Source organism: Cytobacillus sp. SAFR-174, assembly GCF_051964675.1.
Taxonomy (GTDB): Bacteria; Bacillota; Bacilli; order Bacillales; family Cytobacillaceae; genus Cytobacillus.
Genome location: NZ_JBQCMZ010000024.1, coordinates 1 through 56,373, shown reverse-complemented (window position 1 = coordinate 56,373; position 56,373 = coordinate 1). Strand labels below are relative to the sequence as shown.

Annotated in this window: 69 protein-coding genes and 2 other annotated features (1 of these 71 only partly in view); all 69 genes read right to left on the bottom strand. The window is 43.7% G+C overall.

Going from position 1 to position 56,373, the window contains the following annotated elements; all coding sequences use genetic code 11:
- Positions 1-1,449, bottom strand: the 5' portion of a protein-coding gene (locus tag ACTHRG_RS20130; RefSeq protein ID WP_083675413.1) for a DUF1254 domain-containing protein. It extends 99 nt beyond the left edge of the window; the window shows 1,449 of its 1,548 coding nt (coding positions 1-1,449); it begins with the start codon at positions 1,447-1,449; its stop codon lies beyond the left edge, outside the window.
- Between the two features lie 147 nt (positions 1,450-1,596).
- Positions 1,597-1,989 (bottom strand): 30S ribosomal protein S9, encoded by a 393-nt coding sequence (gene rpsI / locus ACTHRG_RS20125; protein WP_076262076.1) that lies wholly within the window; start codon positions 1,987-1,989, stop codon positions 1,597-1,599.
- A gap of 20 nt (positions 1,990-2,009) precedes the next feature.
- Positions 2,010-2,447, bottom strand: coding sequence for a 50S ribosomal protein L13 (gene rplM, locus ACTHRG_RS20120; RefSeq protein WP_048011503.1), 438 nt, complete (start codon positions 2,445-2,447; stop codon positions 2,010-2,012).
- 234 nt (positions 2,448-2,681) lie between these two features.
- The gene (truA, locus tag ACTHRG_RS20115) at positions 2,682-3,419 is read right to left on the bottom strand and encodes a tRNA pseudouridine(38-40) synthase TruA (protein ID WP_440231860.1); all 738 of its coding nucleotides are present in this window, start codon (positions 3,417-3,419) and stop codon (positions 2,682-2,684) included.
- A gap of 12 nt (positions 3,420-3,431) precedes the next feature.
- On the bottom strand, positions 3,432-4,229 hold the full coding sequence (locus tag ACTHRG_RS20110; protein ID WP_076262070.1) for an energy-coupling factor transporter transmembrane component T family protein: 798 nt from the start codon (positions 4,227-4,229) through the stop codon (positions 3,432-3,434).
- A complete protein-coding gene (locus ACTHRG_RS20105; RefSeq protein ID WP_076262067.1) occupies positions 4,226-5,095 on the bottom strand; it encodes an energy-coupling factor ABC transporter ATP-binding protein in 870 nt (289 codons plus the stop codon). Before ACTHRG_RS20105 ends, ACTHRG_RS20110 begins: the two co-directional genes overlap by 4 nt.
- A complete protein-coding gene (locus ACTHRG_RS20100) occupies positions 5,071-5,910 on the bottom strand; it encodes an energy-coupling factor ABC transporter ATP-binding protein (protein ID WP_076262064.1) in 840 nt (279 codons plus the stop codon). The genes ACTHRG_RS20105 and ACTHRG_RS20100 overlap by 25 nt, the downstream gene beginning before the upstream one ends.
- 756 nt (positions 5,911-6,666) lie before the next feature.
- A complete protein-coding gene (rplQ, locus tag ACTHRG_RS20095) occupies positions 6,667-7,029 on the bottom strand; it encodes a 50S ribosomal protein L17 (protein WP_009336608.1) in 363 nt (120 codons plus the stop codon).
- A 76-nt stretch (positions 7,030-7,105) separates the two neighbouring features.
- Entirely contained in the window at positions 7,106-8,050 is a 945-nt protein-coding gene (locus ACTHRG_RS20090; RefSeq protein ID WP_035332273.1) for a DNA-directed RNA polymerase subunit alpha, read from the bottom strand.
- A 173-nt stretch (positions 8,051-8,223) separates the two neighbouring features.
- The gene (gene rpsK / locus ACTHRG_RS20085) at positions 8,224-8,613 is read right to left on the bottom strand and encodes a 30S ribosomal protein S11 (RefSeq protein WP_048011510.1); all 390 of its coding nucleotides are present in this window, start codon (positions 8,611-8,613) and stop codon (positions 8,224-8,226) included.
- Positions 8,614-8,635: 22 nt separating this feature from the next.
- Complete coding sequence (gene rpsM / locus ACTHRG_RS20080) at positions 8,636-9,001, bottom strand: 30S ribosomal protein S13 (RefSeq protein WP_009336605.1); 366 nt, start codon at positions 8,999-9,001, stop codon at positions 8,636-8,638.
- A gap of 23 nt (positions 9,002-9,024) precedes the next feature.
- Positions 9,025-9,138, bottom strand: coding sequence for a 50S ribosomal protein L36 (gene rpmJ, locus ACTHRG_RS20075; protein WP_000868344.1), 114 nt, complete (start codon positions 9,136-9,138; stop codon positions 9,025-9,027).
- A 35-nt stretch (positions 9,139-9,173) separates the two neighbouring features.
- Positions 9,174-9,392 (bottom strand): translation initiation factor IF-1, encoded by a 219-nt coding sequence (gene infA / locus ACTHRG_RS20070; RefSeq protein ID WP_009336604.1) that lies wholly within the window; start codon positions 9,390-9,392, stop codon positions 9,174-9,176.
- A 6-nt stretch (positions 9,393-9,398) separates the two neighbouring features.
- On the bottom strand, positions 9,399-9,707 hold the full coding sequence (locus ACTHRG_RS20065; protein ID WP_076262061.1) for a KOW domain-containing RNA-binding protein: 309 nt from the start codon (positions 9,705-9,707) through the stop codon (positions 9,399-9,401).
- A 16-nt stretch (positions 9,708-9,723) separates the two neighbouring features.
- Positions 9,724-10,470, bottom strand: a complete 747-nt coding sequence (gene map, locus ACTHRG_RS20060) for a type I methionyl aminopeptidase (RefSeq protein WP_076262059.1) — start codon at positions 10,468-10,470, stop codon at positions 9,724-9,726.
- Entirely contained in the window at positions 10,467-11,117 is a 651-nt protein-coding gene (locus tag ACTHRG_RS20055; RefSeq protein ID WP_076262056.1) for an adenylate kinase, read from the bottom strand. The genes map and ACTHRG_RS20055 overlap by 4 nt, the downstream gene beginning before the upstream one ends.
- A gap of 58 nt (positions 11,118-11,175) precedes the next feature.
- Entirely contained in the window at positions 11,176-12,471 is a 1,296-nt protein-coding gene (secY, locus tag ACTHRG_RS20050; RefSeq protein ID WP_076262054.1) for a preprotein translocase subunit SecY, read from the bottom strand.
- The gene (gene rplO, locus ACTHRG_RS20045; RefSeq protein WP_035332284.1) at positions 12,471-12,911 is read right to left on the bottom strand and encodes a 50S ribosomal protein L15; all 441 of its coding nucleotides are present in this window, start codon (positions 12,909-12,911) and stop codon (positions 12,471-12,473) included. Before rplO ends, secY begins: the two co-directional genes overlap by 1 nt.
- 32 nt (positions 12,912-12,943) lie before the next feature.
- Positions 12,944-13,126, bottom strand: a complete 183-nt coding sequence (gene rpmD / locus ACTHRG_RS20040) for a 50S ribosomal protein L30 (RefSeq protein ID WP_009336598.1) — start codon at positions 13,124-13,126, stop codon at positions 12,944-12,946.
- 13 nt (positions 13,127-13,139) lie between these two features.
- Positions 13,140-13,640 carry a 30S ribosomal protein S5 gene (rpsE, locus tag ACTHRG_RS20035; RefSeq protein WP_076262052.1) on the bottom strand — a complete coding sequence of 167 codons (501 nt, stop codon included), beginning with the start codon at positions 13,638-13,640 and terminating at the stop codon, positions 13,140-13,142.
- Positions 13,641-13,664: 24 nt separating this feature from the next.
- On the bottom strand, positions 13,665-14,027 hold the full coding sequence (gene rplR, locus ACTHRG_RS20030) for a 50S ribosomal protein L18 (protein WP_035332285.1): 363 nt from the start codon (positions 14,025-14,027) through the stop codon (positions 13,665-13,667).
- A 32-nt stretch (positions 14,028-14,059) separates the two neighbouring features.
- On the bottom strand, positions 14,060-14,596 hold the full coding sequence (rplF, locus tag ACTHRG_RS20025) for a 50S ribosomal protein L6 (RefSeq protein ID WP_035332287.1): 537 nt from the start codon (positions 14,594-14,596) through the stop codon (positions 14,060-14,062).
- Between the two features lie 31 nt (positions 14,597-14,627).
- Positions 14,628-15,026: a 30S ribosomal protein S8 gene (gene rpsH, locus ACTHRG_RS20020; RefSeq protein WP_076262050.1), complete on the bottom strand. Its 399-nt coding sequence runs from the start codon at positions 15,024-15,026 to the stop codon at positions 14,628-14,630.
- Between the two features lie 29 nt (positions 15,027-15,055).
- The gene (gene rpsN, locus ACTHRG_RS20015; protein ID WP_009336593.1) at positions 15,056-15,241 is read right to left on the bottom strand and encodes a 30S ribosomal protein S14; all 186 of its coding nucleotides are present in this window, start codon (positions 15,239-15,241) and stop codon (positions 15,056-15,058) included.
- 25 nt (positions 15,242-15,266) lie between these two features.
- On the bottom strand, positions 15,267-15,806 hold the full coding sequence (gene rplE / locus ACTHRG_RS20010; protein WP_076262048.1) for a 50S ribosomal protein L5: 540 nt from the start codon (positions 15,804-15,806) through the stop codon (positions 15,267-15,269).
- 26 nt (positions 15,807-15,832) lie between these two features.
- Entirely contained in the window at positions 15,833-16,144 is a 312-nt protein-coding gene (gene rplX, locus ACTHRG_RS20005) for a 50S ribosomal protein L24 (protein ID WP_076262046.1), read from the bottom strand.
- Between the two features lie 37 nt (positions 16,145-16,181).
- On the bottom strand, positions 16,182-16,550 hold the full coding sequence (gene rplN / locus ACTHRG_RS20000) for a 50S ribosomal protein L14 (protein WP_009336590.1): 369 nt from the start codon (positions 16,548-16,550) through the stop codon (positions 16,182-16,184).
- Positions 16,551-16,591: 41 nt separating this feature from the next.
- Positions 16,592-16,855, bottom strand: a complete 264-nt coding sequence (rpsQ, locus tag ACTHRG_RS19995; RefSeq protein WP_009336589.1) for a 30S ribosomal protein S17 — start codon at positions 16,853-16,855, stop codon at positions 16,592-16,594.
- A gap of 21 nt (positions 16,856-16,876) precedes the next feature.
- Complete coding sequence (gene rpmC, locus ACTHRG_RS19990; protein WP_009336588.1) at positions 16,877-17,077, bottom strand: 50S ribosomal protein L29; 201 nt, start codon at positions 17,075-17,077, stop codon at positions 16,877-16,879.
- Complete coding sequence (gene rplP, locus ACTHRG_RS19985) at positions 17,067-17,501, bottom strand: 50S ribosomal protein L16 (protein ID WP_048011516.1); 435 nt, start codon at positions 17,499-17,501, stop codon at positions 17,067-17,069. The genes rpmC and rplP overlap by 11 nt, the downstream gene beginning before the upstream one ends.
- A gap of 1 nt (position 17,502) precedes the next feature.
- Positions 17,503-18,159, bottom strand: a complete 657-nt coding sequence (gene rpsC / locus ACTHRG_RS19980) for a 30S ribosomal protein S3 (RefSeq protein WP_076262044.1) — start codon at positions 18,157-18,159, stop codon at positions 17,503-17,505.
- 3 nt (positions 18,160-18,162) lie between these two features.
- A complete protein-coding gene (gene rplV, locus ACTHRG_RS19975; RefSeq protein ID WP_009336582.1) occupies positions 18,163-18,504 on the bottom strand; it encodes a 50S ribosomal protein L22 in 342 nt (113 codons plus the stop codon).
- Positions 18,505-18,522: 18 nt separating this feature from the next.
- A complete protein-coding gene (gene rpsS, locus ACTHRG_RS19970; RefSeq protein ID WP_009336580.1) occupies positions 18,523-18,801 on the bottom strand; it encodes a 30S ribosomal protein S19 in 279 nt (92 codons plus the stop codon).
- Positions 18,802-18,861: 60 nt separating this feature from the next.
- Complete coding sequence (gene rplB, locus ACTHRG_RS19965) at positions 18,862-19,692, bottom strand: 50S ribosomal protein L2 (protein ID WP_035332294.1); 831 nt, start codon at positions 19,690-19,692, stop codon at positions 18,862-18,864.
- Positions 19,693-19,723: 31 nt separating this feature from the next.
- The gene (gene rplW / locus ACTHRG_RS19960; RefSeq protein ID WP_035332296.1) at positions 19,724-20,008 is read right to left on the bottom strand and encodes a 50S ribosomal protein L23; all 285 of its coding nucleotides are present in this window, start codon (positions 20,006-20,008) and stop codon (positions 19,724-19,726) included.
- On the bottom strand, positions 20,008-20,631 hold the full coding sequence (gene rplD / locus ACTHRG_RS19955) for a 50S ribosomal protein L4 (protein ID WP_076262042.1): 624 nt from the start codon (positions 20,629-20,631) through the stop codon (positions 20,008-20,010). The genes rplW and rplD overlap by 1 nt, the downstream gene beginning before the upstream one ends.
- A gap of 28 nt (positions 20,632-20,659) precedes the next feature.
- A complete protein-coding gene (gene rplC, locus ACTHRG_RS19950) occupies positions 20,660-21,286 on the bottom strand; it encodes a 50S ribosomal protein L3 (protein ID WP_035332300.1) in 627 nt (208 codons plus the stop codon).
- Between the two features lie 40 nt (positions 21,287-21,326).
- Entirely contained in the window at positions 21,327-21,635 is a 309-nt protein-coding gene (rpsJ, locus tag ACTHRG_RS19945) for a 30S ribosomal protein S10 (RefSeq protein ID WP_009336571.1), read from the bottom strand.
- A gap of 493 nt (positions 21,636-22,128) precedes the next feature.
- Complete coding sequence (tuf, locus tag ACTHRG_RS19940) at positions 22,129-23,316, bottom strand: elongation factor Tu (RefSeq protein WP_076262039.1); 1,188 nt, start codon at positions 23,314-23,316, stop codon at positions 22,129-22,131.
- Positions 23,317-23,435: 119 nt separating this feature from the next.
- Positions 23,436-25,514: an elongation factor G gene (fusA, locus tag ACTHRG_RS19935; protein WP_440231855.1), complete on the bottom strand. Its 2,079-nt coding sequence runs from the start codon at positions 25,512-25,514 to the stop codon at positions 23,436-23,438.
- A 51-nt stretch (positions 25,515-25,565) separates the two neighbouring features.
- Entirely contained in the window at positions 25,566-26,036 is a 471-nt protein-coding gene (rpsG, locus tag ACTHRG_RS19930) for a 30S ribosomal protein S7 (RefSeq protein ID WP_009336565.1), read from the bottom strand.
- 42 nt (positions 26,037-26,078) lie between these two features.
- Entirely contained in the window at positions 26,079-26,501 is a 423-nt protein-coding gene (rpsL, locus tag ACTHRG_RS19925; RefSeq protein ID WP_009336562.1) for a 30S ribosomal protein S12, read from the bottom strand.
- Positions 26,502-26,604: 103 nt separating this feature from the next.
- Complete coding sequence (locus ACTHRG_RS19920) at positions 26,605-26,853, bottom strand: 50S ribosomal protein L7ae-like protein (RefSeq protein WP_440231854.1); 249 nt, start codon at positions 26,851-26,853, stop codon at positions 26,605-26,607.
- 156 nt (positions 26,854-27,009) lie between these two features.
- Positions 27,010-30,609: a DNA-directed RNA polymerase subunit beta' gene (gene rpoC / locus ACTHRG_RS19915; RefSeq protein ID WP_076262032.1), complete on the bottom strand. Its 3,600-nt coding sequence runs from the start codon at positions 30,607-30,609 to the stop codon at positions 27,010-27,012.
- Positions 30,610-30,739: 130 nt separating this feature from the next.
- Positions 30,740-34,294, bottom strand: a complete 3,555-nt coding sequence (gene rpoB, locus ACTHRG_RS19910) for a DNA-directed RNA polymerase subunit beta (RefSeq protein WP_076262030.1) — start codon at positions 34,292-34,294, stop codon at positions 30,740-30,742.
- A gap of 374 nt (positions 34,295-34,668) precedes the next feature.
- Complete coding sequence (locus tag ACTHRG_RS19905) at positions 34,669-35,271, bottom strand: class I SAM-dependent methyltransferase (RefSeq protein WP_076262027.1); 603 nt, start codon at positions 35,269-35,271, stop codon at positions 34,669-34,671.
- Positions 35,272-35,498: 227 nt separating this feature from the next.
- Positions 35,499-35,864: a 50S ribosomal protein L7/L12 gene (gene rplL, locus ACTHRG_RS19900; protein WP_076262025.1), complete on the bottom strand. Its 366-nt coding sequence runs from the start codon at positions 35,862-35,864 to the stop codon at positions 35,499-35,501.
- A gap of 57 nt (positions 35,865-35,921) precedes the next feature.
- Positions 35,922-36,422, bottom strand: a complete 501-nt coding sequence (rplJ, locus tag ACTHRG_RS19895; protein WP_076262022.1) for a 50S ribosomal protein L10 — start codon at positions 36,420-36,422, stop codon at positions 35,922-35,924.
- Positions 36,423-36,457: 35 nt separating this feature from the next.
- Positions 36,458-36,597, bottom strand: a sequence feature (ribosomal protein L10 leader region).
- 51 nt (positions 36,598-36,648) lie between these two features.
- The gene (gene rplA / locus ACTHRG_RS19890; protein WP_341036569.1) at positions 36,649-37,392 is read right to left on the bottom strand and encodes a 50S ribosomal protein L1; all 744 of its coding nucleotides are present in this window, start codon (positions 37,390-37,392) and stop codon (positions 36,649-36,651) included.
- A 154-nt stretch (positions 37,393-37,546) separates the two neighbouring features.
- Positions 37,547-37,972 (bottom strand): 50S ribosomal protein L11, encoded by a 426-nt coding sequence (gene rplK, locus ACTHRG_RS19885; protein WP_009336545.1) that lies wholly within the window; start codon positions 37,970-37,972, stop codon positions 37,547-37,549.
- Between the two features lie 211 nt (positions 37,973-38,183).
- A complete protein-coding gene (gene nusG, locus ACTHRG_RS19880) occupies positions 38,184-38,717 on the bottom strand; it encodes a transcription termination/antitermination protein NusG (RefSeq protein WP_076262016.1) in 534 nt (177 codons plus the stop codon).
- 132 nt (positions 38,718-38,849) lie between these two features.
- Positions 38,850-39,032, bottom strand: coding sequence for a preprotein translocase subunit SecE (gene secE / locus ACTHRG_RS19875; RefSeq protein WP_035332319.1), 183 nt, complete (start codon positions 39,030-39,032; stop codon positions 38,850-38,852).
- A 134-nt stretch (positions 39,033-39,166) separates the two neighbouring features.
- Positions 39,167-39,310 carry a 50S ribosomal protein L33 gene (gene rpmG, locus ACTHRG_RS19870; protein ID WP_076262013.1) on the bottom strand — a complete coding sequence of 48 codons (144 nt, stop codon included), beginning with the start codon at positions 39,308-39,310 and terminating at the stop codon, positions 39,167-39,169.
- Positions 39,311-39,409: 99 nt separating this feature from the next.
- Entirely contained in the window at positions 39,410-40,066 is a 657-nt protein-coding gene (gene sigH, locus ACTHRG_RS19865; RefSeq protein ID WP_076262104.1) for an RNA polymerase sporulation sigma factor SigH, read from the bottom strand.
- A gap of 70 nt (positions 40,067-40,136) precedes the next feature.
- On the bottom strand, positions 40,137-40,646 hold the full coding sequence (locus ACTHRG_RS19860) for an NYN domain-containing protein (protein ID WP_035332323.1): 510 nt from the start codon (positions 40,644-40,646) through the stop codon (positions 40,137-40,139).
- Between the two features lie 2 nt (positions 40,647-40,648).
- Positions 40,649-41,392 carry a 23S rRNA (guanosine(2251)-2'-O)-methyltransferase RlmB gene (gene rlmB / locus ACTHRG_RS19855; protein ID WP_061793008.1) on the bottom strand — a complete coding sequence of 248 codons (744 nt, stop codon included), beginning with the start codon at positions 41,390-41,392 and terminating at the stop codon, positions 40,649-40,651.
- On the bottom strand, positions 41,389-41,814 hold the full coding sequence (locus ACTHRG_RS19850) for a Mini-ribonuclease 3 (RefSeq protein WP_076262010.1): 426 nt from the start codon (positions 41,812-41,814) through the stop codon (positions 41,389-41,391). The genes rlmB and ACTHRG_RS19850 overlap by 4 nt, the downstream gene beginning before the upstream one ends.
- A gap of 3 nt (positions 41,815-41,817) precedes the next feature.
- Complete coding sequence (gene cysS, locus ACTHRG_RS19845) at positions 41,818-43,221, bottom strand: cysteine--tRNA ligase (protein WP_440231851.1); 1,404 nt, start codon at positions 43,219-43,221, stop codon at positions 41,818-41,820.
- On the bottom strand, positions 43,202-43,870 hold the full coding sequence (gene cysE / locus ACTHRG_RS19840) for a serine O-acetyltransferase (protein WP_076262005.1): 669 nt from the start codon (positions 43,868-43,870) through the stop codon (positions 43,202-43,204). The genes cysS and cysE overlap by 20 nt, the downstream gene beginning before the upstream one ends.
- Before the next feature lie 106 nt (positions 43,871-43,976).
- Positions 43,977-44,205: a binding site (T-box leader), on the bottom strand.
- A gap of 46 nt (positions 44,206-44,251) precedes the next feature.
- The gene (gene gltX / locus ACTHRG_RS19835) at positions 44,252-45,709 is read right to left on the bottom strand and encodes a glutamate--tRNA ligase (protein ID WP_076262002.1); all 1,458 of its coding nucleotides are present in this window, start codon (positions 45,707-45,709) and stop codon (positions 44,252-44,254) included.
- A gap of 77 nt (positions 45,710-45,786) precedes the next feature.
- Complete coding sequence (gene ispF, locus ACTHRG_RS19830) at positions 45,787-46,272, bottom strand: 2-C-methyl-D-erythritol 2,4-cyclodiphosphate synthase (protein ID WP_048011536.1); 486 nt, start codon at positions 46,270-46,272, stop codon at positions 45,787-45,789.
- Between the two features lie 14 nt (positions 46,273-46,286).
- Positions 46,287-46,973: a 2-C-methyl-D-erythritol 4-phosphate cytidylyltransferase gene (gene ispD, locus ACTHRG_RS19825; RefSeq protein WP_076261999.1), complete on the bottom strand. Its 687-nt coding sequence runs from the start codon at positions 46,971-46,973 to the stop codon at positions 46,287-46,289.
- 86 nt (positions 46,974-47,059) lie between these two features.
- Positions 47,060-48,145 (bottom strand): PIN/TRAM domain-containing protein, encoded by a 1,086-nt coding sequence (locus ACTHRG_RS19820; RefSeq protein WP_076261997.1) that lies wholly within the window; start codon positions 48,143-48,145, stop codon positions 47,060-47,062.
- Positions 48,146-48,363: 218 nt separating this feature from the next.
- Complete coding sequence (gene disA / locus ACTHRG_RS19815; RefSeq protein ID WP_076261994.1) at positions 48,364-49,437, bottom strand: DNA integrity scanning diadenylate cyclase DisA; 1,074 nt, start codon at positions 49,435-49,437, stop codon at positions 48,364-48,366.
- Positions 49,438-49,439: 2 nt separating this feature from the next.
- Positions 49,440-50,819, bottom strand: a complete 1,380-nt coding sequence (radA, locus tag ACTHRG_RS19810) for a DNA repair protein RadA (protein WP_076261992.1) — start codon at positions 50,817-50,819, stop codon at positions 49,440-49,442.
- 313 nt (positions 50,820-51,132) lie between these two features.
- A complete protein-coding gene (gene clpC / locus ACTHRG_RS19805; RefSeq protein ID WP_048011540.1) occupies positions 51,133-53,583 on the bottom strand; it encodes an ATP-dependent protease ATP-binding subunit ClpC in 2,451 nt (816 codons plus the stop codon).
- Between the two features lie 4 nt (positions 53,584-53,587).
- Positions 53,588-54,667 (bottom strand): protein arginine kinase, encoded by a 1,080-nt coding sequence (locus ACTHRG_RS19800; protein ID WP_076261990.1) that lies wholly within the window; start codon positions 54,665-54,667, stop codon positions 53,588-53,590.
- A gap of 1 nt (position 54,668) precedes the next feature.
- Complete coding sequence (locus ACTHRG_RS19795; protein WP_076261988.1) at positions 54,669-55,217, bottom strand: UvrB/UvrC motif-containing protein; 549 nt, start codon at positions 55,215-55,217, stop codon at positions 54,669-54,671.
- A gap of 23 nt (positions 55,218-55,240) precedes the next feature.
- A complete protein-coding gene (locus ACTHRG_RS19790) occupies positions 55,241-55,702 on the bottom strand; it encodes a CtsR family transcriptional regulator (RefSeq protein ID WP_009336509.1) in 462 nt (153 codons plus the stop codon).
- Between the last annotated feature and the right edge of the window lie 671 nt (positions 55,703-56,373).

Sequence of the window (56,373 nt, the reverse complement as noted above, 5' to 3'; positions counted from 1 at the left end):
TAAATTAAATTCTCCTTCAGGTGCCGGGAGCCAATTCGATTCATGATTTATCGGCCGGTCTTTTTGGATATAGATATCAAGGGAGCCATCATCGTTGTACTCAAGCCCAGGGGTGTAGTCTGCAATGGCATAACGGTTCATTTCATTAGGCACCAGATAGAAATCCGGACCATACATGGTTACAGACCAGAAAGCTTCTACCGGAGGCAGCTGGTCCTTATTAAAATGCATAATGTATTCATATTGCCCGTTTAATTGTTTCCCTTGATCATCAGTAAAAGCTCTGGCATAAGCTGCTTCTTCATCCACATTTGCTCCAAGTTCGATATATGCAACGTATGCCCTCTTAAGGAACTCGTCACCATAAGTGCCCAAACCGTATATTATCTCCCACCCATTAAAAATCCGGGTGTTTAATTCATCTTTACTATTTGCAATTATCTCAAATGCATCTTCGGCTGCACGATTTAGCCCAGCAATTGTTTCCGAATCTAATTTATAACCATCAAAGCCATACGTTAAATCAATACCGATATGCTCAAATTGTTTTTCAAGGGCCTCATTACTAATATCAGGATTTAGAATCATTAAGTCTGTCATCGTTTTAAAGAAATCCAGGGCACTAAGATCTTCCACCTTATTCTCAAAAAGCAATGGATTTGCAGGTTTTTTTACGAATTGGAGTTTATTCCCGTCCAGTGATGACAATGTAAATTGCCTTAGTAAAACCAAAGCATTATCATAATCATCTTCCCCTTTCACCAGGATACGGCCTATAATCCACACTGTGTTTGTGAGGGATTTAACCTCTTGAACGTTTGCAGGCAAAGTGCCTTTCCAATCGGGACCCACAATAGCAAATTTTCCGGCACCCGTTCCTGTAGTACGACGCCCTATACTGGAAAAGGTATTTGTCCAGGCATCCATTAATTGCATGACATAGTACCTGTCATTCGTATCCGGAACATTGAGCACTACAGGGCCCCGGGTGAGATCCAGCCAGGCAGTGCAATAGAGGGTATCAACATTGGGAGATACGACATCTTTGTCATCCGGTGTAAGAAGCTGATCATAATAAATTAACTCATTGGACACAGTAGATACTGGGCCGTGGGGTACTTTAACAAATGATTGCAGCTGCCTTGTTCTTTCCATGGTGACAAGGGGATACCCATATATAAAGGCCTGAATGCCTAAACTGTAAGCATAGTTCTCCTTGTACGAGCTTAAGGAACGTTTTCCACGCATGGAAGCCACTTCATTATTAATTGCATATGATTGTTTTCCATGACCAGAAAAGCCCGCAGCTCCCTGCGTAAATTGTGATGAAAAATAAGGATTTAAATCCCCTGTCCCTTGTGGATAATGCTGATAAAACAACTGGTTTCGAAACACAGGCATTGGCGCTGCATAATAAGGATATTGATACATATATGGCGCAAAATACATATTTTCACTTCCTTTATAACGTTCGCAATATCCTATGCAAATCGCCTAGTTAATGTTTTCAACAATTAAGTAATGCACGAAAATCGTTTTCAGCAATAAAAAAAGACCCCCAACCAAATCGGTTGAGAGTCTTTGAAAGCTTGATAATTAACGCTTTGAGAACTGAGGAGCACGACGAGCACCTTTAAGACCGTATTTCTTACGCTCTTTCATACGTGCGTCACGAGTTAATAGTCCTGCGCGCTTTAATGTTGGACGGAATTCAGGATCAGCTTGAAGCAATGCACGAGCGATGCCGTGGCGGATTGCGCCAGCTTGACCAGTGTATCCACCGCCGTTTACATTTACAAGAATGTCGTAGCTGTTTACTGTTTCAGTAGCTACAAGCGGCTGTTTTACAACTTCACGTAAAGCTGCAAAAGGAATGTATTCTGAGATTTCACGACCATTGATGATGATTTTACCGTCGCCTGGAACTAAACGAACACGTGCAACGGAGCTCTTACGACGACCAGTACCAATATATTGAACCTGTGCCAAGTTAATAACCTCCCTAAAAATTATCCACGAAGTTCGTAAACTTCAGGTTGTTGTGCTTGGTGCTTATGTTCGCTACCAGCATATACGTGTAATTTCTTGAACATTTGACGGCCAAGAGAGTTCTTTGGAAGCATGCCTTTGATAGCAAGCTCAAGCATTCTCTCAGGGTAGTTTGTACGCATTTCAAGAGCAGTTCTTGTTTTTAGACCGCCTGGGTGCATGCTGTGACGGTAGTAGATCTTGTCAGTAAGCTTTTTCCCAGTAAGTTCGATTTTTGAAGCGTTGATAAGAATTACATGATCACCAGTATCAACATGTGGTGTATAAGTTGGTTTATGTTTACCACGTAGGATTGACGCTACTTCACTAGCAAGACGACCAAGAGTTTTGCCTTCAGCATCAATCACGTACCATTTACGTTCGATATTGTTTGCATTCGCCATAAACGTTGTACGCATCAGTTTCCCTCCTAATAGTTCCATTCATAATCAATTTTTTGGTTTATCTATTCGACACAATAAGTTCCGGGGCTTATCGTGGTTTTAATAATAATACCATATGCTATAATATAACTTTGACAGTCTAATGTCAAGCGAATGTTACACCTGGTTTAGTTGTTTTAAAATCTTTTTTTATTTGCGTTTGGCTTTACAACGCACCCTCGCGGTTCCTCGAATATTTTTTCCAAAATTTTAATAAAAAACTTCCCACAAATATAAACCCTGGGGAGGAGCTGTTTTTCCTGCAGCTGATCTGTTTTTTTCCTGAAGGACAGATGGCATGGAATCGGGGTCTCTTTCCCCTGAGCCGACTTCCAGAAGGGTGCCGGTCAGAATACGGACCATATTATATAAGAATCCAGTGCCTCTAAATCGGAAGATGAGCATGTTCTCTTCTTCAAGCACATCTATCTCCTGGAGTTCCCTGACTTTATCCTCCACTTCCGTCTTGGCAGAGCAGAAGCTTGTAAAATCATGTGTCCCTATTAAATCCGCTGCCGCTTGTCTGATCGCATCCGTATTTATTGGGTACGGGTACTGATAGGCATAGTGGCGTTTAAAAGGGTCTCTCCTGGAGGATCGGTGCACGAAGTACCGATATTCCTTTCCTTTGGCATCAAAACGGACATGAACGTCATCTGACACTGTCTCCGTCCCGATGATGGCAACATCATCCGGCAGCAGGGAATTAAGGGCGATTTCCCATTTATCAATCGGAATATTCAAAGGAGAATCGAAATGAATCACCTGGCCCCTTGCATGGACCCCTGCATCGGTTCTGCCTGAGGCAGTCACCCTGATGTCTTCTCCTTTATGAAGCTTCTTTAAGGCCCGTTCCAGCTCTCCCTGCACAGTCCGCTTGCCAGGCTGCACCTGGTAGCCTGCAAAAAGGGTCCCGTCATACGTCACCATACATTTATATCTTTGCATAAGGTCACCCCTTTACGTTCTCAGCAGGAATAACACCAGGGCCAGGGCTGCAAGTATGGCCAGCATTGCCGTATCCTTCAGGCCCCAGCTAAGCTGCCTGTATTTCGTTCTGCCTTCCCCGCCTCTATATCCGCGTGACTCCATCGCCACAGCAAGCTCTTCAGCACGCTTGAACGAGCTGACAAACAAAGGAATTAAGAGAGGAATAATGGCTTTAACACGTTCTTTAATCGGCCCGCTTGTAAAATCGGCTCCCCTGGCTGTCTGGGCCTTCATGATTTTATCGGTTTCCTGCATAAGTGTCGGAATGAAGCGGAGAGAAATGGACATCATCAAAGCCAGTTCGTGCACTGGAAACTTCACTTTATTTAATGGATTGAGCAGACTTTCCAGACCATCCGTAATTTCAATCGGAGTTGTGGTTAAAGTCAGAATAGAAGTCATCAGAATGAGCAGGAAGAAGCGCAATGAGATGAAAATCCCCTGTCTCAAACCTTCTTCATAGATTGTAATCCATCCAAACCGGAAGAGAACTTCACCCTCTTTTGTCAAAAACAAATGAAGGAATAAAGTAAAAATAACAAGCAGAAGGACCGGCTTCAATCCTGTATAGATAAACCGGATCGGCACCTTCGATAAAGCAATCATAAAAAAGGTATAAACCGTCAGAAGACCGTATGTCAGCAAATTATTTGCCAGAAAGACGATGCACACGAATAAGAAAATTAGAACAAGCTTTGAACGGGGATCCATCCTATGGATGACAGACTCGGCCGGAACATAGCGCCCAAAAATCATTTTGTCCATCATGCAGATGTCCCCCTTTTCATCACAGCAGCAATCTCATCCGTCAGCTCATCCATTGTCAGACACGTCTTAGAAAGACGGATGTTAAGTGATTTTTCCATTTTCAGCTGAAATCGGACAACCTCCGGAACATCGAGGCCAAGCTTAAGCAACCCTTCCGGAGAAGAAAAGATTTCTTCCGGCGTTCCCTTTTTGTATACTTCACCGTTGTGCATGATGACAATCTGATCAGCATAGCGGGAAGCATCCTCCATGCTATGTGTCACAAGCACCGTCGATAGCCCACTTGTCCCATGAAGGCTGTAGAACATATCCATAATTTCCATTCGGCCCCGCGGATCAAGTCCAGCAGTAGGCTCATCCAGGACAATGACATCAGGCTCCATTGCCAGCACTCCGGCTATGGCTACCCGTCTCATTTGGCCGCCTGACAGGTCAAATGGGGACTTGCTTAAAATTTCTTCCGGCAGGCCCACCTGTCCTATAGCCGCTCGCGCTCTTTTTTTGGCTTCCTCTTCTGATACTCCGAAGTTCATCGGGCCAAAGCAAATATCTTTCTCGACCGTTTCTTCAAACAGCTGATGCTCGGGAAATTGAAATACGATCCCGACCCTATGACGGATTTCTTTCAGGTTTTTTTGTTTCTTTTCCGGGGTGATTATCCGCTCTCCAATCACTACCTGGCCTTCTGTCGGCTTAAGCAGGGCATTTAAATGCTGGAGGACGGTCGATTTGCCTGATCCGGTATGACCGATGATCGCGAGAAATGTGCCAGATGGTATATCGATGGAGACATCCTTTATTGCAAGACGTTCAAATGGCGTATTAACCTGATAACGGTATTCTACATTTTGGAGTGAGATGTCCATAATTCTTCCACCAACTCTTCTTCAGATAAATAATGCCTTGATAACGGCAATCCTTTTTCTCTTAACACCTTGCTAAGCTTCACAGGAAAAGGAATATCCAATCCCAGCTTTACAAGCTCCTCATCCATTTGAAAGATCTCCTCAGGCGTGCCTTCCCGATATAGCTGGCCTTTGTTCATGACTATGATGCGGTCAGCTTTTGCTGCCTCCTCCAGGTCATGAGTGATGGAGATGACGGTCATGTGATAATCCCGCTTGAGCTCCCTGACGGTTTCAAGTACCTCTTCACGGCCTCTTGGGTCCAGCATGGAGGTTGACTCATCGAGAATGATAATATCCGGCCTTAAGGCAATAACGCCTGCAATAGCCACTCTTTGTTTCTGGCCGCCGGAAAGATGGTGCGGCTCTTGATTAAGAAATGACGTCATTTTGACCTTCTCCAGTGATTCTGTAACACGCTGAACCATGTCATTTCTTTCAATACCATGGTTTTCTAAACCAAAAGCCACATCATCCCGTACGGTCGTTCCGACAAACTGGTTATCCGGATTTTGAAAAACCATGCCAATCTTCTTTCTTGCTTCCCATACCGTTTCTTCCCTCAATGAAATTCCGCCTACTGTAATGCTGCCTTCCAGTGGAAAGTGCAGGCCATTAAGCAATTTAGCAAGTGTAGATTTTCCTGAACCATTATGCCCGACTATTGCGAGCCATTCTCCTTTATATATATTAAAAGAGACATTGTCCAGCGCATATGCAGCTTCTGCATCGTACTTAAACGAAACATTTTTAAATTCTGCCAGCGGCTCGGTCATTTGAAGTCCTCCTCTCAGCTCTGCTTCTCTATTTCAGCTCTGCTATTAACAAGTGCGTATGCGCCTTCCTAACAAGCATAAAACGCTTGTGCCTGTGAAGAACATCCAAGGAAGCATTCTTTGGTGCTCATCCCCGACACCTCGAGGGGCAGGCGCTGCAGCCAGATGCAAACATCCTTCCACAGAATTGTTCCCATCGTTCAATATTATATAGTTTCTTATATAATGAAAAAACCCGCCATTGTTGGCGAGCTTTAAATAGTTCGATAATAGGTTATGTTACTGGATAGCAAGCGTTGAATGATACCATTCTCCCACACTTGTAAAACACAAGAAAATTTGGATTTCTGCTATCTAAGCTTATTGGATGCCTATTATGCCTCCCTATTAAAAGCTCATACTGACGCAGTATGGTGGTTGGTTCTTGCTATTGTATAAATGTTCATAGATCTCGATTTCCTTATGTCTATGACCTTGAGGAATTTAAAAAAGCCTGCACCTCATTCCGTCAGGCAGTAGACTGCCGGGCGCATTTCTTATCTCCGGAAGAGGTGCATGAGCTAGACGAGTCAATGTACCAGGTAATGGGGAATCTATTGCTCATCCATCCCTGTTAGTTAGCTGTACATGCTCATCGTAACGCTCGTTTTTGGCCTGATTACGGCATTCCAGACAAATTAAGGAAACAGCCGTTTTTATAGAAAAAGGGCAAAGAACAAGTTCTTTGAAACCGTCCCGCGCCCTTTCCTTAAAAAATTATACTAACTCGATGATTACCATTGGCGCACCGTCTCCACGACGAGGTCCAAGTTTCATAATACGAGTGTATCCGCCTTGGCGCTCTTCATAACGAGTTGCGATGTCGCTGAATAATTTTTGAACAGCATCCTGGTCAGTTTCAGCGTTAGCTACCTCGTTGCGAACAAATGCAGCTGCTTGACGGCGTGCATGCAAGTCGCCGCGCTTTCCAAGAGTGATCATTTTCTCAACAACTGAACGAAGTTCTTTCGCACGAGCTTCAGTTGTTTCGATGCGCTCATTGATGATTAGATCTGTTGCTAAGTCACGCAGCATAGCTTTACGTTGTGAGCTAGTGCGTCCTAACTTTCTGTATCCCATGAAAGTTTCCCTCCTTTGTTGAAGTCATTCAATCTGCTGAAAGCAAACATGCAGATAATCAATTAATCTTCATTAATCAATCGTCTTTGCGTAAGCCCAGTCCAAGATCTTCTAATTTATGTTTTACTTCCTCAAGTGACTTTCTGCCAAGGTTACGGACCTTCATCATATCCTCTTCAGTTTTATTGGCTAATTCCTGAACAGTATTGATGCCAGCGCGCTTTAAGCAGTTGTAAGAACGTACAGACAAGTCAAGTTCTTCAATTGTCATCTCAAGTACTTTCTCTTTTTGGTCTTCTTCTTTTTCAACCATGATTTCAGCATTTTGAGCTTCATCAGTTAAACCGACAAAAATATTCAAATGCTCAGTTAAGATCTTCGCTCCAAGTGCAACAGCATCTTGAGGACCTGTACTGCCGTCAGTCCAAACATCGAATGTTAACTTATCATAGTTAGTCATTTGACCCACACGTGTATTCTCTACCTGGTAAGAAATACGAGCTACTGGAGTGTAGATGGAATCGATCGGAATCACACCGATTGGCTGATCTTCTCTCTTGTTTTGGTCAGCTGGTGTATAGCCTCGTCCGCGTCTTGCAGTTAAACGCATGCGCAGGTGAGCATTCGAACCCAGAGTAGCAATATGAAGATCCGGATTAAGGATTTCAACATCGCTGTCATGTGTTACGTCAGCTGCCTTCACTACACCTTCACCCTGAACATCGATTTCCAATGTTTTTTCTTCATCAGAGTAGATTTTAAGTGCTAGTTTTTTAATGTTTAAAATGATAGATGTTACATCTTCTACGACGCCTTCAATTGTTGAGAACTCATGAAGTACCCCATCAATTTGGATCGATGTGACAGCGGCACCTGGGAGTGAGGATAAAAGGATACGACGTAAGGAGTTACCCAAAGTTGTACCATATCCACGCTCAAGTGGCTCGACGACGAACTTGCCGTACTTGGCATCATCGCTGATCTCAACCGTTTCGATTTTTGGTTTTTCTATTTCGATCATCAAAATATACCCTCCTTCAAAACGTCGAAACCCCGGCTAGCAATCTCTAACCGAAATTCCCCCATGTATACGTTCCCGTTTTGTGCACAACAACTGGAATAATTGTTCTGTATAACTAAAAAATTAGTATCATATCCCATTATAGACAAGGATACAAATTCTATACAGAAAAATTATACACGGCGGCGTTTTGGCGGACGACATCCGTTATGAGGAACTGGAGTTACGTCTCTGATAGCAGTAACTTCTAGACCAGCAGCTTGAAGAGCACGGATTGCAGCTTCACGTCCTGCACCAGGTCCTTTAACAGTTACTTCAAGGGATTTCATACCGTGTTCCTGGGAAGTTTTAGCTGCAGTTTCAGCTGCCATTTGTGCTGCGAATGGAGTAGATTTACGAGAACCTCTGAATCCAAGAGCTCCAGCACTTGACCATGAAATAGCATTTCCATGAACATCAGTGATAGTTACGATTGTGTTGTTGAAAGTAGAACGGATATGTGCAATACCCTGTTCAATATTCTTTTTCACACGACGCTTACGTGTATTAGTTTTACGAGCCATTTAAAGTTACCTCCTTTACCGATTATTTCTTCTTGTTCGCTACAGTCTTACGAGGACCTTTGCGTGTACGAGCGTTGTTTTTAGTGTTTTGTCCGCGAACCGGTAAACCACGGCGATGACGTAGACCGCGATAGCTTCCGATCTCCATTAGACGTTTGATGTTAAGTGAAACCTCACGGCGAAGGTCACCTTCAACTTTCAATTTGTCGATGATGTCACGGATTTTGTTAAGTTCATCTTCTGTAAGATCTCGAACACGAGTGTCTTCAGAAACACCAGCTTCAGCCAAAACTTTCTGAGCTGTAGATTTACCAATACCAAAGATATAAGTTAATGAGATTACTACACGTTTTTCACGTGGAACATCTACACCAGCAATACGTGCCATTGTATAAGCGCACCTCCTTCGAATTAACCTTGTTTTTGTTTATGTTTAGGGTTTTCACAGATAACCATTACTTTTCCACGTCTGCGGATAACTTTACACTTTTCGCAGATTGGTTTAACTGATGGTCTTACTTTCATTATCCTAACCTCCTTAATAGTACGGAGTGCAATGATTATTTAAAACGATATGTGATTCTACCGCGTGTTAAATCATATGGAGATAGCTCAACTGTTACTTTATCTCCAGGTAAAATACGGATGAAGTGCATGCGGATCTTACCGGATACATGAGCTAGCACTGTATGACCATTTTCTAATTCTACCTTAAACATTGCATTTGGCAAAGTATCAACAACTGTGCCTTCTATTTCGATTACATCGTCTTTCGCCATTGAACTTTATTCTCCCTTCTTCATGTCATATACGAATTCATTTACATACTTTGCAAGCGCAAAGCGCAACTTTCCGTTTGTTACACGGCCGGTCTCCTGGAGACTGGTCTGAACTTCTGGAGAGATATAATTAAGCAATTGCAGATGCTGAACGTTCTTTTTCTTCGGGCGGTCGAATTTCTTCCTGCCGCCGTCAGCAAGCATAACATACCTTTCATCCAACAACCTTATAATTATAGCATATTGACCAGCATCGCTTCCACTTTTGATCAAAACAATTTGACCATGCAGCGGATTCGTATCAGAACCAACCAATGGAATCACCTGCACCTTAGGCTTTTGTCAGTATTTCATAACCGGATTCAGTGATCGCTATTGTATGCTCATAATGTGCACACCTTTTACCGTCAACCGTTACAACTGTCCAGTTATCGGTTAAGGTTTTAACATAACGACTTCCTGCATTCACCATAGGTTCAATAGCAAGTACCATTCCCGGCTTTAAGCGCGGCCCTCTGTTGGGGGGTCCATAATGAGGAATTTGAGGATCCTCATGTAAGTCTTGCCCTACACCATGGCCGACATACTCGCGTACAATGGAAAAGCCGTTAGATTCCGCATACGTTTGGATAGCATGGGAGATGTTCGACAAGCGCTCACCCGGTTTTGCTTCTTCAAGGCCCTTATATAACGATTCCTCTGTCACATCCATCAGACGCTCGGATTCTTCATCAATTTGGCCAACAGCATAAGTCCAGGCTGAGTCACCATGATAACCGTTATATTTAGCACCGATATCAATGCTGATTATATCACCGTCATTTAAAACTCGACCACCAGGAATTCCATGAACAAGTTCATCGTTAACTGAAGCACAGATGCTGCCGCGGAAACCATTATACCCTTTGAATGATGGAATTGCATCGTGTTTACGGATAAACCGGTCAGCAATAACATCCAGTTCGCGGGTTGTGATACCGGGTGCAATATGTTTTTTCAGTTCCTGATGTGTAAGTGCTACGATTCTGCCGGCCTCACGCATTATTTCAAGCTCACGCGGGGTTTTGCAAATGATCATTGTAAGCCCCCGAGCAATGCATCAAGATCAGAAAATACTTTATTAATATCCTGCTGACCATCAATATTGCGCAGATAACCTTTCGTTTCGTAGAAATCAAGCAACGGTTTGGTTTGTTTAATATTAACATCAAGTCTATTCTGAACAGTCGCTTCATTATCATCAGCACGCTGATACAGCTCACCGCCACAGCGATCACACACTCCGTCTTTCGCTGGCGGATTGAATACTAAATGATAAGTAGCTCCGCATTCTTTACAGATGCGGCGTCCTGTAAGACGTTCCATTAGAATACTCTGATCAACATCAATATTAATAACAAAATTAATTTTCTTGTTTAAATCAGAAAGGATGTTTTCAAGGGCATCTGCTTGGGCAACCGTTCTTGGGAAGCCATCCAGCAAAAAGCCTTTTTCACAATCATCCTTGCTTAATCGTTCACGTACAATGCCGATTGTTACCTCATCAGGAACAAGCTCGCCTTTATCCATGAATGATTTTGCTTTAAGGCCTAGGTCCGTTTCGTCTTTAATAGCCGCACGGAACATATCTCCGGTAGAAATATGAGGGATGCCGTATTTTTGGACGATCTTCTCGGCTTGTGTACCTTTACCGGCACCAGGGAGCCCCATTAAAACTAAATTCACGTCAATTTCCCCCTAGTCTCTAAATGGTATAAGGGAACATGCGTCCCCTACAACCAAATTATTTAATGAAACCTTTATAATGACGTTTAACCAGCTGTGCTTCAAGCTGCTTCATCGTTTCCAGTGCAACACCGACAACGATCAGCAGGCTTGTGCCTCCAATTTGCGCAGATTCAGGCAATCCGGCGATATTGATGAAGAATACCGGCAGGATTGAAATCACTGTCAGGAATAGCGCACCGACTAACGTTAAACGGTATAAGACGCGGGTCAGATATTCCTGCGTGTTATTTCCTGGACGGATGCCCGGGATATAACCGCCCTGCTTCTTCAGGTTTTCCGCAACTTGTTCCGGGTTCACCTGAATAAAAGCATAGAAATAAGTAAAAGCAATGATTAATGCACTATAGATGACCATTCCGATTGGAGACGTATAGTCAAATATTCTTTGAATCCATAGCGTAACATCATTCTGCTCAAAGAAACCGGCAATGGTTCTTGGCGTGATGATGAAAGAAATCGCAAAGATTACTGGAATTACACCAGCTGCATTAACTTTTAACGGAAGATGAGTTGATTGTCCGCCAGCAGAATTTTGTCCTGCTGTTACACGCTTAGCATATTGAATAGGAATCTTTCTTAATGCCTGTTGGATAAAGATCGTTCCTACAACAATAGCAATGACTGCGATTAGGATAAGCACGACTGTCACAATGCGAAGGAATAGCTGCTCTCCAGCATTTTCAAACTGCTGAGCGTAAATCTGGTTAACCGTTGAAGGAATCCCAGCTACGATACCAGCAAAGATAATGATGGAAATACCATTTCCTACACCTTTTGATGTAATCTGCTCACCAAGCCACATTAGAAATGCAGTTCCGGCAGTCAATACCACAGCAATCAATAGATAAGAGGTAATTCCCGGTTTCTCAATCAGCATTCCGCCTGCTAGGTTATTAAACCCATAAGACATACCGAGAGCCTGGATAAAACCAAGCACGATAGTAAAGTAACGGGTAAACTGAGCTAACTTACGGCGTCCAACATCTCCCTGCTTTGACCATTCCGTAAACTTAGGAACAACATCCATCTGCAGAAGCTGCACAATGATGGATGCCGTAATGTACGGCATGATACCCATTGCAAGGATGGAGAAGTTTAGGAGCGCCCCGCCGCCGAATGTATTCAGAACACCAAATACATTAAGTTCATCCTGGGCTTTTAATAGATCTGCATTTACGCCCGGTACAGGGATAAATGTACCGATGCGAAATACAATCAGCATTAAAAGGGTGAAAATAATCTTTCGTCTTATATCACCCACACGCATAAAATTGGAGATTGTCTGAAACATTAAATCACCTCAGTTTGACCGCCGGCAGCTTCAATAGCTTCCTTTGCAGCAGAGGAGAATTTATGAGCTTTTACTGTAAGCTTTTTCTCAACTTTGCCTTTTGCAAGAATCTTGATTCCTGCTTTTTCGTTGCTTACTACACCAGTTTCAATAAGAAGCGCTGGAGTTACTTCAGCTCCATCTTCGAAACGGTTTAAAGCATCAAGGTTCACAATCGCGTACTCTTTACGGTTGATGTTAGTGAAACCGCGTTTAGGCAAGCGTTGGAATAAAGGTGTTTGACCACCCTCGAATCCAGGACGGACACCGCCGCCAGAACGAGCGTTTTGACCTTTATGACCCTTACCAGCAGTTTTACCATTACCGGAACCGATACCACGGCCTTTGCGTTTGCGTTCCCCACGAGAACCTTCTGCAGGCTTTAATTCATGAAGTTTCATGTTGGCACCTCCTTATTTGTAGAAGAATAGATTTATTTTTCTTTTACCACAACAAGGTGAGCAACTTTGTTGATCATTCCGCGGATAGCAGGATTATCTTGATGCTCAACTGTTTGGTGCATTTTGCGTAAGCCAAGAGCCTTAACTGTTTCGCGCTGGTCTTGCGGGCGACCAATCACGCTGCGAGTGAGGGTTACTTCTAGTTTATTCGCCATTTGAAATCCCTCCTTATCCTAACAGTTCTTCTACTGATTTACCACGTAATTTCGCTACGTCCTCAGCACGTTTTAATTGAGTTAAACCGTTCAAAGTGGCGCGAACCATGTTGATTGGTGTGTTAGTACCTAAAGATTTAGATAAGATATCACCAACACCAGATAATTCTAGAACCGCACGAACTGGACCTCCGGCGATTACTCCAGTACCTTCAGAAGCAGGCTTAAGAAGGATTTCTCCAGCACCGAAGTGACCGATTACCTGGTGAGGAATTGTAGTTCCAACCATAGGTACTTCGACTAAGTTTTTCTTAGCATCTTCAATAGCTTTGCGGATCGCTTCAGGTACTTCCTGTGCTTTACCTGTACCAAAGCCAACGTGACCGTTTTTGTCACCTACTACTACAAGAGCAGAGAAACGAAAACGACGTCCACCTTTAACAACCTTTGCTACACGATTAATCGTAACTACGCGCTCTTCAAGTTCAAGTTTGTTTGGATCAATACGACGCATCTTTTTGTGTCCCTCCTTTGTCTATTAAAATTCTAAACCATTTTCACGTGCTGCATCAGCTAATGCTTGAACACGTCCATGATATAGATAGCCACCACGATCGAAAACGACAGCTTTAACGCCTTTTTCGACTGCGCGCTTTGCAACTAATTCTCCGACCTTAACTGCTGCATCAACGTTGCCAGTTGCATCAAGGTTCACTTCTTTATCTTGTGTAGAAGCACTTGCTACAGTAACTCCGTTTACATCATCAATAAGTTGAGCATAAATGTGCTTGTTTGAACGATACACATTTAAACGAGGACGAGCCGCAGTTCCAGAAAGTTTTGCACGCACACGAGCATGTCTTTTCTTACGAACTGCATTTTTATCAGCCTTCGTAATCATTTCGGTCACTCCTTTCGTTTACCTAAGCGGCATTACTTACCAGTTTTACCTTCTTTACGACGAACATATTCGCCTTCATAGCGGATACCTTTACCTTTGTAAGGCTCTGGAGGACGAACATCACGGATGTTGGCAGCCAATGCACCAACACGTTCTTTGTTAGTACCTTTAACAATGATCTTTGTGTTAGATGGCACTTCAACTTCAATACCTTCTTCAGGCTCGATTTCAACAGGATGAGAGTAACCAACATTTAAAACAAGCTTTTTGCCTTGTTTTTGAGCACGGTAACCGACACCGATAAGCTCTAGTCCTCTTTCGAATCCTTTTGACACACCCTCAACCATGTTAGCTAGAAGTGCGCGAGTAGTTCCGTGCAATGCGCGGTGTTCTTTCGCATCAGATGGACGGGAAACGTTGATTACGCTGTCCTCCACCTTGATTTCGATATCCTGGTTGAATGAACGAGTTAGTTCACCTTTAGGACCCTTCACAGTAACAGTGTTATTGTCGTTTGTAACAGTAACACCAGTTGGAATTTCGATTGGTTTTTTACCTATACGAGACATTTAATTGCACCTCCATTCATGAAAAACTCTATTACCAAACGTATGCTAATACTTCTCCGCCGACTTGTTGAGCGCGGGCTTCTTTATCAGTGATAACGCCTTGAGAAGTAGAAACTAGTGCGATTCCAAGACCGTTAAGTACGCGAGGTACTTCATCAGCCTTTGCGTATACACGAAGACCAGGCTTACTGATACGCTTAAGACCAGTGATAACGCGTTCGTTGTTTGAACCGTATTTTAGAAAAATGCGGATGATGCCTTGCTTGTTATCTTCGATAAGCTCAACATCACGTACAAAACCTTCACGCTTTAAGATCTCTGCAATTTCTTTCTTGATGTTAGAAGCAGGAACTTCTAATTTTTCGTGACGAACCATGTTCGCATTACGGATGCGAGTTAGCAAGTCTGCAATTGGATCTGTCATGACCATTGTTTTTACCTCCTTCCCATGCTTGGGGTTTACCAGCTAGCTTTTTTCACGCCAGGAATTTGTCCTTTATATGCTAATTCACGGAAACAAATACGACAAAGCTTAAATTTACGGTATACAGAATGTGGACGTCCGCAGCGTTCGCAGCGAGTGTACTCCTGTACCTTGTGTTTAGGCGTGCGTTTTTGCTTCGCAATCATTGACTTTTTAGCCACGTTTTCGCCTCCCTCTATTTAGCGATTACTTTTGGAATGGCATTCCAAATTGAGTTAAAAGTTCACGAGCTTCTTCATCAGTGTTAGCTGTAGTTACGATAACGATATCCATACCACGAACTTTGCTTACTTTATCGTAATCAATCTCAGGGAAGATCAACTGTTCTTTGACACCTAGAGTATAGTTACCACGGCCGTCAAATGACTTCTTAGAGATACCGCGGAAGTCACGTACACGTGGAAGAGATACAGATACTAACTTATCAAAGAACTCATACATGCGTTCTCCACGAAGAGTAACCTTCGCACCGATTGGCATACCTTCACGAAGACGGAAGCCAGCGATTGATTTCTTAGCGCGAGTGATAACCGGCTTTTGACCAGTAATCAAAGTTAGTTCCTCAACAGCTTTATCTAGTGCTTTAGCGTTTTGAACAGCGTCACCAATACCCATGTTGATAACGATTTTTTCAAGCTTAGGTGTTTGCATAACTGATTTATAGTTAAACTTGCTCATTAGAGCAGGAGTAATTTCTTTTGAATGCTTTTCTTTTAGGCGGTTCATTCATTGTACCTCCCTTCTTCTTTGAACTATTTATCTAGAACTTCACCGGATTTTGTTGCAACACGTACTTTTTTGCCATCAAGCGTTTTATAGCCTACACGAGTTGGTTCACCAGATTTAGGATCGACAGGCATAACGTTTGATACATGAACAGGTGCCTCTTGGCTGATGATTCCGCCTTGCGGGTTCATCTGAGAAGGCTTAGAGTGTTTCTTTACAATGTTAACTCCTTCAACAAGCACTCGGCTTTGTTTAGGGAACGCTGCAAGAATAACGCCCGTTTTGCCTTTATCCTTACCAGAGATGACCATAACTTTGTCACCTTTTTTCACATGCATCTGTGCGCACCTCCTTAAAGGCAATTTGATTTGTTATTTATAATACTTCTGGAGCTAAAGATACAATTTTCATGAAGTTGTTTTCACGTAGTTCACGGGCAACCGGTCCGAAGATACGAGTTCCGCGTGGTCCTTTGTCATCACGAATAATTACACATGCGTTTTCATCGAAACGAATGTAAGTACCGTCATTACGGCGTACACCGCTCTTAGTACGAACAACTACCGCTTTAACAACATCACCTTTTTTAACAACGCCACCTGGTGTTGCTTGTTTCACTGTACAAACGATAACATCACCGATGTTAGCAGTTTTGCGGCCTGAGCCACCAAGAACTTTGATTGTAAGTACTTCACGAGCACCAGAGTTGTCAGCAACTTTTAAACGTGATTCTTGTTGAATCATGTGTGTAACCTCCCTTCGGGATAAATCTCCCAACCGAACAATTAGATAATAACTGCTTTTTCAACTACTTCTACAAGACGGAAGCGTTTAGTCGCAGATAGTGGACGAGTTTCCATAATACGAACGATATCGCCAGTTTTTGCTTGGTTTTGCTCATCATGAGCCTTGAACTTTTTAGAGTACTTAACGCGTTTACCGTAAAGTGGATGCTTTTTGTAAGTTTCGACAAGAACCGTTACTGTCTTATCCATTTTGTCAGAAACGACGCGTCCAGTGTAAACTTTGCGTTGGTTGCGTTCACTCATTGTGCGAACCTCCTCTCAATATCACTTGCTAAAGCCGATTTCTCTTTCACGAATAACAGTTTTCATGCGGGCAATCGCTTTGCGTACTTCACGAATGCGAGCTGTGTTTTCAAGTTGTCCAGTCGCCAATTGAAAGCGAAGGTTGAAAAGCTCTTCTTTTAATGATTTTACTTTTTGTTCAATTTCGGCAGTGGTAAGGTCACGAATTTCATTAGCTTTCATTTGATTCACCACCAATTTCTTCTCGTTTTACAAACTTGCACTTAACTGGAAGTTTGTGTGCTGCAAGACGTAATGCTTCACGAGCGATCTCTTCAGATACACCAGCGATTTCGAACATTACTTTACCAGGCTTTACAACTGCTACCCATCCTTCAGGAGCACCTTTACCAGAACCCATGCGGACTTCTAGAGGCTTTGCAGTGTAAGGCTTGTGTGGGAAAATTTGAATCCAAACTTTACCGCCACGTTTCATGTAACGAGTCATTGCAATACGTGCAGATTCAATTTGACGGTTAGTGATCCAAGAAGCTTCTAGAGCTTGAAGGCCATATTCACCGAAGTTTACTTCAGTTCCGCCTTTTGATTGACCACGCATTTTTCCGCGGTGTACACGACGATATTTTACGCGCTTTGGCAATAACATATTATTTGCCTCCTTCCCCAGTTTTCTTCTTCGTAGGAAGGACCTCTCCACGATAGATCCATACTTTTACGCCCAATTTACCGTAAGTTGTATCAGCTTCAACTGCAGCATAATCGATATCAGCACGAAGAGTATGAAGTGGAACTGTTCCTTCGCTGTATGATTCTGAACGAGCTATATCAGCACCGCCTAAACGACCAGATACCATTGTTTTGATACCTTTAGCGCCAGCGCGCATTGCACGTTGAATAGTTTGTTTTTGAGCACGACGGAAAGATACGCGGTTTTCTAATTGACGAGCAATGTTTTCCGCAACCAATTTCGCATCGATATCTGCTCTTTTAATTTCAAGAATGTTGATGTGAACACGCTTGCCAGTTAATGAGTTAAGTGACTTGCGAAGTGCTTCAACCTCAGTACCACCTTTACCGATAACCATTCCTGGTTTCGCAGTGTGGATAGTGATGTTCACGCGATTAGCAGCACGTTCGATTTCTACTTTAGAAACAGAAGCATCGCTTAAGCGCTTTGTGATGTACTCACGAACCTTAAGGTCTTCGTGTAAAAGATCAGCATAGTCTTTGCCTGCGTACCATTTTGACTCCCAATCACGGATGATCCCGACACGCAAACCGACTGGATTTACTTTTTGACCCACTGATTATCCCTCCTTCTTTTCTGATAAAACGATAGTAATATGGCTAGTGCGCTTGTTGATTTGACTTGCACGGCCCATAGCGCGAGGACGGAAACGTTTTAAAGTTGGTCCTTCGTCTACGAATGCTTGAGCAACTACCAGGTTGTTAACGTCCATTTCGTAGTTGTGCTCAGCGTTAGCTAGTGCAGATTTTAAAACTTTCTCTACGATTGGAGAAGCAGCTTTAGGTGTAAGGTTTAAAATCGCTACTGCTTCGCCTACTTGCTTTCCTCGAATTAAATCTACGACTAAACGAGCTTTACGAGGAGCAATACGAACTGTTCTTGCAACAGCTTTAGCTTGCATTAGAATGCCCTCCTCTCATTAACGTCTTGTTTTCTTATCATCATTGCCATGGCCTTTGTACGCACGAGTTGGAGCGAATTCTCCAAGCTTGTGGCCTACCATGTCTTCAGTGATGTATACAGGCACATGTTTACGACCATCATAAACTGCGATTGTGTGTCCGATGAATTGTGGGAAGATCGTAGAACGGCGAGACCAAGTTTTAGTAACTTGCTTGCTTTCTGTTTCATTAAGCTTTTCGATCTTTGTCATTAAATGTTCATCAACAAAAGGTCCTTTTTTTAAGCTGCGACCCATGATTGAACCTCCCTTCGTGATTGCTCTACGGTTCTTAATTGGAACCGTAGTACAATCCCGTTATTTTTTACGACGACGTACGATAAATTTGTCTGATTTGTTGTTCTTCTTGCGAGTCTTGTAACCAAGTGTTGGTTTGCCCCAAGGAGTCATTGGAGACTTACGTCCGATTGGCGCACGTCCTTCACCACCACCGTGTGGGTGATCGTTAGGGTTCATTACAGATCCACGTACAGTTGGGCGCTTGCCTAACCAGCGTGAACGACCTGCTTTACCAATGTTAATAAGCTCGTGCTGCTCGTTTCCGACTTGACCAACAGTCGCACGGCATTCAGCAAGAATCATGCGAACCTCACCAGAGTTTAAACGAACTAATACGTACTTGCCTTCTTTACCAAGTACTTGTGCAGAAGTACCAGCAGAACGTACTAATTGTCCGCCTTTACCAGGTTTTAATTCGATGTTGTGGATTACTGTACCCACTGGAATGTTAGCTAGTGGAAGTGCATTACCCACTTTGATATCTGCTTCAGGACCAGACATTACTTCCATGCCCACCTGTAAGTTCTTAGGTGCAAGGATGTAGCGCTTTTCTCCATCTACATAGTTAATTAGTGCAATATTTGCAGAGCGGTTTGGATCATACTCGATTGTGGCAACGCGTCCTGGAATGCCATCTTTGGTACGTTTAAAATCGATGATACGATATTGACGTTTATGACCGCCGCCTTGATGACGAACTGTCAACTTACCTTGGTTGTTACGGCCGCCTTTTCTCTTTAAAGGAGCAAGTAAAGACTTTTCTGGTTGGTTAGTCGTGATTTCTGCGAAATCAGAAACCGTCATGCCGCGACGACCATTAGAGGTAGGTTTATACTTTTTAATCGCCATTTCGTTTCCCTCCTCTTCTAGTTATAGTGAATTAAGCTTCAAAAAGCTCGATTTCTTGGCTTTCAGCTGTTAATTTAACGATCGCTTTACGGCGTTTGTTAGTGTATCCGCCGAATTTGCCCATACGCTTGAACTTGCCTTTGTAGTTCATGATGTTAACTTTCTCAACTTTAACGCCAAAGATTTGCTCTACAGCGTCTTTAACTTGAGTCTTGTTAGCTCGTACGTCAACTTCGAACGTATATTTTTTATCAGCCATAATGTCAGTAGAACGTTCAGTGATTACGGGGCGCTTAATGATATCGCGTGCATCCATTATGCAAGCACCTCCTCTACTTTTTCAACCGCTGCTTTCGTCATGATAAGCTTATCATGGTTTAAAACATCTAAAACAGTGATTCCAGAAGCAGACACAACTGTTACACCAGGGATGTTACGAGCAGATAATGCTACGTTCTCTTCCAGGTCAGCAGTTACGATAAGTGCTTTTGAATCAACAGAAAGACCAGTTAATACACCTTTAAAGTCTTTAGTTTTAGGAGCTTCGAAAGCAAGGCCTTCTAATACTAGGATGTTTTCTTCTAATACTTTAGAAGATAACGCAGATTTAATTGCCAGACGGCGAACCTTTTTAGGCAGTTTGTAGCTGTAGCTGCGTGGTACAGGACCAAATACAGTACCGCCTCCGCGCCATTGTGGTGAACGGATTGAACCTTGACGTGCACGGCCTGTGCCTTTTTGGCGCCATGGCTTACGTCCTCCGCCCGCTACTTCAGAACGAATTTTAGTTTTATGAGTCCCTTGACGTAATGAAGCTCTTTGCATAACAACAGCTTCGAATAATACGTGCTGGTTGGGCTCGATACCAAAGATCGCATCATTAAGTTCGATATCACCAACTTTAGATCCGCTTTGGTTAAACAATGCTACTTTCGGCATTCTGTTTTCCTCCTTTCCGGTTTAATTATTATGCTTTTACCGCACTTTTGATTTTTACTAATGCTTTTCTGGCACCAGGTACATTACCTTTGATCAAAAGAAGGTTGCGTTCAACATCAACTTTTACGATTTCAAGGTTTTGTACAGTCACTTGCTCTCCGCCCATGCGACCAGGTAATAATTTACCTTTGAATACACGGTTTGGAGCTACAGGACCCATTGAACCAGGGCGACGGTGGTAACGGGAACCGTGAGCCATAGGCCCGCGAGATTGTCCGTGGCGCTTGATGGCACCCTGGAAACCTTTACCTTTTGAAATTCCTGTTACATCAACAGTATCGCCTTCTGCGAAAATATCAACTTTGACTTCTTGACCAACTTCATATTGTCCTAAATCAGCTCCGCGGAATTCGCGTACGAAGCGCTTAGGAGCAGTGTTTGCTTTAGCAACATGCCCTTTTTCAGGTTTGTTGGACAACTTGTCGCGCTTGTCTTCGAATCCAATCTGGATTGCTTCATATCCATCAGTTTCAACTGATTTCTTTTGAAGAACAACGTTAGCAGCTGCCTCAACTACTGTTACCGGGATAAGATCACCGTTTTCAGCAAATACTTGAGTCATACCAATCTTTCTTCCTAAGATTCCTTTGGTCATTTCAGTCACACCTCCTAAGTTTCTTATGATTATTTATTGATTAAAGTTTGATTTCGATATCTACACCAGACGGTAAGTCTAAACGCATTAGTGAATCAACCGTTTGTGGTGTTGGGTTAACGATGTCGATTAGACGTTTATGCGTACGCATTTCGAACTGTTCACGAGAGTCTTTGTACTTGTGAACCGCTCGCAGGATTGTGTAAATAGACTTTTCAGTTGGTAATGGAATCGGACCTGAAACAGCCGCACCAGAACGTTTTGCAGTCTCAACAATCTTTTCTGCTGATTGATCAAGAATTCTGTGATCATACGCTTTTAAACGAATACGAATTTTTTGTTTTGCCATTATTTTCCCTCCTTTTCGCCTATTTTAATATAGACATTCTCCGTGAAAATTTCCCACACACTCGCCATGGCAAAGCGGCCGGGTGTGTCAGCAACCTTTCACATCATCGCAGTCAAAGACCAACATTGTCTATTATACAGAAACAATAAATGAAATGCAACAAGTAAATGTTATTTCTTTTTGTTCCGCACACTTTTACTATTATAACTGCTGTGTATTGAGTTTTCAATAGTATAGGAAGAAGTCTAACTATTTGCACTGTGAGTAATTGAATATAAAAATATAGTGGTGATTATATATAGAAGAAAAGCGGTTTTATTCGGGAGTTTTAATGGAGGAATGATATCTTTATAATTGCAAGCAGCACCGTAAGAATTATTATTGAAATTGAAATTGTGCTTTTTATTCCATTCATCTCTTTATGTATTAAAATATTGAGAAAGCACATAAAAAAACAGATGGGTCGTCACCCATCTGTTTTTATTAGTTGAAATTACTCAGTGATTGTAGCAACTACGCCAGCGCCTACAGTACGTCCACCCTCACGGATAGAGAACTTAGTACCTTCTTCGATAGCGATTGGAGCGATTAGTTCTACAGTCATTTCGATGTTATCTCCAGGCATAACCATTTCTACGCCTTCAGGAAGATTACAGATACCAGTTACATCAGTTGTACGGAAGTAGAACTGAGGACGGTAGTTAGTGAAGAATGGAGTATGACGTCCACCTTCTTCTTTTGAAAGAACGTATACTTCAGCTTTGAACTTAGTGTGTGGAGTGATTGAACCTGGTTTAGCAAGTACTTGTCCACGTTGGATATCTTCACGTGCAACACCACGAAGAAGGGCACCAATGTTGTCTCCAGCTTCAGCATAGTCAAGAAGCTTACGGAACATTTCTACACCAGTTACAGTAGTTGATTTTGGCTCTTCAGCAAGACCGATGATTTCGATAACGTCACCGACTTTAACTTGTCCACGCTCAACACGTCCTGTAGCAACAGTACCACGGCCAGTAATTGAGAAAACATCCTCAACAGGCATCATGAATGGCTTGTCAGTGTCACGAGTTGGAGTTGGGATGTACTCGTCAACTGCTGCCATAAGTTCTTCGATTTTAGCTTCCCACTCAGCTTCTCCTTCAAGAGCTTTAAGAGCAGAACCTTTGATTACAGGAATGTCATCACCAGGGAATTCGTACTCAGAAAGAAGGTCACGAACTTCCATTTCTACTAATTCAAGTAGTTCTTCATCGTCAACCATGTCACACTTGTTCATGAATACAACAAGGAAAGGAACACCAACCTGACGAGAAAGAAGGATGTGCTCACGAGTTTGTGGCATTGGGCCGTCAGCAGCAGAAACAACTAGGATTCCGCCGTCCATTTGTGCAGCACCAGTGATCATGTTTTTAACATAGTCAGCGTGACCTGGGCAGTCAACGTGTGCATAGTGACGGTTTTCAGTTTCGTACTCAACGTGTGCAGTTGAGATTGTGATTCCACGCTCGCGCTCTTCTGGAGCCGCGTCGATTTGATCGTATCCGCGTGCTTCACCGCCGCCTTTTTTAGAAAGAACAGTTGTGATAGCTGCAGTTAAAGTAGTTTTACCATGGTCAACGTGTCCGATAGTACCGATGTTAACATGGGGTTTTGAACGGTCAAATTTAGCTTTTGCCATTTGAAATTTCCTCCTTCAGATTATAAAAGTTAAGTATTTGATGCCGTGGAGAGGTTTCCCTTTCCACAGCGCTTTTAGCCTACAATAGTAGTTATACTTTATTGAAAAGGTAAAATCAATTATTCACCTTTATTTTTTTTGATGATTTCTTCAGAAATTGATTTTGGAACTTCTTCATAATGGTCGAAGTGCATTGAGAATGTACCGCGTCCCTGCGTGTTAGAACGCAATGAAGTTGCATATCCAAACATTTCTGATAGTGGAACCATCGCACGAACTACTTGCGCGTTACCGCGAGCTTCCATACCTTCAACGCGTCCACGGCGTGAAGTTACATCACCCATGATGTCTCCCATGTATTCTTCAGGGATTACGACTTCAACCTTCATAACCGGCTCAAGAATTACAGGGTTACATTTTGACGCAGCGTTTTTAAGTGCCATAGATGCAGCAATCTTAAACGCCATTTCAGAGGAGTCAACATCATGGTATGAACCGTCAAATAAACGGGCTTTGATGTCAACCATTGGGAATCCGGCAAGTACTCCTCTATCCAGAGAGTCTTCAAGACCCGCTTGAACAGCTGGGATGTATTCACGAGGAACGACACCACCAACGATTCCGTTTTCGAATTCGAAGCCTTTTCCTTCTTCATTAGGACTAAATTCGATCCAAACGTGACCGAATTGTCCGCGTCCACCGGATTGACGTGCGAATTTACCTTCAACCTGAGCTGAACCGCGGAAAGTTTCACGGTATGCAACCTGAGGTGCACCAACGTTAGCTTCCACTTTAAATTCACGTCTCATACGGTCAACAAGGATATCAAGGTGAAGCTCACCCATACCCGCGATGATAACCTGTCCAGTTTCCTGGTCAGTATGAGCGCGGAATGTAGGATCTTCTTCTTGAAGTTTTTGCAGAGCAGTTGTCATCTTATCTTGGTCAGCCTTTGATTTAGGCTCGATAGATAATGAGATAACCGGCTCTGGGAATTCCATAGACTCAAGAATAACAAGATTCTTTTCATCACATAGAGTATCCCCTGTAGTAGTGTCTTTAAGACCTACAGCTGCTGCGATATCTCCAGCGTGTACTACTGAGATCTCTTCACGGGAATTCGCATGCATTTGCAGGATACGTCCTACACGCTCACGCTTTCCTTTAGTAGAGTTCTGTACATATGAACCGGAGTTCAATGTACCGGAATACACACGGAAGAATGTAAGTTTACCAACATAAGGGTCGGTCATAACTTTAAATGCAAGTGCAGAGAATGGTGCATCATCGCTTGAAGGACGAGTAACCTCTTCTTCAGTATCCGGAGTTGTACCTTTAATAGAAGGTACATCAAGTGGAGATGGAAGGTAGTCGATTACTGCATCAAGCATTTTTTGAACACCTTTGTTTTTGAACGCAGAACCACAGATAACTGGGTAGAATTCAACGTTTACTGTACCTTTACGAATAGCAGCTTTTAGCTCTTCGTTAGTGATTTCTTCACCGCCAAGGTATTTCTCCATTAATTCTTCATCAAGTTCAGCTACCGCTTCAATTAGCTTTTCACGGTATTCTTCTGCTTGATCTACGTATTCAGCTGGAATTTCACGGTCTTCGATATCAGTACCCAAGTCGTTTCCGTAGAATGTAGCTTTCATTTCAATTAAGTCGATGATGCCTTCGAATTGATCTTCAGCACCAATCGGTAATTGAATTGCAGCTGCATTCGCTTGAAGACGATCATGAAGAGTCTTCAATGAGTACAAGAAGTCTGCACCGATTTTATCCATTTTGTTTACGAATACCACGCGTGGTACTCCGTAAGTAGTAGCCTGACGCCAAACTGTTTCAGTTTGAGGCTCAACACCTGACTGTGCATCAAGTACAGCTACCGCACCATCAAGAACACGAAGTGAACGTTCAACTTCAACTGTGAAGTCTACGTGTCCAGGAGTGTCAATGATGTTAACGCGGTGGCCTTTCCACTGTGCAGTTGTCGCAGCAGAAGTGATTGTGATTCCACGCTCTTGCTCCTGCTCCATCCAGTCCATCTGTGAAGCACCTTCGTGCGTTTCACCGATTTTGTGGATACGGCCAGTGTAGTAAAGTACACGTTCAGTAGTAGTTGTTTTACCGGCATCGATGTGAGCCATGATACCGATATTACGAGTATTTTCTAAGGAGAACTCTCTAGCCATTGGGTCTTTCTCCTTCCTAGTATGAGTGTTATTTTAGTTAAGCAGTATATCTTACCAGCGGTAGTGAGCAAACGCTTTGTTTGCTTCTGCCATTTTGTGTGTATCTTCACGTTTCTTAACAGATGCACCAGTGTTGTTAGCTGCATCAAGGATTTCGTTAGCTAAACGCTCTTCCATAGTCTTTTCACCGCGAAGACGCGCATAGTTTACTAACCAGCGAAGACCAAGAGTAGTACGGCGGTCAGGACGCACCTCAACTGGTACCTGATAGTTTGCACCACCTACACGGCGTGCTCTAACTTCAAGTACAGGCATGATGTTTTTAAGCGCCTGATCGAAAACTTCCATTGGTTCTTTGCCAGTGCGCTCGCTGATGATATCGAACGCAGAGTAAAGAATTGCTTGAGATTTACCTCTCTTACCATCGATCATCATTTTGTTGATCAGACGGCTAACTAGCTTTGAGTTGTAAATCGGATCCGGCAATACGTCTCTTTTTGCTACAGGACCTTTACGTGGCATGGATTGTTCCTCCTTTCAAAGATGGTTGTCTATTAATTAGAATTATTTTTTAGCTGCTTTTGGACGCTTAGCACCGTATTTAGAACGGCCTTGCATACGGTTGTTAACACCAGCAGTATCTAAAGCGCCGCGCACGATGTGGTAACGCACACCCGGTAAGTCTTTTACACGTCCTCCACGGATAAGAACAACACTGTGCTCTTGAAGGTTGTGCCCGATACCAGGGATGTAAGCATTAACCTCGATACCATTTGTTAAACGAACACGAGCATATTTACGTAATGCAGAGTTCGGTTTCTTTGGAGTCATTGTACCAACACGAGTACAAACACCACGCTTTTGAGGTGAAGCTACATTTGTTTGAGCTTTCTTGAAGCTGTTGTAGCCTTTGTTAAGAGCAGGTGAGTTTGACTTCTCAGACTTAGTTTGACGAGGCTTGCGCACTAATTGATTAATAGTAGGCATTTGATTTTTCCTCCCTTCGAATTTGTTTAAGCCCACACATCCAGGTGGTTCATTTTGTTGCAAAAACAAAGTTCTTGCAGATACCAATCTACAAAAACAGTTTTTAAATAGATATGGCAACAGCTGCTGCCCCAACTTCGATTCCACATGCCTTTCCGAGTTTTTTCATCGAATCGACATACACAATCGGAACGTTCATCTCATTCGCTGTACTAACCACTTTCGCTGTAACCCTAGTATCAGCATCACTGGCGACTACGACTTCATCGATTGTTCCCAGTTTAAGAGCTTTGACTGTTTGCTTTGTTCCTACAATAATACTTTTTGCCTGCAATACTTTATCATAAGACATTTACGACATCCTCCAAAGTATCCGGTGAATAGGAGCACCTTTGCTATAGTAACACCTTCATATTTCAATGTCAACAAGCAAAATGATTTTTATTTCGTTTATTCACTATAAAATGCGGCACTTGCTTTCAAATAAGCAAGCACCGCAATGATTACATTATTCTACAGTAACAGTATCTTCAGCAGCTTCCTCGTTTGTATAAGGTTCTGCTCTTCTGTATCGCTGCATACCTGTTCCAGCAGGAACAAGCTTACCAATAATTACATTTTCTTTCAGACCAAGAAGCTCATCGCGCTTGCCTTTGATCGCTGCATCGGTAAGAACTCTTGTTGTCTCCTGGAAGGATGCTGCTGATAAGAATGAATCTGTTTCAAGAGAAGCTTTTGTAATACCCAGCAGAACCGGACGTCCTGTAGCAGGCATTTTACCAGCAAGAAGGGCTTTTTCATTGGCATCTGTAAATTGATGGATATCAAGCAGTGTACCTGGAAGCACATCTGTTTCTGCCGCATCAATTACACGCACTTTGCGAAGCATCTGGCGGACCATTACCTCGATGTGCTTATCGCCGATTTCAACACCCTGCATGCGGTATACCTTCTGAACTTCACGCAGCAAGTATTCTTGAACAGCTGTTACATCTCTCACTTTAATTAACTCTTTAGGGTCAATAGAACCTTCAGTCAGTTCCTGTCCACGGACTACTTCGTCGTTTACAGCTACTTTTAAGCGGGCTGTATAAGGTGCTGTGTAAGTCTTAGACTCAACTTCACCCTGGACAACAATCTCCTGCTGGCGGTCGCGTCCTTCGTTGAGGCCGACTACTACACCATCGATCTCTGAAATAACTGCCTGACCTTTAGGATTACGCGCTTCGAAAATTTCCTGAATACGCGGTAAACCTTGAGTGATATCGTCTCCTGCTACACCGCCGGTATGGAAGGTACGCATCGTTAACTGTGTACCTGGTTCACCGATGGATTGGGCAGCGATAATACCTACTGCTTCACCAACTTCAACCTCTTGGCCGGTAGCTAAGTTGCGGCCGTAGCATTTCTTACATACACCATGGCGGGTGTTGCAAGTGAATGCTGAACGGATCCATACCTTTTCAATGCCGGCTGAAACAATTTCAACTGCAATATCTTCAGTGATCAATCCATTTTCAGGCACGATCACTTCATTTGTCTCAGGATGCTTGATATTTCTTCTTGCATATCTGCCAATCAGACGCTCTTCAAGCGCTTCAATGACTTCAGTACCATCCTTGAGGGATGCGATAAGCAAGCCGCGGTCAGTTCCGCAATCGTCGTCACGAACGATGACATCCTGCGCAACATCAACAAGACGGCGAGTCAGGTAACCTGAGTCAGCTGTTTTAAGAGCCGTATCGGCAAGACCTTTACGGGCACCGTGTGTGGAAATAAAGTACTCGAGTACTGTTAAGCCTTCACGGAAACTCGATTTGATCGGTAATTCAATGATACGTCCAGCCGGGTTGGCCATCAGTCCGCGCATACCTGCTAACTGAGTGAAGTTGGACGCGTTACCACGGGCACCGGAGTCACTCATCATGAAGATCGGGTTGGATTTATCCAATGACTTCATTAATTTTGCCTGGATATTATCTTTCGCTGCACTCCAGATTGAAATAACACGATCATAACGCTCATCTTCAGTAATAAGACCGCGTCTGAACTGTTTCATTACATTATCAACCTTGCTCTGTGCTTCCTGGATAATTTCCTGCTTCTCCTTTAATACTACGATATCAGCAACACCGACTGTGATACCGGCTTTTGTGGAGTGCCTGAATCCAAGGTTCTTCATGCGGTCAAGCATTTTAGACGTTTCTGTAATTTTGAAGCGTTTAAAGACTTCCGCAATGATGTTTCCAAGGATTTTTTTCTTAAACGGATCTACCAGAGGCATTTCCTTGATAACGGCAGCTACATCAGTAGCAGGCTCTACAAAATATTTCACAGGAGTTTCAATCTCAAGGTTTTCTTTTGTAGGCTCGTTAATGTAAGGGAATGTTTCAGGCAGAATTTCGTTGAAAATAAGCTTACCAACCGTAGTCAATAAAAGCTTCTTATTTTGTTCTTCAGTGAAAGTCTGATTATTTAAGGACCCAGCATGGACAGCTACTCTTGTATGCAAGTGCACATATCCATTTTGATAAGCAAGCAGCGCTTCGCTTGTATCTTTAAAAATCATACCTTCGCCAACTGCACCGGCTCTTTCTAGTGTCAGGTAATAGTTGCCTAGTACCATATCCTGAGAAGGAGTAACAACTGGCTTACCGTCTTTCGGATTCAGAATGTTCTGTGCTGCCAGCATCAGCAAGCGGGCTTCTGCCTGTGCTTCAGCTGAAAGCGGCACGTGAACAGCCATTTGGTCACCGTCAAAGTCTGCGTTGTAAGCAGTACATACAAGCGGGTGAAGACGAATAGCGCGTCCTTCAACCAATGTCGGTTCGAATGCCTGAATGCCGAGCCTGTGAAGAGTTGGGGCACGGTTAAGCAATACAGGGTGCTCTTTAATAACACTTTCAAGAACATCCCAAACTTCCGGCTGTACTCTTTCAATTTTGCGTTTTGCAGATTTGATGTTGTGGGCTAAGCCCTTCTCCACTAATTCCTTCATAACGAATGGCTTGAATAATTCCAATGCCATTTCTTTTGGAAGTCCGCACTGGTACATTTTTAAGTTTGGTCCTACGACGATAACCGAACGTCCGGAATAGTCAACACGCTTACCAAGCAAGTTCTGGCGGAAGCGTCCTTGTTTCCCTTTAAGCATATGCGATAGTGATTTTAACGGACGGTTTCCTGGTCCAGTTACCGGTCTTCCGCGGCGGCCGTTATCAATTAGCGCATCTACAGCTTCCTGAAGCATGCGTTTTTCGTTCTGAACGATAATGCTTGGAGCACCAAGGTCCAATAAACGCTTCAAACGGTTGTTGCGGTTGATTACACGGCGGTACAGATCATTCAGGTCGGAAGTGGCAAAACGTCCGCCATCCAGCTGTACCATTGGACGAAGCTCCGGAGGAATAACCGGAAGAACGTCGAGAATCATCCAGGAAGGTTCATTTCCAGAACCTCGGAAAGCTTCAAGTACTTCCAGGCGCTTGATTGCACGAGTGCGTCGCTGGCCCTGGGCGGTTTTCAGTTCCTCTTTAAGGGTATCTACATCTTTGTTGAGATCTATGTCAGAAAGAAGCTTCTTAATGGATTCAGCACCCATGGATGCCTGGAACTTGTTTCCGTATTTTTCACGGTATGCACGGTATTCTTTTTCAGAAAGCAGCTGCTTCTTCTCAAGAGCCGTATCGCCAGGATCCGTTACAACATAAGAAGCGAAGTAAATAACTTCCTCAAGTGCACGAGGAGACATGTCCAGCACAAGACCCATACGGCTTGGGATGCCCTTGAAATACCAAATGTGGGATACAGGGGCTGCAAGTTCAATATGGCCCATTCTTTCACGGCGGACTTTCGCACGTGTTACTTCAACGCCGCATCGGTCACAGACCACGCCTTTGTATCGAACACGCTTATACTTTCCACAGTGACATTCCCAGTCTTTCGTCGGTCCGAAAATGCGCTCGCAGAATAGACCGTCTTTTTCTGGTTTTAATGTACGATAGTTGATCGTTTCAGGCTTCTTAACTTCACCATGTGACCAAGAACGTATCTTATCCGGTGAAGCAAGACCTATTTTCATATACTCGAAATTGTTTACATCTAGCAAGGGGCCTACCTCCCTTTTGATCTCCGGGTTTTACCCTTATTGCTCAAACAGCAGCAAAGTGCCAATAATATCCCCAGCGGCATCCGCCATGTAAGGCGGAGCGCCCAGGGATGAAGGAATTTATATGAAATTATTCTTTCGTAACTACTTGCTCTTCGTTTTGCGTTTCCGGAGCGATTGTCAATGATTCAGCCTGCTGAACTTCATCTTCATCTTCCATGTCGCGCATTTCAATTTCTTCTTCATCGCCGGATAGAATCTTAACATCCATACCTAAACTTTGAAGCTCTTTGATCAGTACCTTGAATGATTCCGGTACACCTGGTTCAGGAACATTCTCGCCTTTGACGATTGATTCATAAGTCTTAACACGTCCAACTACGTCATCGGACTTAACTGTTAAGATTTCCTGAAGTGTATAGGCAGCACCATATGCTTCAAGTGCCCATACCTCCATCTCACCGAAACGCTGTCCGCCGAACTGAGCTTTACCGCCCAATGGCTGCTGCGTAACAAGAGAGTAAGGTCCTGTTGAACGGGCATGAAGCTTATCGTCAACCATGTGTGCCAGTTTGATCATATACATGACACCGACAGATACACGGTTGTCGAACGGCTCGCCTGAACGTCCATCATAAAGAACAGTCTTCGCATCACGCGCCATGCCTGCTTCTTCGATCGTTGACCATACATCTTCCTCACGTGCACCATCGAATACAGGAGATGCAACATGGATGCCAAGAGCTCTGGCAGCCATACCAAGGTGAAGCTCAAGCACCTGTCCGATGTTCATACGCGATGGAACCCCAAGAGGGTTTAACATGATGTCTACTGGAGTGCCATCCGGCAGGTAAGGCATATCTTCTTCCGGTAAAATACGGGAGATAACACCTTTGTTACCGTGACGTCCGGCCATCTTGTCACCTTCAGAGATTTTACGCTTCTGAACGATATATACACGTACAAGCTGGTTAACACCTGGAGGAAGCTCATCTCCGTCTTCTCTGTTAAACACTTTAACATCCAGTACAATTCCGCCTCCGCCATGTGGCACACGAAGGGATGTATCACGGACTTCACGTGCTTTTTCACCAAAGATTGCGTGCAATAGCCTTTCTTCAGCTGTCAGTTCCGTTACCCCTTTAGGAGTTACTTTACCAACTAGAAGATCGCCATCTTTTACTTCCGCACCTGTACGGATAATTCCGCGTTCGTCCAGGTTGCGCAGTGCATCTTCCCCAACGTTAGGGATATCTCTTGTGATCTCTTCAGGTCCAAGCTTTGTATCGCGTGATTCTGATTCATATTCTTCAATATGGATGGATGTATAAACATCATCTTTTACAAGGCGCTCACTCATGATGATCGCATCCTCGTAGTTATAGCCATCCCAAGTCATGAACGCTACAAGAACGTTGCGTCCAAGAGCTAATTCACCAAGTTCCATGGAAGGACCGTCAGCAAGGATTTCTCCTTTTGTTACACGGTTGCCAACAGCGACGATAGGACGCTGGTTGTAGCAGGTTCCCTGGTTGGATCGGATGAATTTAAGCATTCTGTATTTATCAAGATCGCCTTTAACTTCCTGGCCATCTACATTTTGAATACGGCGAACCCAAACTTCGCGGGCTTCTACATGCTCAACAATTCCCTCATGCTTACAGATGACTGCTGCACCTGAGTCTTTACCTGATACATATTCCATACCAGTTCCGACTCTTGGCGCTTCCGGCTGCATCAATGGCACAGCCTGACGCTGCATGTTCGCTCCCATCAGGGCGCGGTTGGAGTCATCGTTTTCAAGGAATGGGATACATGCTGTCGCAGCAGATACTACCTGTTTCGGCGATACATCCATGTAGTCAACACGGTCGCGTTTGACAACTGTGTTCTCACCTTTGAAACGGGCAACTACTTCTTCGTCAAGGAATGAACCATCGTCACCAAGAAGTGCATTTGCCTGAGCCACTACATAGTTATCCTCTTCATCGGCTGTCAGATAGTCGATGCGGGATGTAACTTTTCCGGTCTCAGGGTCGATTCGGCGATATGGTGTTTCGATAAAGCCGAAGCGGTTCACCTTCGCAAATGAAGATAAGGAGTTAATCAGACCGATGTTTGGTCCCTCCGGCGTTTCAATCGGACACATACGTCCATAGTGAGAGTAGTGAACGTCACGGACTTCGAAACCGGCACGTTCACGCGTCAGACCGCCAGGCCCCAGCGCAGAAAGACGGCGCTTATGTGTAAGTTCAGCAAGCGGATTTGTCTGGTCCATGAACTGGGACAACTGAGAGCTTCCAAAGAACTCTTTAATTGACGCAATAACAGGGCGGATATTAATCAGCTGCTGAGGTGTAATCGTATTAGTATCCTGGATGGACATTCTCTCGCGGACCACACGCTCCATACGGGATAAACCGATGCGGAACTGGTTCTGCAATAGTTCTCCGACTGAACGAAGACGTCTGTTTCCAAGATGGTCAATATCATCTGTATCTCCTACAGAATGCAGAAGGTTAAAGAAATAGCTGATAGATGCGATGATGTCAGAAGGTGCAATGTTTTTCACTGCTTCTTCCACATAGGCATTGCCGATCACATTGATGACCTTTTCACCATCTTCATTAGGCGCGTAAATCTTAATAGACTGAAGCAATACTTCATCATCTACTACTCCGCCTAATAGGCTTACCGTTTTGAAGCCGATATCCTTCTCAAGGTTAGGAAGAATGCGGTCTAATGTACGGCGGTCAAGTGTAACGCCTTTTTCCGCAATGATTTCGCCAGTTTCTGGATCCACAAGCGTTTCAGCCAGTTTTTGGCCAAACAGGCGGTTTTTAATATGAAGCTTCTTATTGATCTTATAACGTCCAACGTTCGCAAGGTCATAACGTTTTGGATCAAAGAATCTTGAGACAAGCAAGCTTTTTGCATTTTCGACCGTTGGCGGCTCGCCCGGACGAAGACGCTCATAGATTTCAAGAAGCGCTTTTTCAGTGCTTTCCGTATTGTCTTTCTCAAGCGTATTGCGAATGTACTCGTTGTCTCCAACCAAATCGATGATCTCTTGATCAGAGCCGAACCCAAGTGCACGCAAAAGAACCGTAACGGGCAGTTTCCGAGTACGATCTATTCTGACGTATACGACGTCTTTGGCATCTGTTTCATACTCAAGCCATGCGCCGCGGTTCGGGATTACGGTTGCTGTATAGCCTTTTTTCCCGTTTTTATCAAGCTTTCCACTGAAGTATACGCTCGGAGAACGCACTAACTGGGATACAATGACACGTTCCGCTCCATTAATAACGAACGTACCTGTCTCTGTCATAAGCGGGAAGTCACCCATAAAGACATCCTGGTCTTTAACTTCGCCTGTTTCTTTGTTTACAAGACGCACTTTCACACGTAAAGGTGCAGAATATGTAACATCTCGTTCTTTCGATTCCTCAACGGAATATTTTGGTTCGCCAAGGCTGTAATCAATAAATTCAAGCGACAAATTACCAGTAAAGTCTTCAATCGGAGAAATATCATGGAACATTTCTCGTAAACCCTCATCAAGAAACCATTGATAAGAAGAGGTTTGGATTTCGATTAGATTTGGTAATTCTAAAACTTCACTGATTCGTGCGTAACTTCTACGTTGGCGGTGTCGTCCATACTGAACTAGTTGACCTGTCAACTGATTCACCCCTCAAATCAAGCGTTATTGTTGCTAATAGCAATTTATATCATCCTATAAGAAAAGCAATGAGCGCCTGCCTATCGGTTCAGGTATTAGCAACTGAACCGATGGCGCACGAAGCCAGCCAGTAAAACTGGCCCAGAAGCAGGCTTTTCCCCGAAAAAGCACAGGGACATAAAGCCAAACCTCCATTCTTATAAGACAAAAAGAAAAAGGGTTTTCACTTCAAAAACCACATTTTCACAATACGACTATTATTTTGTTAGCTTTCCCATTAAAACCAAATTTATACAACTATTAGATAAATTTAGTTATAAATAGAAATATAATATGTTGGCATTTTACAATACTAACATAGCAAAAAAGTCAAGTCAATCTTTTTTTGCTCTTAATATAAAATAGCCTTTTTTCTTTTCTGCTGTCTCCACTTCATCGAATAACTCTGTCAGTTTATCGATCGCGGATGGGGCGCCCTGTTTTTTCTGGATGACAACCCATAGCTCTCCGCCCGATATCAGAGCCTCAAAGCTTTGTTCAAAAATATCATGCACTATCTTTTTCCCGGCGCGGATTGGCGGGTTTGTCAGGATAGCCGCAAACTTATTGCCTTTCGTACTTTCAAGACGGTCACTTTCATAGATTTGGACATTCTTGATGCCATTCAATTCAGCATTTTCCTTCGCCAGTCCAAGAGCCCTCTCATTTACATCAACCATATGAACAGTCCGTTCCGGCATAAGCTTTGCAGCAGTCAGCCCGATAGGTCCATATCCGCAGCCGACATCGAGAATATTCCCATCCGCTTCCGGCTGTTCAAATGTTTCGATTAATAATTTTGACCCAAAATCCACTTCACCCTTTGAAAAAACACCGTTGTCTGTTTTAAAGCGGAACGGGAATTCCTTTAAAGTATAGCTCCAGGTTTTAGGGCTGCTATCAACTTGCTGTGTTTTGGAATAGTAGTGTTCAGACATGAAATCACCTCCAGGAGTATATATAAGAAGATAAAAGGAGAATCACAATTATGTGGTTTCGAAGGAATTATATAGGATTGCCCATTAAAAAGCAAAAAGTTATAACAAAAGCGTAATGGCTGAAGCTAGACGGAGACAAACTAATCCACAGTTATATACATTTCGCTCTTTTTAATATTTTCCAAAACAAAAAGCCCGCTTAAGCAGCGGACTTTTCATAAAGGCTATTACTTAACTTCAACGCCAGCTCCAACTTCTTCAAGCTTAGCTTTAACTTCTTCAGCTTCTTCTTTAGAAATGCCTTCTTTAAGAGCTTTTGGAGTGTTGTCAACAAGTTCTTTCGCTTCTTTAAGTCCAAGACCTGTGATTTCACGTACCACTTTGATAACTTTGATTTTTTGGTCGCCTGCAGAAGCAAGAACAACGTCAAATTCAGTTTGCTCTTCAGCAGCGCCACCAGCAGCAGCTCCGCCCATCATTGCTACTGGAGCAGCAGCAGTTACACCGAATTCTTCTTCAATAGCTTTTACTAAGTCGTTTAGTTCTAAAACAGTCATAGATTTAACTGCTTCAATGATTTGTTCTTTAGTCATGATTATGTTTCCTCCTTATTTTTGGTTTGAATCTATTAGTTTAACGCTAAAATTAACTTACGCGCCTTGTTCTTCTTTTTGATCTGCAACAGCTTTTGCAGCAAGAGCAAGATTGCGGATAGGTGCTTGAAGTACGCTGAGTAGCATAGAAAGCAAGCCTTCGCGTGATGGTAGTTCAGCAAGAGCTTTGATATCTTCTACTGAAGCGATATTTCCTTCAATTACACCTGCTTTAATTTCAAGTGCTTCATGCTTTTTCGCGAAATCATTAAGGATTTTCGCTGGAGCAACTACATCTTCTGTGCTGAACGCGATTGCGTTAGGTCCAGTTAAAGAATCGTTTAAACCTGAAAGTTCAGCAGCTTCAGCAGCACGGCGAGTCATTGAATTCTTGTATACTTTGAATTCCACGCCAGCTTCACGAAGCTGTTTACGAAGTTCAGTAACTTCAGCAACAGTAAGACCACGGTAGTCAACAACAACTGTTGATAAACTTGATTTAAGCTTATCAGCAATTTCGTCTACGATTTGTTTCTTTTGTTCGATAATGCTGCTCATCCTTACACCTCCTGTAGAATTTTTCTACATTCATACCGTCCAATAAAAAACCTCCACGACTTTGCAGACATGGAGGAAGTATACAATAGCAAGAAAAAGCAATTCTATCGTAATACCTCGGCAGGGAATTAAGCAATTAAGCACCTGCTGTCTACGGCACAAATGTTATTATATTTTAACAACAAAATACATATTACACCATGTATTTCAGAATGTCAAGTTGGTATTATTTTACTGCAACAGATGAAGGATCTACTTTAACGCCAGGTCCCATTGTAGAAGTAACAGAAACGTTCTTCATGTAAGTTCCTTTAGCAGCAGCAGGCTTCACTTTCATCATTGTGTCGAAAATAGTGTTGAAGTTTTCAACAAGCTTTTCGTCTTCGAAAGATACTTTACCGATTGGCACGTGGATGTTACCAGCTTTGTCAACACGGTATTCAACTTTACCTGCTTTGATTTCGTTAACTGCTTTTTGAACGTCAAAAGTAACTGTGCCAGTCTTAGGGTTTGGCATTAAGCCTTTAGGTCCTAATACGCGGCCAAGTTTACCAACTTCACCCATCATGTCAGGTGTAGCAACGATTACATCAAAGTCGAACCAGCCTTGGCTGATTTTGTTGATGTATTCAGAATCACCTACGAAATCTGCTCCAGCAGCTTCTGCTTCTTTCGCTTTTTCGCCTTTAGCGAATACAAGAACGCGCTGAGTTTTACCAGTTCCGTTTGGAAGAACAACTGCTCCACGGATTTGCTGATCAGCTTTCTTAGGGTCAACTCCAAGGCGGAATGCTACCTCAACAGTTGCATCAAATTTTGCAAAATTAGTTTTCTTCGTAAGTTCAATTGCTTCAGCAATCGGGTAAGCTTTTGAAGAATCAACAAGCTTCACAGCTTCTGCGTACTTCTTACTTTTTTTAGCCATTTTTATTTCCTCCTTGATTGTGGTTTTAGCGGAATAACCTCCCACGAGTAAAAGCGGAGGCGCCTGGTTCAAAGGCGCCGCAGCTCGACACGAAAAGCGGAGGCGCCCATTAAGGCGCCCGCTCTTGACAGAACAAAGGTTGCGAGTGAAACCAAATTCAACGTCGCAACCTCATCCCTTAATCTGCTTCATACATGGATTAGTCTTCGATTACGATACCCATGCTGCGTGCAGTACCTTCAACCATACGCATTGCAGCTTCTACGCTTGCAGCGTTTAGATCAGGCATCTTTGTTTCAGCAATCTCGCGTACCTTGTCACGCTTGACTGTTGCTACTTTATTACGGTTTGGTTCACCAGAACCAGACTCGATTCCAGCCGCCTTCTTAAGAAGAACTGCAGCAGGAGGAGTTTTCGTAATAAATGTAAATGAACGGTCTTCAAAAACCGTGATTTCTACAGGAATGATTAAGCCAGCTTGTTCAGCTGTACGAGCGTTAAATTCCTTACAGAATCCCATGATGTTAACACCTGCTTGACCTAGTGCCGGTCCTACCGGTGGTGCAGGGTTCGCTTTACCTGCAGGGATTTGCAGCTTTACAAGTTTGATTACTTTTTTAGCCACGAGACACACCTCCTTAAAGTCCGTGATGTGGTAATAGGGAAAGTTCCCTCCCACTCAACTTATAGTCTTTATATTAAGATAAAGAACTTTTAACTACTGTCCAGTCTCTTTGTCCGAGACATACTGACCTTTGAAATATTATCACTTTTCAAAGCCAATTTCAAGTTTTTTTACAAAGATATATAAAAGTACTTTCACAGAAGGCTGATTCTTACAGTTTTTCAATCTGTGAAAAATCAAGTTCAACCGGAGTGTCACGGCCAAACATGTTCACAAGCACTTTAATCTTTGCCTTATCTTTATCAATATCTTCAATCGAGCCTGTGAAGTTCGCAAACGGACCTTCGTTCACCTTAACCGTTTCCCCGATTTCAAAGTTGATATCAAAGCGGGCTTCTTCAACACCCATATGCTTAAGAATATGAGTAACTTCCTCAGGCAATAGCGGAGTCGGCTTTGAGCCTGAACCTGCCGAACCTACGAATCCGGTTACACCCGGAGTATTCCTTACTACATACCAGGAATCATCTGTCATCACGATTTCTACCAGTACATAACCAGGGAAGACCTTGCGCTTCACTACTTTTTTCTTGCCGTTCTTAAATTCTGTTTCTTCTTCTTCAGGGACTACCACCCGAAAGATCTTATCTTGCATACCCATTGATTCAACACGTTTCTCCAGATTGGCTTTCACTTTATTTTCATAGCCGGAGTACGTATGAACAACATACCAATTCTTTTCCATTCACGAGGACTTGTTCGTCCTTCCCTCCCTGTATTCAACAATTTATTATTTTTCTCCAAATTAAAAAACCCGTTTCCGGGCTTTGCAAATGTTTCCTGTGTTATTCTCCATTATACCATGGAAACTCAGGGGTTATTCAAGAATTATACGAATCAATTCAGAAATTCCCAGGTCAAGCACTGCAAAAAACAGAGCGAAGAACGTTACTGTAGCAAGAACGGTAACAGTATAGCTTGTCAGCTCTTTGCGTTTAGGCCAGCTGACCTTTCTCATTTCCCGGCCAACTTCACGGAAAAAATTCACGATGCGCTGCATTTCGTAACCCCCAACTTTCGAAAGATATATCCTTTAACAAGAAGCGAAAGCGGCTTCAAATCAGACCGGTCTTCCAATCTGCCTAAAACACTCAGCTTCAGTCTATTAAAAGAACAAACTTCTTATCTATATAATCACTTTGTTTCTTTATGGATCGTATGAGCACTGCATGTGCTGCAGAATTTCTTCAATTCCAGCCGAACAGCTTCATTTTTTCCCGCAGTGGAATAGTTCCTGGAACCACATACGGAGCAAGCTAAAATCACTTTTTTTGTCATATTTCCACCTACTAAGTCACATTACGCCCTTAAAACTTTAACATGCACCCTAAAACATGTCAATAACTGCAAAAAAGGCAAGGTGTTGGGAAATTCTGTCTACAGGGAAAATTCACGCACTTCCAGATATCTTTCCAGCTTTCTTTTTACCCGCTGAAGAGCATTGTCAATCGATTTAACATGCCGGTTCAGTTCTTCGGAAATTTCCTGATAGGACTGCCCATCCAGATAAAGAGCAAGCACCTTGCGTTCAAGGTCACTCAAAAGCTCGGACATTTTCACTTCAATATGATCAAATTCTTCCTGGTTGATAATCAGCTCTTCAGGGTCCATAACCTTCGCCCCGGAGATTACATCCATAAGCGTTCTGTCCGATTCCTCATCATAAATGGGCTTGTCCAGAGACACATATGAGTTCAGCGGAATATGCTTTTGGCGGGTCGCCGTCTTAATGGCGGTTATGATTTGCCTGGTGATGCACAGCTCGGCAAACGCTTTAAATGAAGACAGCTTGTCCTCTTTAAAGTCACGGATCGCCTTGTATAAGCCGATCATCCCCTCTTGTACAATATCTTCTTTATCTGCGCCAATCAAAAAATAGGATCTTGCTTTTGCCCGGACAAAGTTGCGGTACTTATGAATCAGATAATCCAGCGCCTCACTCTCGCCCTTATGCACGAGCTCCACTATTTCTTCGTCCTCTAGCTGTATAAAGTCTATAAGATTTTCTTCGATTGTCTTGAAGTCAGCACTCACTAGGATCCCCCCGACCGTACAAGCATGGTTAGAAACATTATACAGCACGGTTTTTTCAAGCGTCAACCGCTCATTGGCCTCCTCTGCGCCATTTTTCGAAAATTTCTGCCACTTCATCACTGAGAGGTATCTTGGAAACCGGCTTTTTCTCCTGAATTTTTTTTACTTTTTTTTCGATGCTGCTTTCAATCAAATTCATTTCATTCAGCAGCTCCCTCGCTGATTTCCTTAGGGCCCCCTGGCCAAATATGACCCATTGCTCTGTAAAATCGGAGGTTGCCACATGAATTTGGGTTTTAATATTGCTGAGATCAATAGCCAGTTTTTCGATGCGTTCATCTGCCGTTTCATTATTCCGCGTAAAAATAACTTCGATCTTTGAATTCTTAAACTTTTTTTCCGTGCCCTTTACATAATGGGCATCAAATACGACAATCACTCTGTACCCGGAATATCCCTGGTACTCGGCCATTTTTTCAATCAGGCGGTCTCTGGCTGATGATAAATCCTTGTTTTTGAGCTCCCTGAGTTCTGGCCAAGCACCAATTATGTTGTATCCGTCAACAAGAAGGATGTCCATTTTTATCCCTCAAGCGGGTGCCGTTTCCGGTAAACCTCATACATGAGCAGTGCAGCCGCAACTGATGCGTTAAGGGAAGTAACATGTCCAGCCATCGGCAGGTTAATGAGGAAGTCGCATTTATCACGTATCAGGCGGCCCATTCCTTTACCTTCACTGCCAATCACAAGACCTAAAGGCATCGCCCCATCCATCTGACGGTAGTCCTGTTTCCCTTTTGCATCCGTACCGGCGATCCAGACGCCTCTTTCTTTTAATTCATCAATCGTTCTGGCCATATTGGTAACACGGACAACCGGAATATACTCGATCGCACCTGTTGAAGCTTTAGCTACCGTTGCTGTCAGCCCGACCGCTCTCCTCTTCGGAATAATGATCCCATGGGCACCCACTGCATCGGCCGTTCTCATGATGGATCCCAGATTGTGCGGATCTTCAATTTCATCCAGCAGCAGGAAGAATGGTGCTTCATTTTTCTTTTCTGCAGCAGCAAACAAATCATCGATTTCAGCATATTGATACGCAGCAACCTGTGCGATAACGCCTTGATGGTTTCCCTCTGCCATCCCATCTATTTTTTTCTTAGGCACAAACTGGACCAGCACCCCGGCGGCCTTCGCCAAACCGATTACCTGCTGCATTTGCCCGCTTTGCGATCCTTCTGCAATAAAAATCTTATTAATATCCCTCTCTGACTTCAATGCTTCGATGACGGGATTCTTCCCAATGATAAAATCCTGGCTCATTTTACCGCTCCTCCTTTCTTTTTCTCAACTAAATCTATGGATTCCAGAATCAGCTCTTCCATGCGCTCCTGTCTTTTCGCTAAAAACAGATAGCCAATCAGCGATTCAAAAGCTGTGCTGTATCTGTATGTTTGGACATCTGTATTTTTCGGCACCGAACCGGACTTGGCATTCCGCCCCCTTCGGACGACTGCCAGTTCTTCTTCAGTCAGCCGTTCAGCGTCTATTAATTCATGAATGATCAGGGACTGGGCTTTTGCAGAAACATACCGGGTCGCCTCCTTATGGAGAAAATGAGGCCGGACCCGTCCATTTTGCAGGAGATGGTGGCGTATATAGGTCTCAAATACTGCATCTCCCATATACGCCAGGGCAAGACTATTCAATTGTTTTTCATCTACATTGTTATCATAGTGAAGCATTGCTTAGCCTCTTTTCCATCTGATTCCCTGCGGTGTATCTTCAAGGATAATATTCATTTCTTTCAGCTGATCGCGGATTTTATCTGCCAGTTCGAAGTTTCGCTCTTTTCTGGCCTGCTGCCTCTCTTCAATCAGCTGCTCGATTTCTTCATCCAGAAGGTCTGCATGTGCCTCTTCAAGTGAAAGCCCCAATACATCAAACAGCGTTTCAAATTCTTTCGTGAAAGCATCGATCACTTCCACCGCTGTGTTTTTCTCCATCAGATAATAATTCGCAAGCTTTGACAGTTCGAACAAAATGGATACAGCATTCGCTGTGTTAAAATCATCATCCATATCTTGAATGAACTGCTCATGAAGAGCTGTAATTTTATCCAGCCACTCCTGATTATTATCGGTCAGGTTCACACTTGCTTCTCTGCGGTGCTGCAAATTGTGATAAGACGTTTTAATGCGCTCAAGCCCTGTCCGGGTGTTTTCCAGAAGCTCATCACTGTAGTTGATCGGATGCCTGTAATGAACCGACAGCATGAAAAACCTTAAAACCTGCGGGTCATGCTTTTGGATAATGTCATGAACCAGGACGAAATTCCCCAGTGATTTAGACATTTTTTCGTTGTCGATATTAATATACCCGTTGTGCATCCAGTAGCGGGCGAAGGTTTTTCCTGTCAATGCTTCTGACTGGGCAATCTCATTTTCATGATGCGGGAAGGCCAGATCCTGACCGCCGGCATGGATGTCAATCATGTCCCCAAGGTATTTCTTTGCCATCGCCGAGCATTCAATATGCCATCCGGGTCTTCCTTGCCCCCAAGGACTCTCCCACGCAATCTCCCCTTCCTTCGCCGCTTTCCAAAGAACAAAGTCAAGGGAATCCTGCTTCTTCTCGCCGACGGCAATGCGGGCGCCGACACGCAATTCATCAATGGACTGATGGGAAAGCTTGCCGTACTCATCAAATTTCCGGGTATGGTAATAGACATCTCCCTCAGATTCATACGCAAAGCCTTTATCAATCAATGTCTGGATAAATTCAATTATGATATCGATGCTTTCTGTCACTCTCGGGTGGACATCAGCTCTTCTGCAGCCGAGGGCAGAAACATCCTCGAAATAGGCATTAATGAACCGTTCTGCAACCGCAGGAACATCCGTTCCCAGTTCGTTCGCCACGCGGATCAGCTTATCATCCACATCTGTAAAATTGGAGACATACTGTACATCGAAGCCGCGGAACTCAAGATATCTTCTTACGGTATCAAATACAATCGGCGGACGGGCATTCCCTATATGGATATAGTTATAAACGGTTGGCCCGCACACATACATTTTCACTTTTCCCTCTTCCAAGGGAATAAAATCTTCTTTTTGACGAGTAAGTGTATTATAGATTTGAATGGCCATGAATCTGGCTCCTTTCTTTCCTCAATGTTTCCACTTCCGTTTTTAATTCCCGCAGCTCCCCTTCCAGTTCCTTAAACCGGTCTGCAATTGGATCGGGAAGATCACAATGATTTAAATCTTTGCTAATTTTCACACCATCCCGGACTTTCACTCTTCCAGGAATCCCGACTACTGTTGAATTTGGCGGAACCTCATGAAGAACAACAGAGCCTGCACCGATCTTAGAATTCTCTCCAATAGTAATAGAGCCCAAAACCTTAGCGCCGGTTGCAATCAGGGCGTTGTCCTTAATGGTAGGATGGCGCTTGCCTTTTTCCTTCCCGGTTCCTCCCAATGTCACTCCCTGAAAAACTGTTACGTTATCACCGATTTCACATGTTTCCCCGATGACAACCCCCATGCCATGGTCGATAAAAAAGCGTCTGCCGATCTTTGCTCCCGGATGAATTTCAATTCCTGTGAAAAAGCGGCTGATCTGGGAAACCACTCTTGCAAGAAAATAAAACTTACGCTTAAAAAGAGCATGGGCAATGCGGTGTGACCAGACAGCATGCAATCCTGAGTAGGTTAATATTACTTCCAAATAACTTCTTGCTGCCGGATCCTGTTCAAATACCACTTCGATATCTTCCTTCATTCTTGCAAACATGGTTCTTTTCCCCTCCTGGCATAGATCTTCTTTGTAATAAATATTTTTCTCATATACTAATTTCTTGCAGGTTTTGCATATAAAAAAAGCGCCTCTGCCACAATCGGACAGAGACGCTTTACGCGCGGTTCCACTCTGTTTAGGCTTAAACAGCCTCAACTTTAACTTGTTAACGGATAAGTTTCCGCTCAAATCTACTTGGAAGCATGGCGTCCGTTCGAATTGAGGCTCAGAGGCGCACTTCAGAATAAAGAGAGGCTTAAACCACTTTCAGCCGGTGATGGTTTTCTCTAAAAAGCATCTTTTTTCTTACTTTTCCTCTTCAACACTTTTCAATATAGAATAATTTACTTAATACTATATTACATTTTCTCCAAGATGTTAACCAATAATGCTCATTAATCGAGTTTTTACTTTTTCTTTTCCTAAAAGTTCAATTGCCTGCGGCAGATCCGGTCCATGGGTTTGGCCGGTCGTTGCGGAACGGATTGGCATGAAGAGCTTTTTGCCCTTGTGGCCTGTTGATTTCTGTACAGTCTTCATAGCCGCTTTAATTTCATCTGCCTTGAATTCTGCAAGTGCATCAATTTCCTGCAGGAATGCAGTCAGCACTTCAGGAACCTGCTCTTCAGCCAGAACTTCCTTCGCTTCTTCATCAACGGTCATTTCCTCTGTGAAGAAAAGCTCAGAAAGCTCGACAATCTGAGCGCCAAAGCTCATTTTTTCCTGGTAAAGAGTGATCAGGCTATTAACCCACTCTTCGTTTTCCTGCTGCCAGTTTTCGCTGATCTTCCCTGCCTTCACCAGGTGAGGGGCTGAAATGGACACCAATCGCTCCTGATCTAGCTTCTTCATGTACTGGTTATTCATCCATTCAAGCTTCTGCTTATCGAAAAGGGCAGGAGATTTTGAAAGGCGGTTTTCATCAAAGATATCGATGAATTCTTCTTTGGAGAAAATCTCTTCCTCCCCTGCAGGAGACCAGCCAAGTAGAGCAATAAAGTTAAAGAGTGCTTCCGGCAAATAGCCAAGCTCTTCATATTGTTCAATGAACTGGATGATCGTCTCGTCGCGCTTGCTCAGTTTTTTGCGGCTTTCATTGACAATCAGGGTCATATGGCCAAACACCGGAAGGTCCCAGCCCAATGCTTCATAAATCATCTGCTGCTTAGGCGTATTGGAAATATGGTCATCCCCGCGCAGAACATGAGAAATTTTCATCAGGTGATCATCCACTGCTACCGCAAAGTTGTAGGTAGGCGTGCCGTCTTTCTTGACGATGACATAATCGCCGAAGCCATCCGACTCAAATGACACTTCCCCTTTTACCATGTCATTGAATGTCAGCATCTTGCCTTTTGGCACCAGGAAGCGGATGCTCGGCTTTCTGCCTTCAGCTTCAAGCGCAGCTCTTTCTTCCTCTGTCAAGTGGCGGCATTTTCCTGAGTAAGCAGGAGTATCGCCTTTTGCAGATTGAGCTTCACGCTCTGCTTCAAGCTCCTCTTCCGTACAATAGCATTTATAGGCATGCCCTTTCTCGAGCAATTCTTTGTAGTAGGTTTCATAGATATGATTTCTTTCAGATTGGCGGTATGGGCCGTATTCGCCTTCCCTGTCAATACTTTCATCCCAATCCATGCCAAGCCATTTTAAATAATGAAGCTGGCTTTCTTCGCCGCCTTCAATATTCCGTTTCTTATCTGTATCCTCAATGCGGATGATGAACTTTCCGCCTTTGCTTCTTGCAAACAAATAGTTAAAAAGCGCCGTTCTCGCATTTCCGATATGTAAATGCCCAGTCGGACTCGGAGCGTAGCGGACGCGGATTTCATTTGACATACTGATTTCCTCCTTAAAATCTTGAGTTTATCGTAAGCTATATTTTAACACTCAGGTTTTTCTTCTGAAAGGTAATTTTAGCGGTTCTCTATCTTTTTCAGCAAAACAGCTGCCTGGGAAGCGATTCCCTCTCCCCGTCCCGTAAAGCCAAGCTTTTCTGTAGTGGTCGCTTTCACATTAATATTTTCTTTTTCGGTTTCCAGAAGCTCTGCAATCCGCTCCTGCATTTTACCGATATGAGGAGCCATCTTCGGCTTCTGGGCAATGATGGTGCAGTCTGCATTAACCAGCTCATACCCTTTTTCTTTTACGATTCCCCATACATGCTGCAGCAGCTTTGCCGAATCGGCATCCTTGAATTCAGGATCGGTATCAGGAAAATGCCGCCCAATGTCCCCTTCTCCAATGGCCCCAAGGCAGGCATCTGCCACTGTATGCAGCAGGACATCTGCATCTGAATGCCCTAAAAGCCCTTTCTCATATGGTATTTCAATTCCCCCGATAATCAGGGGGCGTCCTTCAGCAAACTGGTGAACATCAAATCCTTGTCCAATCCGAAACATGATAACAATCCCCTTTACATATGGCTTCTTTTCTTTATAATTGCTTCCGCAAAATAAATATCTTCCGGCGTAGTCAGCTTAATATTATCGTAACTTCCCTCAACAATCACCACTTCATTGCCTAACCGCTCCACGAGGCTCGCATCATCTGTTCCTAAAAAGCCGTCTCCGTCTGCCTTGCGGTGTGCCTCAAGCAGGGAAGAAACGCGAAAGGCCTGTGGAGTCTGAACAGCCCACAGGCAGGAACGTTCAAGTGTTTCTGTAATTAAATGCCCGTCAGCTTTTTTAACGGTATCCTTCAGCGGCACTGCCAGAACAGCAGCTCCTTTTTCCCAGGCTGCCTTCACCAGGGGCTGCAGTAAATCCCGGGTAATAAAAGGGCGGGCAGCGTCATGAACCAGGACTACTTCCTCACCCGAAGCTGCCTTGGCCGCATTATAGACGCTATGCTGCCTTTCCCTTCCGCCTTCAACCATAGCAGCCACCTTCTTAATCTGATGCTTTTTTAACAGATTCCGCATTTCTTCTTCATCCTGAGGATTAATGGCCAGAAAAATGCCTGTGCACTCCGGGTCACTCTCAAAAACTCTTAACGTATGTATAAACACAGGGACATTTCCAATTTCCAGAAGAAGCTTATTCTTTCCGGCTCCCATTCGTTTCCCCTGCCCGGCTGCCGGGAGAATCGCTTGATAATTCATATTTTTTGACTCCTCTTTTAAAAAAGCAGGCAAAAAGGCAGGGAAATCAATCTCCCTGCACGTTCTGTCCTACTTTCCATCATACATTATAAAGCTTTTTCCAGAAGCTTGGGTTTTGCAAAGATCATTCTTCCGGCTGATGTCTGCAGAACACTTGTGACAAGCACGTCAATATGTTTGCCAATGTAATTTCTGCCTTCTTCCACCACGATCATCGTGCCGTCATCCAGATAGGCAATCCCCTGATTCTGTTCCTTGCCGTCTTTTATTACCTGTACTTTCATTTCTTCACCTGGAAGCACAACCGGTTTGACAGCATTAGCCAGGTCATTAATATTAAGGACTGCCACCTTTTGCAGTTCACAAACCTTGTTTAAGTTAAAATCATTGGTCACAACGACGCCATTCGTTAACTTAGCCAGCTTCACCAGCTTGCTGTCCACCTCTTGGATTTCTTCAAAATCACCTTCATAGATTTCCACATTAATCGAAAGCTCTTTTTGAATCCGGTTTAATATATCCAGACCCCGTCTGCCTCGGTTGCGCTTTAATACATCTGATGAATCAGCAATATGCTGAAGTTCTTCGAGCACAAACTGCGGAATGACAATCGTGCCTTCCAAAAAGCCAGTCTGGCAGATATCAGCAATGCGTCCATCGATAATAACGCTTGTGTCAAGAATCTTAAGTGATTTTTTAGGTGCAGCTTCAGGGTCAATTTCTTCTTCATTGCTTTTCTTTTTCTTGGTAAATAAGCTTAAAAGCTCATCCCGCTTTTTAAAGCCAACCTGAAATCCCAGATAGCCGAATATAAGCGTCAGCACAATGGGAGCTACTGTATTCAGAATCGGCACCTCAATCGCATTTAGGGCATATCCGATTAAAAAGGCAATGACTAATCCAAAAACCAGGCCGACACTTCCAAAAATAATATCTGTTATAGGTACTTTTACCAGTGATTCTTCTGCCCATCTCACAAAATTGACGACATGATCAACCGCCCAAAAAGTTAAAAGATAAAAAATAATAGCACCTAAAATGGCGGACACGTATGGATTGTTTAAAAGAGGAATGTCATCTAAATTGATTAATTTTAATAAGTCAGGAATTAAAAATATTCCAAGCGTTACCCCTATAATAAGGAAGCATGCCTGTACAATACGTTTTAACATTCCTTCACCTCCTTTTAATCATTATAAACAAATTCACAAAATTGAAACCCTGAATCCGGGGTAATTTCAATTTTGTCTCTTATAATTATTTCACGATAATAAAACAACTGCTTAAATTAATACTTTCATCCACTTTAAGGGTAGCACCATTGGCAATAAACTGTCAAATAATTAACCAACCATTTTAGCATAACTAATTACATAGTTCAATGGTCTCTTTATAGCTGACGATCCGCAAAAACCTGCTCTTTTATGAGCTTAAGTCCCTCTTTAATTTTTCTTGCCCGCACTTCCCCGATTCCTTCCACCTCATCGAGCTCCTCTACAGTTGCCGTGATGATATTGGGGAATTCTTCAAACCGGTTGATCAGATTTTCAATAATAATTGGCGGCAGGCGCGGAACTTTATTCAGCATGCGGAAGCCGCGGGGACATTTGAATTCTTCCGTGTGAATATACCCGTTGTAGCCCAGAAGCTTTAGAATGACAGAGTCTTCGAGCATTTCCCCTTTTGAAAGGACCTGCAGTTTGACAAGCGCCTCCCTGGAGTCGATGTCTCTTGATTGGGCATAATCTCTAATAATCCATTCTGCTTCCCGTTCAAGCTCCACCAGCAGCTCATTCATCTGGAGCCGGATCAGCCTTCCTTCGGTGCCCAGTTCACTTAAATAGGTGAGCAGCTCATTTTTAATGCGCAGAACCATTTCGATATTATGAAAAACATGCAGGATGTCGCTGTAGGTAACAAGCTCCTCAAATTCCAGGATGCTGAGATTGCCGATGCTCTGTTCAAGAACGACCTTATATTTTTCAAGCGTCTGGACGGCTACATTCGCCTTCGTTAAAATAACGCCAATATCCCTCAGCGCATAGCGGGAATGCCCCTTATAAAGGGTAATGACATTGCGTCTCTGGGAAATGGCAATCACTAATGCGCCTGTTTGCCGGGCTACCCGCTCAGCCGTCCGATGCCGCATGCCCGTTTCTGTAGAGGGCACACCGGGATCAGGAGCCAGCTGGGCATTCGCAATCAGAATCATGTTCCCCTCTTCATTTAAAATAATAGCCCCATCCATCTTGGCCAGCTCATACAGATAACTTGGCGAAAATGGGCAATTAATTTGAAAACCCCCATCAACAAGGTTGCTCAGCTTTTCTTTAGAGCCTAATACAATCAGCCCGCCTGTATTGGCACGCAGAACATTATCAATCCCTTCCCTGATAGACGTACCCGGAGCCATGAATCGAAGGATTTCACTCATTGTTTTTTCGCCCATTTTTTTAGTCTCCATGTTTATCCCCCTAACGCAGCCTTTAGCGCTTCACCAACAGAGCTAACTCCGATCAGTTCGATTCCTCCCGGTGCGCTCCAGCCGCCAAGATTATTCGCCGGCAGGATGACCCGTTCAAAGCCCAGCTTGGCCGCCTCCTGCACTCTTTGTTCGATTCTTGAGACTCTCCTGACCTCGCCGGTGAGTCCTACTTCTCCAATGATGCAGTCTGTTGCTTTTGTTGGCTTATCCCGAAAGCTCGACGCAATACTCACCGCTATGGCCAAATCAATTGCCGGTTCATCAAGCTTTACTCCGCCAGCGACTTTTAAATAGGCATCCTGATTTTGCAGGAGCATTCCGACCCGTTTTTCCAAAACGGCCATCAGTAGCGGGACCCGGTTATGATCGATTCCGGTTGCCATTCGTCTTGGATTTCCAAAGCTTGTCGGGGAAATAAGCGCCTGAATTTCAACAAGAACAGGCCTCGTCCCCTCCATGGAAGCAACGACTGTTGAACCGGCAGCCCCCTGTGACCGCTCTTCGAGGAAAATTTCCGATGGATTGGCTACTTCCTCAAGCCCAAGTTCCTTCATTTCAAAAATGCCCATCTCGTTTGTTGACCCGAATCTGTTTTTTACAGCTCGTAAAATCCGGTATGTATGATGGCGTTCACCTTCAAAGTATAAAACCGTATCCACCATGTGCTCAAGAAGTCTTGGACCCGCAATGGAGCCCTCCTTTGTAACATGCCCTACGATAAAAATGGCAATTCCCTTCGTTTTGCCAATGCGCATCAGTTCAGCGGTACATTCCCGAACCTGGGAAACACTCCCCGGCGCCGATGTCACTTCCGGGTGGAAAATCGTCTGTATGGAATCGATAATGACAAAGTCAGGGTTGACTGTTTCAATCGTTCTGCTGATTTCTTCAAGGCTGGTTTCCGAATAAACGAGCAGACTGTCTGAAGAAACACCTAAGCGGTCAGCCCGCAGCTTCGTCTGGCGCATGGATTCTTCCCCTGATATATAGAGGACCGAGTGCTTCCTGTTCGCAAGCTGTGAGGACACTTGAAGAAGAAGCGTTGATTTCCCGATGCCCGGATCTCCCCCGATCAGAACAAGGGAACCTCTTACAATCCCGCCCCCGAGGACACGGTTTAATTCTTTTAAATCGGTATGTATGCGGGGTTCGCTGACTGTTTCGATGGATGTAATTGGCGTAGCTTTTGCCGCTATGGACGTTCCCTGTGAATGTGCAAAAGCGCCTCTTCTCGTTGAAGCTGGCTTCTCCACCTCTTCCACCATCGTATTCCATTGTCCGCACCCCGGACATTTCCCCATCCATTTCGCTGATTCATAGCCGCATTCCTGGCACATGAATTTCGTTTTTCTTTTAGCCATACTTCTTCCCCTCTCTGTACATTCATACCAGCCGCGGTAAAGGAAAATCTTATGATTACCGGCCTTGCATGGAAGAACCAGTGATGAAAGAAGTACGTTTACTTCCTATTCCCTTTTCCAACGGGTCTTAAAATGTTTTTGTCCTGATATCTTTTTCTCTCTTAAAATTAACATAAAACGGCTGAATAAACCTCTTTTAAGGCTGTATTTAAAAATGTCCTGAAAGAGTACAAAAAGGTACACGTATAACAGGGACGTGTACCTTTTTGCTGTGTGTGATCACTGATGTTTATATAATATGGTCCGTTACACCTTATTTTTGAAGGTTTGCTGTTCTGCTTGGTTCTGCGGTTCTCACCACAAATTCTCCATCCTTCACATCGATTACCACGCTTTGCCCAGTTAGGACTGTTCCTCTTAACAGCTCTTCGGATAAACGGTCTTCAATATGCTTTTGAATGGCCCGGCGGAGCGGACGTGCTCCGTACTCAGGATCATAGCCCTCAACCGAGATTTTTTCTTTGGCTGCATCTGTTAATTCCAATGTAATATCCTGTTCCTTCAAACGTTTCGTTAAGGTATCAGACATAAGCGAAACGATTTCCTGAAGATGCTTTTTCTCCAATGCATGGAAAACGATAATTTCATCGATACGGTTCAGGAATTCCGGACGGAAGGACTTCTTCATCTCTTCCATTACCTTTCCTTTCATATCTTTGTAATCCTGTTCCCCATCCTGGATGTTAAAGCCAACGTATTTGTTCCGCTTAAGCGCTTCAGCACCTACATTGGATGTCATAATCAGAACAGTGTTGCGGAAATCAACGGTTCTTCCCTTCGAGTCTGTTAATCTTCCGTCTTCCAATACCTGTAATAGGATATTGAATACATCAGGGTGGGCCTTTTCAATTTCATCGAGAAGCACAACAGAATATGGTTTTCTGCGGACTTTTTCGGTTAATTGGCCTCCTTCTTCATACCCTACATAACCTGGAGGAGAACCGACCAGACGGGATGTGGAGTGCTTCTCCATGTATTCTGACATATCGATGCGGATCATCGCATCCTCATCACCGAACATCGCTTCTGCTAATGCACGGGCCAGCTCAGTTTTACCCACTCCAGTCGGGCCAAGGAATACAAATGAGCCAATCGGGCGCTTCGGATCTTTAAGGCCAGCACGGGCACGGCGGACAGCCTTCGAAATGGCCTTAACGGCTTCTTCCTGCCCGATTACACGGGAATGAAGGATTTCTTCCAGATTAAGAAGCTTTTCTGTTTCAGTTTGGGCAAGCTTCGAAACAGGGATTCCCGTCCAGCTGGCCACCACATTGGCAATATCCTCAACCGTCACTTCACTGTTTTCTTTGCCCTGCTTTTCTTTCCATGTTTTCTTCGTCTCTTCCAGCTGTTCACGCAGGCGCTGCTCCGTATCCCTTAAGGAAGCCGCTTTTTCAAATTCCTGGCTTTGTACGGCTGCATCCTTCTCTTTTCTTACATCCTCAAGCTTAACCTCAAGCTCTTTCAGGTTTGGAGGCGTAGTATAAGACCGCAATCTTACCTTTGAACCCGCTTCATCGATTAAATCAATCGCCTTATCCGGAAGAAAGCGGTCTGAAATGTAGCGGTCTGACAGCTTTACGGCTGCTTCAATCGCTGCATCTGTAATGGTTACGCGGTGATGGGCTTCGTAACGGTCGCGCAGCCCCTCAAGGATTTGAACAGATTCTTCGGCAGTCGGCTCATCCACTGTAATAGGCTGGAACCTTCTTTCAAGTGCCGCATCTTTTTCAATGTATTTTCTATATTCATCAAGTGTAGTTGCACCAATACACTGGAGTTCGCCGCGGGCAAGAGATGGCTTTAGAATGTTGGAAGCATCAATCGCTCCTTCTGCTCCTCCTGCTCCTATTAATGTATGAAGCTCGTCAATGAATAAGATGATGTTTCCTGCCTGCCTGATTTCATCCATTACCTTCTTCAGGCGGTCTTCAAATTCACCGCGATACTTTGTTCCGGCAACTACTGTACCCATATCAAGCGTCATAACCCTTTTATCACGAAGAGTCTCCGGCACTTCATTGTTAATAATCTGCTGCGCTAGGCCCTCTGCAATGGCTGTTTTACCCACACCAGGCTCACCAATGAGAACCGGGTTGTTTTTCGTTCTCCGGCTTAATACTTCAATCACACGCTGAATTTCTTTGCTTCGTCCTATAACTGGATCGAGGCTTCCTTCTCTGGCAATAGCAGTCAGGTCACGTGCTAATCCATCCAGGGTCGGGGTGTTCGCATTGGCTGCCGAGCCTCCCTGATGGCTGCCGGATTCATTGCTGCCTAACAGCTGAAGCACCTGCTGGCGCGCTTTATTGAGGCTGACTCCAAGGTTATTCAATACCCTCGCAGCAACGCCTTCGCCCTCACGGATCAGGCCAAGCAGGATATGCTCTGTTCCCACATAGGAGTGGCCAAGCTTTCTTGCTTCATCCATGGAAAGTTCAATCACTTTCTTGGCACGCGGTGTATAGTGAATGGTCTGGGAAGCATCCTGCCCCCTGCCAATTAAATTCTCAACCTCTTTTTGGATCTTATCAGAGCCGAGGCCTAAAGCATACAGAGCTTTAGCCGCAATTCCTTCACCTTCGCGTACAAGCCCAAGCAGAATATGCTCTGTTCCGATGTTATTATGTCCTAAACGGATTGCTTCCTCCTGTGCTAACGCCAATACTTTTTGAGCTCTTTCCGTAAATCGTCCGAACATCATAATTTCATCCTCCCAACTCTTGATCTTCCATTTTTAATCTTTCCCTAATTAGTGAAGCCCTGCGGATATCGCGTTCATGCGGTCTGAGCGGCCCGCCTGCATACTGCTGCAGGAAACCGGGCTGTGTCAGGATCATCAGCTCATTCAATATATTCTTTGATATGTTTTTAATGTACTGCATATCAATCCCCAGGCGAACATCAGACAAGCATTGTGCTGCTTCCTTGGATTCAATGATCCGGCTGTTTGATAAAACGCCATAAGAGCGGAAGACTCTATCTTCTAATTGTATGTTAGAAGTCTTTGCTAATGCTTCCCTTGCCGATCTTTCCTGAGAAATCAGCTGACTGACAACGCTTTTCAGATCCTCGGCGATATCCTCTTCTGACTTTCCGAGAGTGATCTGATTTGAAACTTGAAAGATATTACCTAAAGCTTCGCTGCCTTCCCCGTAAATTCCTCTAACAACTAAACCTAACTGGTTAATTGCCGGGATAATCCGGTTCATTTGGTGTGTGAGAACGAGGCCAGGCAAATGCATCATAACCGATGCCCTGAGCCCTGTTCCTACATTTGTGGGGCAGCTTGTTAAAAAGCCAATATCTTCATCAAATGCATAATCGGCTTCTTCCTCCAGCCAATCATCAATTTCATTTGCCATATTTAAGGCTTCAGAAAGCTGAAACCCCGGAAACAGGCATTGAATCCTTATATGGTCTTCTTCATTAATCATGATACTGACTTCTTCATTTTCAGAAAGAAGGCAGGCACCATGAGTTGAATTCTCAGCAAGATGGGGACTGATCAGATGCTTTTCCATCAGCACTCTTTTTTGAAGCGGCTGAAGGTTATCCATTAATAAAAGCTCCATTTCCCCAAGTTTTGAAAAAGAAGAATGCTCCACCCTTGCCTTTATTTTTTCAATGACTGCTTCTGCTTCTTCATTTGAAAATAAGGTAGGGAATTTATATTGCTTTATATTGCGGGCGAGCCTGATCCGTGAGCTTAATACAATATCGGAATCAGGGCCTTCCGCACTCATCCAGGAGCTGATAGCTTGATTTATGAAACGTTCCAGCGACAAGCTACTCCCCTCCCTTTTGATCGGCATTGAGCTGTTTTTCCAATTTCCTAATTTCGTCTCTCAATTCTGCCGCTCTCTCAAACTCTTCTTTGGAAATCATTTCTTTTAAATGATTTTTTAAATCATCAATATTCCTGCGCAAGTGAATGGTTCCCCCGATTCTGGCCGGGATTTTCCCGCTGTGTGACGAATTCCCGCTGTGCAGCCTTCTAAGAATGGGGTTTAATTGATCTTTAAAAGTCTCATAGCAGCTGGCGCATCCAAAACGGCCAACTTTAATAAATTGCTGAAAGGTCAGGGAGCATTGCTCACACTGCAGAACCTTCTCCTGCTGAAAAGGATCCTGGCCCGATCCCTGAAAGGCAGGCTGAATATTCAAAAGGCCAGCAAGCAAGTTATTTATTGAAAAACCGGACCCGCTGCCCAGCATAAACATTTCACCTTTTTCCTGTGCGCATTTCTCACAAAGATGAAACTCTGCTTTCTCTCCATTTACAACTTTTGTAAAGTGCAGCGTGGCCGGCCTTTGATTACATTCCTGACAAATCATGACTTCACCTCTCCAGCTCACTACTATTTATATTTCAAAGTGGTCAACATTGCCTTAAGCATTCTTGCCCTCAGCTCATCCCTGAAAGGAAGGTCAATATACAGGACAGAACGGTCTATAACACTAAGCATTATTTTAGCTTCCCTGTGTGTTATGATCTCTTCTTCTACCAGACGGTAGATGACATTCTCCGCACTGCTCTGGGCAATCCTGCTCTGCACTAAAGATATTAACTGGTCAATCAAATCAGCATGGTCATAGGACTGGACTTTCATAATCCGGATGAAGCCCCCGCCGCCCCGCTTACTTTCAACTGCATAACCTTTTTCAATCGTGAAACGGGTGTTGATCACATAATTGATCTGAGAAGGAACGCACTGGAATTTGTCAGCGATTTCGCTTCTTTTAATTTCCACGATTTCCCTTTCACTCTTCTCTAAAACCTGTTTGAGATAATTTTCAATTATGTCGGATATATTTCTCACCAGGCCTCCCCCTATCTGACTTTGACTATATTTGACATTAATTATACATGATTTATGTAATTTCTTGCAATTGACGGGTATTAATAATTTTCCCCCATTTTTTGACTTCCCAAACCTGATAATGGAAGTTAATGTCGATAACAATATATTTTTGGATGGGCGGGTTTGTGCTTGGTTGGGGGAAGTTTTTTGGATGGCAGCTGATGTGTATGGTTGATTGTTCTTTGGGTTGAGGATGGCAAAACTGGATTGAGCTGCTGCTGGATGTGCACTGTTTTTAGATTCTTTGAAGATGGGGTGGTGCGATTTATCTGACATGTTTGGAGATTTATTTTGCGTGTTTGGAGATTTATCTAGCAGGTTTTTGAATTTATCTAACAGGATTTTTGATTTATCTAGCAAGTTTTGGAGTTTATCTAACATTTGGCACCATCCGTCTTTACGGAGACGAAATTGACTATGAAAACAGAGGGCGAGATGAGGAATGGCGCATTTGATTCTAGCGCATATAGCGTGAAAGTGACGCATTTCAGCACTTTTCAATAAAAAGAAGAGTCCAACCGATTGAGATACCTATATTTTCACATAAAAAAGAGCACCCATCAGGTGCTCTTTCATGTGCCCGGCAGCGTCCTACTCTCACAGGGGGACAGCCCCCAACTACCATCGGC

What these genes read in the sequence shown, in the direction of transcription:
- clpC (WP_048011540.1), bottom strand. Translation starts at nt 53,583, where the DNA reads ATGATGTTCGGACGATTTACGGAAAGAGCTCAAAAAGTATTGGCGTTA.
- ACTHRG_RS20100 (WP_076262064.1), bottom strand. Translation starts at nt 5,910, where the DNA reads ATGACCGAGCCGCTGGCAGAATTTAAAAATGTTTCGTTTAAGTACGAT.
- ACTHRG_RS20105 (WP_076262067.1), bottom strand. Translation starts at nt 5,095, where the DNA reads ATGGACATCTCACTCCAAAATGTAGAATACCGTTATCAGGTTAATACG.
- rpmG (WP_076262013.1), bottom strand. Translation starts at nt 39,310, where the DNA reads ATGACAAAAAAAGTGATTTTAGCTTGCTCCGTATGTGGTTCCAGGAAC.
- nusG (WP_076262016.1), bottom strand. Translation starts at nt 38,717, where the DNA reads ATGGAAAAGAATTGGTATGTTGTTCATACGTACTCCGGCTATGAAAAT.
- rplX (WP_076262046.1), bottom strand. Translation starts at nt 16,144, where the DNA reads ATGCATGTGAAAAAAGGTGACAAAGTTATGGTCATCTCTGGTAAGGAT.
- rlmB (WP_061793008.1), bottom strand. Translation starts at nt 41,392, where the DNA reads ATGAGCCAGGATTTTATCATTGGGAAGAATCCCGTCATCGAAGCATTG.
- rpsM (WP_009336605.1), bottom strand. Translation starts at nt 9,001, where the DNA reads ATGGCACGTATTGCTGGTGTAGATGTTCCACGTGAAAAACGTGTAGTA.
- rpsQ (WP_009336589.1), bottom strand. Translation starts at nt 16,855, where the DNA reads ATGAGTGAACGCAACCAACGCAAAGTTTACACTGGACGCGTCGTTTCT.
- rpsL (WP_009336562.1), bottom strand. Translation starts at nt 26,501, where the DNA reads ATGCCTACTATTAATCAATTAGTGCGCAAGCCTCGTCAAACTAAGTCT.
- tuf (WP_076262039.1), bottom strand. Translation starts at nt 23,316, where the DNA reads ATGGCAAAAGCTAAATTTGACCGTTCAAAACCCCATGTTAACATCGGT.
- ACTHRG_RS19920 (WP_440231854.1), bottom strand. Translation starts at nt 26,853, where the DNA reads ATGTCTTATGATAAAGTATTGCAGGCAAAAAGTATTATTGTAGGAACA.
- cysE (WP_076262005.1), bottom strand. Translation starts at nt 43,870, where the DNA reads ATGTTTGCAAGAATGAAGGAAGATATCGAAGTGGTATTTGAACAGGAT.
- rplF (WP_035332287.1), bottom strand. Translation starts at nt 14,596, where the DNA reads ATGTCTCGTATAGGTAAAAAACCAATCGAAATTCCAACTGGTGTTACT.
- radA (WP_076261992.1), bottom strand. Translation starts at nt 50,819, where the DNA reads ATGGCTAAAAGAAAAACGAAATTCATGTGCCAGGAATGCGGCTATGAA.
- rpsH (WP_076262050.1), bottom strand. Translation starts at nt 15,026, where the DNA reads ATGGTCATGACAGATCCAATTGCAGACTTGCTAACTCGCATCCGTAAT.
- ACTHRG_RS20110 (WP_076262070.1), bottom strand. Translation starts at nt 4,229, where the DNA reads ATGATGGACAAAATGATTTTTGGGCGCTATGTTCCGGCCGAGTCTGTC.
- rplW (WP_035332296.1), bottom strand. Translation starts at nt 20,008, where the DNA reads ATGGATGCACGCGATATCATTAAGCGCCCCGTAATCACTGAACGTTCT.
- rpsE (WP_076262052.1), bottom strand. Translation starts at nt 13,640, where the DNA reads ATGCGTCGTATTGATCCAAACAAACTTGAACTTGAAGAGCGCGTAGTT.
- ACTHRG_RS20090 (WP_035332273.1), bottom strand. Translation starts at nt 8,050, where the DNA reads ATGATCGAAATAGAAAAACCAAAAATCGAAACGGTTGAGATCAGCGAT.
- rpsG (WP_009336565.1), bottom strand. Translation starts at nt 26,036, where the DNA reads ATGCCACGTAAAGGTCCTGTAGCAAAAAGAGACGTATTGCCGGATCCG.
- ACTHRG_RS19795 (WP_076261988.1), bottom strand. Translation starts at nt 55,217, where the DNA reads ATGATTTGTCAGGAATGTAATCAAAGGCCGGCCACGCTGCACTTTACA.
- secY (WP_076262054.1), bottom strand. Translation starts at nt 12,471, where the DNA reads ATGTTTCAGACAATCTCCAATTTTATGCGTGTGGGTGATATAAGACGA.
- rplQ (WP_009336608.1), bottom strand. Translation starts at nt 7,029, where the DNA reads ATGGGATACAGAAAGTTAGGACGCACTAGCTCACAACGTAAAGCTATG.
- ACTHRG_RS19905 (WP_076262027.1), bottom strand. Translation starts at nt 35,271, where the DNA reads ATGTCTGAACACTACTATTCCAAAACACAGCAAGTTGATAGCAGCCCT.
- rpmJ (WP_000868344.1), bottom strand. Translation starts at nt 9,138, where the DNA reads ATGAAAGTAAGACCATCAGTTAAACCAATCTGCGAAAAGTGTAAAGTT.
- rplP (WP_048011516.1), bottom strand. Translation starts at nt 17,501, where the DNA reads ATGTTATTGCCAAAGCGCGTAAAATATCGTCGTGTACACCGCGGAAAA.
- ACTHRG_RS19850 (WP_076262010.1), bottom strand. Translation starts at nt 41,814, where the DNA reads ATGCTTCACTATGATAACAATGTAGATGAAAAACAATTGAATAGTCTT.
- rplD (WP_076262042.1), bottom strand. Translation starts at nt 20,631, where the DNA reads ATGCCGAAAGTAGCATTGTTTAACCAAAGCGGATCTAAAGTTGGTGAT.
- rpsJ (WP_009336571.1), bottom strand. Translation starts at nt 21,635, where the DNA reads ATGGCAAAACAAAAAATTCGTATTCGTTTAAAAGCGTATGATCACAGA.
- gltX (WP_076262002.1), bottom strand. Translation starts at nt 45,709, where the DNA reads ATGTCAAATGAAATCCGCGTCCGCTACGCTCCGAGTCCGACTGGGCAT.
- ispD (WP_076261999.1), bottom strand. Translation starts at nt 46,973, where the DNA reads ATGAATTATCAAGCGATTCTCCCGGCAGCCGGGCAGGGGAAACGAATG.
- rplM (WP_048011503.1), bottom strand. Translation starts at nt 2,447, where the DNA reads ATGCGTACAACGTTTATGGCGAATGCAAACAATATCGAACGTAAATGG.
- disA (WP_076261994.1), bottom strand. Translation starts at nt 49,437, where the DNA reads ATGGAGACTAAAAAAATGGGCGAAAAAACAATGAGTGAAATCCTTCGA.
- infA (WP_009336604.1), bottom strand. Translation starts at nt 9,392, where the DNA reads ATGGCGAAAGACGATGTAATCGAAATAGAAGGCACAGTTGTTGATACT.
- rplV (WP_009336582.1), bottom strand. Translation starts at nt 18,504, where the DNA reads ATGCAAGCTAAAGCTGTTGCAAGAACAGTTCGTATTGCTCCTCGTAAA.
- rpmD (WP_009336598.1), bottom strand. Translation starts at nt 13,126, where the DNA reads ATGGCGAATAAACTAGAAGTAACCCTCACTCGCAGCGTGATTGGTCGC.
- ACTHRG_RS19820 (WP_076261997.1), bottom strand. Translation starts at nt 48,145, where the DNA reads ATGTTAAAACGTATTGTACAGGCATGCTTCCTTATTATAGGGGTAACG.
- secE (WP_035332319.1), bottom strand. Translation starts at nt 39,032, where the DNA reads ATGCAGCGCATCGTGAATTTTTTCCGTGAAGTTGGCCGGGAAATGAGA.
- rplJ (WP_076262022.1), bottom strand. Translation starts at nt 36,422, where the DNA reads ATGAGCAGCATTATCGAACAAAAGAAACAAATCGTAGACGAAATTGCT.
- truA (WP_440231860.1), bottom strand. Translation starts at nt 3,419, where the DNA reads ATGCAAAGATATAAATGTATGGTGACGTATGACGGGACCCTTTTTGCA.
- ACTHRG_RS19860 (WP_035332323.1), bottom strand. Translation starts at nt 40,646, where the DNA reads ATGGACATCCTTCTTGTTGACGGATACAACATAATTGGTGCTTGGCCA.
- ispF (WP_048011536.1), bottom strand. Translation starts at nt 46,272, where the DNA reads ATGTTTCGGATTGGACAAGGATTTGATGTTCACCAGTTTGCTGAAGGA.
- cysS (WP_440231851.1), bottom strand. Translation starts at nt 43,221, where the DNA reads ATGGCCATTCAAATCTATAATACACTTACTCGTCAAAAAGAAGATTTT.
- rplO (WP_035332284.1), bottom strand. Translation starts at nt 12,911, where the DNA reads ATGAAACTTCATGAATTAAAGCCTGCAGAAGGTTCTCGTGGGGAACGC.
- rplC (WP_035332300.1), bottom strand. Translation starts at nt 21,286, where the DNA reads ATGACCAAAGGAATCTTAGGAAGAAAGATTGGTATGACTCAAGTATTT.
- rpmC (WP_009336588.1), bottom strand. Translation starts at nt 17,077, where the DNA reads ATGAAAGCTAATGAAATTCGTGACCTTACCACTGCCGAAATTGAACAA.
- fusA (WP_440231855.1), bottom strand. Translation starts at nt 25,514, where the DNA reads ATGGCTAGAGAGTTCTCCTTAGAAAATACTCGTAATATCGGTATCATG.
- rpsK (WP_048011510.1), bottom strand. Translation starts at nt 8,613, where the DNA reads ATGGCTCGTAAAACTAATACACGTAAGCGTCGTGTGAAAAAGAATATT.
- rplN (WP_009336590.1), bottom strand. Translation starts at nt 16,550, where the DNA reads ATGATTCAACAAGAATCACGTTTAAAAGTTGCTGACAACTCTGGTGCT.
- rpsS (WP_009336580.1), bottom strand. Translation starts at nt 18,801, where the DNA reads ATGGGTCGCAGCTTAAAAAAAGGACCTTTTGTTGATGAACATTTAATG.
- rplR (WP_035332285.1), bottom strand. Translation starts at nt 14,027, where the DNA reads ATGATTACGAAGGCTGATAAAAATGCAGTTCGTAAGAAAAGACATGCT.
- rplL (WP_076262025.1), bottom strand. Translation starts at nt 35,864, where the DNA reads ATGACTAAAGAACAAATCATTGAAGCAGTTAAATCTATGACTGTTTTA.
- rplE (WP_076262048.1), bottom strand. Translation starts at nt 15,806, where the DNA reads ATGAACCGCCTAAAAGAAAAGCATTCAAAAGAAATTACTCCTGCTCTA.
- rplB (WP_035332294.1), bottom strand. Translation starts at nt 19,692, where the DNA reads ATGGCGATTAAAAAGTATAAACCTACCTCTAATGGTCGTCGCGGCATG.
- map (WP_076262059.1), bottom strand. Translation starts at nt 10,470, where the DNA reads ATGATCATTTGCAAAACCCCGCGTGAGCTTGAAATAATGCGTGAGGCC.